The sequence below is a fragment of the Ekhidna sp. genome, assembly GCF_039960695.1.
Classification (GTDB): Bacteria; Bacteroidota; Bacteroidia; order Cytophagales; family Cyclobacteriaceae; genus Ekhidna.
In genome coordinates, this window is sequence record NZ_JBDVKP010000004.1 from 57,672 (window position 1) to 115,342 (window position 57,671).

Consider the following 57,671-nt stretch of genomic DNA (forward strand, 5'->3'; position numbering starts at 1 on the left):
TAATCTGACAGAGGAGGAGTATGAAACTCTTATTGTTACACTGGACAAAGTTTTCTCTAACTACAGTGAAAAGAGCGAATGATCTACTAATGGCTTTTCGCAAAAAAGGAACTCTCTCGAGTCCCTTTCCAGTGTAATTAGTAGTTGATAATTATAATGTACCTCTTAATTCTTGCTCCCTTTCCAAAGCTTCAAACAAAGCCTTAAAGTTACCTTTCCCGAAAGAGGTAGCCCCTTTACGCTGTATGATTTCGAAAAACATGGTCGGTCTGGCTTGAACTGTTTTGGTAAAAATTTGAAGGAGATAGCCTTCTTCATCTCTATCGACCAAAATCCCGAGTGGTCTCAATGAGTCAATATCTTCATCAATTTCTCCAACGCGTTCTGAAAGTACATCATAATACGTATCTGGTACTTGCAAGAATTCAACACCTCGATTTTTCAAGTCTGTTACTGTCTGTATTATGTTGTTAGTTGCCACAGCAATGTGTTGCACTCCAGCACCTTCGTAAAATTCCAGATACTCGTCAACCTGAGATTTTTTTAAACCTGGGGCGGGCTCATTGATTGGAAACTTGATACGTCCATTGCCATTGCTCATGACTTTACTCATGAGCGCAGTATACTCTGTAGATATATCCTTGTCATCAAATGACATGATTTGTGTAAAGCCCATCACTTCTTCGTAGAATTTTACCCATTGGTTCATTTGACCAAGCTCAACATTGCCTACCATATGATCTACATATTTAAGACCAACGGGTTCAGGGTTGTATTCAGTATCCCATTTCTTATATCCAGGCAAGAAAATTCCATTATAGTCATTGCGTTCAATGAAAATATGAACCACTTCGCCATATGTATGGATGCCTGATCTTACGACCTTCCCATTCTTATCTTCTAGAGTATTAGGTTCCATAAAGGATTTAGCGCCACGCGATATTGCCTCGTTGTACGCATTGGTGGCATCATCTACCCAAAGAGCGGTCACTTTCACTCCATCTCCATGCTTATCGATATGCTTACCGATTTCGGTACCGCTTCTTAGAGGTGAGGTTAGTACAAGTCTTATTTTATCTTGCACTACTACATATGATTCCCGGTCTTTGACGCCTGTTTCCAAACCAGCATAAGCCAACGCTTTAAAGCCAAACGCTGATTGGTAATAGTGTGCCGCTTGCTTGGCGTTGCTCACATACAATTCCAAATAGTCGGTGCCATTGATTGGCATGAAATCCTGGGCTTCTTTAACTTTCGGTGCTGTAGCAGTCGTTTCCATGGGTGCTTATTTAAAAATAGTTGTTTCAACAACAAAATTACTCTGTCTGCTTACCAATTCAAAAAAGAGAAGCAACAGAACAATTTAGTTCCGATTCATTTCTATATAAAGATCGCAATTATCCTCTTAAAATTCAATCAGAGTGGCCAATCAATCTAACCATGGAGGCACCTTTAAAACAGTTAGATCTATTCATTTCTCAATGATTTCACGGGGTTTACTTTAGCTGCGCGTCGTGCTTGATCCGAGACTATGACGATAGCAAAAAGGAGTACAATGCATCCGACTAAAGGAAAAATCCACCAAATTATATCTACTCTGATGGTGTAGCGTTCAAGGTATTTATCTAATAGGTACCACGCAAAAGGTGAGGCTATAAAAAATGAAATCAGCACCAGTTTAGTAAATTCTTTAGACATAAGCCTCATCAGGCTGGCTACTGTGGCACCCAGTACTTTTCGAATTCCAATTTCTTTGATGCGCTGCTCAGCCGTATAAGATGCTAAACCAAATAAGCCCAAACCAGTTATAATCATCGCAAGTGTAGCAAATAGGCTCGCTAGCTTTCGAGTAAGATTTATCGTTGTAAACTTTCTTTGAAACTCAACATCGGTAAAGTTGTATTCGAACGGATATGCTGGATTGTGCTTATTGAAAATTTGTTCGAGTCCTTGCAATGATGCCTGAAGGTCGTTGGTTTTTTTAAGGCGAATGGAAATATATCCACCCCAGTTTTGAATAATCATAAACATTGGTTTAACTGGCTCATAAGGAGATCCCATCAAAACATTGTCAACCACACCTATCAGCTTTCGCTTGTCACCCCATAATTCAAGATTTGTTCCTATTGGATCATCCAATCCCATGATATCAAGTGCCGCCTTGTTTATTACTATGGCGTTGGAGTCGCTGGCAAAATCTTTAGAAAAATCTCGTCCCATCAACACATCGATACCCATCGTTTTTGCATAATCATATGTAGTTGTGATAGTAGTGAATATGACCTTGCGATCAACAGGCTTGCCAGGCCATTCAAGGAAATTATTTGAATTAATTTGGGTTATTTGAGAATTGGACCTGGTCACCGATTCAACCATTCCTGATGCCATTAGTTCTTGTTTTATCACCTCATAGTTTTCTGAAAGATCATTGGTCTGCTCCACAGAAATCAAGTGATCTTGTTGATATCCCAAATCCCTGTTTTTGGCCAAGTTGATCTGCTGGAAAATGACAATCGTACTAATTATCAATACCATTGAAAATGAAAATTGTAGCACTACAAGAATTTTACGTGGTGTGGTGGCTCCTTTACCCGCTTTAACTGTTCCTTTCAGCGTTTGAACGGGTTGAAAAGAGGAGAGGTAGAAGGCAGGGTAGCTCCCGGCAATTATGCCAAGGACGATGATGATACCAATAGATGCAAGCCAAAAGATAGGATTAGCATAATTGATAGCGAGTTGTTTTTCAACCAAATTGTTGTAGGCGGGCAGAGCCAATTCAGTAAGAATAACTGCTATAAAAAAAGCAATAAAGGTGATAAAAATGGATTCGCTTATAAACTGATAGATCACGCGCGCTCTGCTGGACCCTAAACTTTTACGGATGCCTACTTCTTTGGCTCGTTTTTCAGACCTTGCTGTGGCAAGGTTCATGAAATTAATACATGCGATAATCAAAATGATAAAAGCGATGGCCGTGAATAATTGCACATAGTCACTACGACCACCTGCCTGCTCTCCTTTTTCATTCCAGTTGGAGTACAAGCGCCAGTCAGACATAGGGTGAAGAAAAAAGTACTTGTTCATGCCCTCTTCACCATCTTTTTCCTGGGCAAGATCATAGATGCTTAATTCTACATCCACTTCACGTACCGGATCATTCAACTCTACAAATACCTGAAAAGAGTAATTCCCCCAATTCGTTTTATTATCCTTTACCCACTCATTGACTGATTCACGATATTTCCAGGTAGCCAGATAGTCAAACTCAAAGGAAGAATTCTCAGGTAAATCTTTTACGATAGCGGTTACCTGTAGTGTACCTTCATCTGAAAGTCGTACTTGTTTGCCAATTGGATCCTCATCGCCAAAGAGAATTTTTGCGAGTGATTCAGATAATACAATGGACATTGGATCTTTTAATGCTTCACTGTGTGTGCCTGAAATCAGCGGAAATTCAAACATCTCTAAAAATTCTTCGCTTACATAGTATCCCCTTTTGATGATTCTAATATCGCCTGCTGTAAGTAATCGATCACTTCCCCATCCGGCAACAACTGAATTTTTGATATTGCTATCAATCACCTTCATCTCTTCATATGTTGGCAAGGGAACAGATCGCCAATTATTTACTCTATCATCAAATTCTGAACTGACATATAATTGATAAAGGCGATCGTATTTGGGAAGAAACTTATCATAGGATACTTCATCAGCTACCCAAAGTAGAATAAGCACACTACAAACAATACCTATTGAAAGACCTGAAATATTGATAATGGAGTACAGTCCATTCTTTTTCAGATTCCGGAATGAGATCAAGAAGAAATTTTTGAGCATGAGAATGAGGTTAGTATAGTTTAAGGACTGTATTATGTGCATTAAAGTTGCACGTCTAGTGAATTACTGTGTTGATTTGAGATAGTTACATGCCTTTGCTTTATTTTCAAGGCTCATAAAATTAGCAATCAAAATGGTTCTTACTTTTTCAGATTGGCTTGTAATAGCCATTTTTTTCACGATCGTTCTTGGCATTGGCTTGGCAGCTAGCAAAACAGCTGGAAAAAGTTCATTAGAGTACTTTCTTGCTGGAAAGTCTATGCCATGGTGGTTGCTGGGAGTTTCAATGGTGGCGACTACTTTCTCGGCAGATACGCCCAATTTAGTGACAGGCTTTGTGCGCGAGGGTGGTATTGCAAAAAATTGGTTGTGGTGGTCTTTTTTAATTACCGGAATGGTAACGGTTTTTATCTATGCAAGACTATGGAGAAGATCAGGTGTATTGACTGATCTTGAGTTTTATGAACTAAGGTATGGAGGTAAGGCGGCTTCATTTCTTAGAGGATTTAGGTCGCTATACCTGGGTGTATTTTTTAATTGCCTGATTATGGGATCTGTCACCTTAGCGGCAATTAAAATCTCGTCTATACTTTTTGGAATAGAACCTATATATACTGTGATAATTGCATCGGTAGTTGTTGCAGCATATTCTGCTCTTGGAGGAATAAAAGGAGTGATATGGACCGATTTTTTCCAATTTGGAATAGCACTTGTCGGAGCCATTTATGCTGCCTATATAGCCGTTTCACAACCAGAAGTAGGCGGATTATCAGGCTTAATTTCTAATGAATCACTTGAAGGAAAACTGGACATTCTCCCAGACTTTAATAACACCTCATTAATGGTCTCCATGTTTATTATTCCCTTGGCTGTACAGTGGTGGTCGGTTTGGTATCCGGGTGCTGAGCCTGGAGGTGGTGGATATATTGCCCAGCGTATGCTAGCTTCTAAGAATGAGAAACATGCAGTAGGAGCTACTCTCTTTTTCAATTTTGCACATTATGCATTAAGGCCGTGGCCCTGGATCCTTGTAGGATTAGCCTCACTCATCTTGTTTCCTGATTTGCAGTCAATAAAAGCTGCTTTTCCGGAAATAAATGATCAATATCTTGGTGACGATATTGCTTACCCTGTAATGCTGACATTGCTATCTCCAGGATGGCTCGGGCTAGTAGTAGCTTCGCTAATAGCTGCGTATATGTCTACAATAAGCACTCACCTTAATTGGGGCTCCTCATACGTAGTAAATGACTTTTACCAGCGATTCGTTAAACCTCAGGCTTCCGAAAAGGAACTTGTGAGGATGGGAAGAATATCCACTGTAGTACTAATGATCATAGCTGGAGTTCTGGCCCTTACTATTTTAGAGAATGCTTCACAGGCATTTAATATCCTCTTGCTTTCTGGTGCAGGAACTGGAGCAATATTCCTGTTCAGATGGTTTTGGTGGAGGATCAATGCAATTACTGAAATTGTGGGAATGATTGTAGCAACTATCAATGCATTCATTCTCGTGCTATGGGTTCCAAATGAAAAGCTTGCCACTGAATTGATGGATGGATTCACGGCTAAATTATTAATCGCGACAGGCATAACTACTATTGTTTGGATAGTGACAGCTTTGCTTACAAAGCCCGAGTCAGAGGAAAAATTGCAAGAGTTTGTAGACCAAATTAAACCAGGGATTGGTTGGAAGAGATTTAATTCAAGGGGTGAATCAGATCTACTAGCAAGCCTAATGAGTGTCTTTGTTGGAACTATAGGTACATACGCCGCTCTTTTTGGTATTGGAAGTTTGATCTACGGAAATTTATTCGTTGGCTTTGGACTGTTGTCAATCTGTACTCTTTCGGTTGTTGTGATCTTTAAGTTGTGGAAACATTAGGAAATTGTGAATAATGAAAAATACCCAAAAGTGGGTATTGTTTATCATTTGATAAGTTGAGTACTTTGTTCCCAGATACTCACCGCTCTATTCACTGCCAAATGTAGAGGCGCCATTCCGGGGCCTCTTTTTTTACGCTCTTTGGCTATATTGCCTTTTCAAAATTAATTTTATGAATCACACACAAGGCATGCTCAGTCCTGAGTCTCTAAAGGGCAAGACAATAATTGTAACAGGTGGCGGAACTGGACTAGGGAAATCAATGGGTGCGTATTTTTCCGAGCTTGGAGCCAACCTTGTGATAACCAGCCGGAAAATTGAAGTCTTAGAGGAAACGGCAAAAGAAATATCAGATAAGTCTGGATATCCTGTGCATTGTGTGGCTTGTGATGTTCGTGATTACGAGCAAGTGGAGCGAGTTATAAAGGAAGCAAAAGAGAAGTTTGGGAGTGTAGATGTATTGCTAAATAATGCGGCTGGTAACTTCATCAGTCCCACAGAAAGGCTTTCACATCGAGCATTCGATACTGTTGTGGATATTGTTTTGAAAGGTAGTTACAATTTCACCTTAGCCTTAGGCAAAGACTGGATTGAAAATAAGCAAAAAGGAAATGTACTTAGCATAGTAACTACCTATGCCTGGACGGGTTCAGGATACGTCGTTCCCTCTGCTTGTGCTAAAAGTGGAGTTCTGGCGATGACAAGGTCACTTGCAGTGGAGTGGGCCAAATATGGAATTAGAAGCAATGCAATTGCTCCGGGACCATTTCCAACAGAAGGAGCTTGGGATAGGTTGTTGCCTGGTGATTTAAAAAAGAAATATGATCCAGCTAAGAAAGTACCTCTTCAGCGGGTAGGGGATCATCAGGAACTTGCAAACCTTGCTGCATATCTCGTGTCAGACTATTCAGCTTATATAAACGGTGAGGTGATTACTATCGATGGAGGGGAGTGGTTGAAAGGGGCAGGGGAGTTTAATCAGCTCGAGGCAATTCCAGAAGAACTATGGGATGCAATGGAAATGGGCCGTAAGAAGGGCAGCTCTAAGCTCAAAATGATGTGGTTATACTTTAAGGGAATGCGAAAGCTCAAGCTTTAGCCTAAACTTATTGTTTGTTGAAGGTAATAACTGATTGACATCCACTAATATCGTCTTCAGCTTCAGTTACTATTAATACTGAGTTAGTAAGTGTGTAGGAGTCAGGATCTGTGCAGTTGGGTTCTGTAGATTCACAGAGAAGAATAGTGGTGGATGTTGCAGTTACTGTTCCTGTTTCTGATTGCTGACCACCAGCATCATCAACTTCTGTCAAAGAATAGGTGCCGTCACTGTTGATAGTGACGCTAATACAAAAAGGATCACAAGTAAGTATTCCATTTTCTTCAGAGTCCAAACAATCTGAAAATACGATTGATGTAGATATCCAGGTGCCTACCAGTGCCTCCAACGGACTCGAGGCGCCATCGTCACTACTGCAATTAATGAATGTTGTGAAAAGTAATAATATCGATAAGAATCCAATTGATTTCTTCATAAATGTAGCATTGGAACTACATATAAGTTAATCATTCTGATGATCAAGTCCAATTAAACGATTTAGTCATTTATGGTGTAAAGCAATTTCCGATTTGCAAAATCATAAAGTGTTAGTCTTCTTAAATCATAATATGCTATCCAGTAGCTTCGAAGCGCATTATTATAGCTTCTTTTTGCTGTATCCTTTTCAGTCAAAGCTATATTAAGGTTAGTGATATCGATTTTACCAATCAGATATCTGTTTTGAGCAACTTCATATCTTTTTTGAGCAACTTCATCCGATTTCTTCGAAATTTCGATTTGTTGGCGTAATACATCAAGCTGACGAACTTGGGTGATAATCTCTTGCTCGAAATTTAGTTCTTCCTGCGCGATTACATAATCAGTTAGCTGTTTGTTGGCCAACGCTGTTTTCATTCTAGCCTCATTGCGACCCCAATTTACGATAGGGATGTTGAGTGTAATATTTGCAAACTGCTGACTTTGTGCATTTTGATAGGATTCATCAAATGCTGTAGCTGCACTGTTAAGTCCAAAGGATGCATTAAGATTCATTTGAAAACGCTGACCTCTGGCCTCAGCTACCTCTGCATCTGCTTCAATTCTTCTTCGTTCAAATGCAATAAAATCTGAGCGATTATCTTTCGCGTACTGCAAAGCTACTTCTTCATCAACGGGAAAAATTGGAATATCTTCTGGCAATGAAAGATCAAAATTATCTCCCTCATTGAGTCCGATAAAGGTTCGAAGTGCCAAGCGTGAGGTTTGAAGATCTAATTGAGCCTGAGCTAAATCTTGTTGTGATCTCAGCAGCTGAAGTTCTACCTGTAGGAGCTTATCTTCAGAAGCAGTACCAATGTTATATCTACCTTTTTCAATGTTATAGATGGTGTCATTATTTGCTAGATTAAATTGTGCAATTTGATAATTTACTTGTGCATCCAAGTAGTCAAAAAATCGTTGAACTGCATTTCTTGATACAAACTCCATTTCTTCCACATAGCTTCTACGGGACTCTTCGTAGCGAATAGGCTCAGTCTTTTTATCCCATTTAAGCTCATTAAAAGCAAATATTGGCTGATTGATGGTTAAATCTACAATTGTGCTTCTGTAGCGTGTTTCATCGTTGACAATATCCTGAAATTGGCTTGCTCGTGTATTTACAGAAACACTACCTCCGGTAGGAGAGATAGGCTGAAACAAGCCCAGGTTTAAAGAAGAGTTTGTCTGCTCCACGGGCCTGAATTGAGTAGAGCCATCTTCTTGAGTAACGGGTATGAACTGATTGCTATAAGCAGGTAAATTGCCACTCAGTGCTAGTTGTGGATTGTAATTTGATTTAAACAATCTATACTGCCAGAATCGATTTTCTTTTCTAGTCTCCGCCTGTTTTGCTTGAGGAGACTGTCCTTGAGCCAATGCAATAATGTTATCTAATGAATAGACTTGCTGCGCGCTCGCTGTTAATGAAAGCCCGATCAGGCATATTCCGGCAAATAATTTATTCATATCTAAGAGAGGTAATTGGGTCTTGAGATGCTGCTTTTTTTGCTGGCGCGATACCAAAGATGAGGCCTATGGCTGTAGCTACACCAAATGAAATTAAAATGGATCCAAACGAAATAACCGTGGGAATCTCGGCAAACCTGCTTACAGCAAAAGCCATGATTACACCTAAAAGAATGCCTATAAATCCGCCACTGACGCTGATCATCATAGATTCAAACATGAATTGATTGATAATGTCAGTTTTTTTGGCTCCTATTGAAAGCCTGAGTCCAATCTCTTTGATCCGCTCAAGAACAGATGCTAACATGATATTCATGATTCCGATTCCACCAACGATCAATGAGATACCTGCTATGGCTCCGAGAACATAGCTGAAGATATCATTTGTTCGCTGCTGCTGCTTAAGTAGAAGTTCCGGGATTTCTATTTCATAGTCCACAACTTCATTGTGTTTTCTTTCCAGCATCCGTACTATGACATCTGCTGTAGGGTTAAGTTTTTCCGTTTCAGCTACCTGAACAACCAGCCTATCAAGTTGATGATAGTTTACGACTGGTTTTGTAGCGTTATCAGAGCTACTTCCCCCGCTGCCACCACCAATGATGATGAAGTTTCCAGCAGAACCCTTGTTGGCTCCTTGAATCATTTCTTGAGTGAGCATGGCTCTATTCTTATATCGTACCAATACTGTTTGTAAAGGTGTATATACATCCATGTTGTAGTCTCGTATGCCTAGCTTGCTTATGCTGCTTTCGCTGATGTATCTTTCATCAAGTACTCCTATTACTTTTAGCCAGTTGGGACCACATTTTATCATTTTACCAACAGGGTTTTCAGAGGGGAAAAATTTGGCTTTGATGGATTTTCCAATGATACAAACCGCTTCTCCTTTTTCAAGCTGGGTTGTATTAAACATTTTGCCTTCTGATAAAGTAAAATTGAAAATTTCAAAATAGGAGGGCTCTACACCAACAAGTTTTGCTGACCTCCGAATGCCATTTTTGATGATGTAGGTTTCTAATAAGATTTCTGGGCTTATTGTTTCTATTCCCGGGATTGTTTTCAGAATAGATTCCTTGTCTTCTAATGTTAGTCCAGAGGAGAATTTCTTTTTTTCTTTGGCCTCTGTGTCATCCTCTGCGAGGTTTTCTTCAGTCTGCTCAACGATAGGTTCGATGATGATGTTGTTGACTCCAACTAGTTTAATTTGCTCGAGTATTTCTTGCTGTGCTCCATTCCCAATTGCTAGCATAGCTATTACAGCAGCAACGCCAAAGATGATTCCTAGAGCTGTCAGAATTGATCGCATGCGATTGGCCAGGACTGCTTCTATAGCAATCCAGAGATTGGCTAAGACTCTTTCCTTATCCATTAATTTCTACGTCTTCGCCCTTGAGGCATTTGTGACTGATTAGGTTCAGGGTCTTCTACCACTTCTTCCTTCTTGTTACGTTTGCCATTCATTTCCAGCAATAAGTTCACCTCTTCATTATCCATTCCCAATACGGACGAAAGGTTTACTCGATCACCTATTTCCAGACCTGCGATAATATGGACATTTTCTGCGTTTGCATCACCAATAATCACCTCTTGCTTGATGGTAGAAGCGCCAGACTTCTTAAAGACATATGTAATGGAGTCGTATTGTGAATGTAAGCTTTCGAGTGGTACAAAAAGCGCATCTTCGACTGTTTTGGTAATGATTTTATTACTTGTGGTCATCCCTGGTTTAAGTAACGGATCCGTCCCGAAAACTTCAATTTCTACTTCAAAGACTTTAGCGTCTGAATTGGGACGTTGCTCCCCAACGTTGGCGACCTTTGTAACTCTTCCTCTTAATTCTTTATCTGGGAAAGCATCAAATCCAATTTCAACGCTTTGGCCAGCCTTTACTTTTCTAATGTCTACTTCGTTTACATACGTTTTAGACATCATTTTACTCAAATCGGGCAGCGTAGCTACTACAGGATCCCAAGCGCTTACCTGCGAACCGGCCTTAACTGATTTCCCATCCCAACTTCTTTCGTAAATAAGCATTCCACTTTGTGGTGCTAAGATTGTGAAGCTTTTTGATAGCTCCATTAGGCCTTCAAGTTCGTTTTTATCGCCTCGTAATTCTGCTGAGGCTTCCTGCATCTTCGCGACATTCTGTTGACGCTTTATTTCATAGTTTTCAGTGGCTTGCTTAAGCGACCTTTGCGCTTTTTCAAGCTCGATTTCGGCTTTTTGAATAGTTGCTGGTGGTTCGAATTGAGACTGATCTAAGGTTAGCTGTTTTTCTCGAACTGTATAACCTAGATTGATTAACTCATCACGTGCTTGACGCATCGTTAATGCAGTATCTAACCTTGTTTGTGTGAACTGTGATTGTGTCTCATCTACTTCTAGTTGAGCGTCTTTTATTTTTCCTGTGAGCTCAGAAGGATCCAATCTAGCAACATATTGCCCTTCTCTGACCTCTGTACCTTCATCAATTATGTGTTGGATAGTCACGTTCCAGATTCTATAATTTCTAAGGCCACTTGGACCCTTAATAGGTACTGAATTCTTGGCATCTAATGAACCAGAAGTCATAATGTCTACCACAAAGTCGCCTTGCTCAACTTCCACAACAACCTCGGCTGTTGAGTCTGATGAACTACCTGAAAAAACGAAGACTAATAAGGCGATTGCTGCAGCTCCGCCTATTAGCGCTATTTTATTATTCTTCTTCATTTGAGTTAGGTCTCTATATTTATACCTTTTTATTTCAAATTAGTTACTGGAACCCAGCCAAAAAGCCTTTACTTTTTGCTGTTCAGGGGATGGATTTTCCATCTCTTCCAAAAAATGCTTTTGAGATGATTTCACCTGTTTGGCTTTAGCTTTTAGCTTTACTTCTTTGATTTTTCCTTTAACTTCTCTCTTAACGATCACGGTTACTTTATCTCCAGCTTGTGCCTCATTGTAATAGGATTGAATAATATCAGAAAAAGTTTCAACTGATACTTCACTTCCATTCCATGAGAGTAATACATCGCCTACTTGAAGTCCCAGGTCTTTGCCGAAATCATTCATATTGTCTGTTGATGCCACAAATATTTCCTGATCTTCATTCAACGCAGGAGTGAATTTTCCGGCCGTGATAACCATTTCATCATTTTCCGGAGAGTATCTAAATCCTGCCCATCCAAGGATTTCAGTGTAAGGCAGTTTTTCACTTCCTCCAACATACTTTCTTAGGAATGCCCCCACCTCACTAGAGGTAATTTTTTCAATTTCATTAAACAACTCTTCATCTTTAAAAGCTTTAAGAGAACCGTATTGTTTAGAAAGTTCTCGTAGGACTGATTGTAGGTCTTTTTGTCCATTAGTTGATTTTATAATTGTTAGATCTAAACACCACGCAATCAATGCTCCGCCGGCGTATACATCACCATACCTTCTTTCATTGATAGGCTCAAGTATGTTCTTGCTAAATTCTGTGTACGGAATATCAACGTTATATTGATCTTGTTGATTCATCTTGTTCCTCATCTCATCTAGAAAATCTTCTAAATCATACAAACCATATTTTACCTGTACATGCTGAGAAGCATATTCGGTCACACCCTCATACAGCCAAAGGTGCTGACTCATTTTAGGTTCTATATAATTGAAATCATGAATTTCTTCAGAATGAATATTTAGCGGTGTAACGATGTGAAAAAACTCATGAGCGGCTATATCTTTTACAGTTTGGCTAATCCTGGTTGGATCCATCTCTGGTAACGTATAAAGAGAAGAGTAGGAGTGTTCTAAAGCACCAAATGACCCTGAGATAGTTTGGCTATCAAATAGATAGATTAGATATGCGTAGCGATCAACAGGAAGCTTTCCTCCAAGGTATTTTGCTTGGGCTTCCATTAATTCATCAATGGTATCCATCACGTCAGCAGCTGATAGTACCTTGTTAGGAGAATAGACGGATACAAGAATATTGGCGCCAGCTATTTCTTTTGTCGCAATATCAGGCTTGCTGTACATTATTGGTGCATCGGCTAGAAAGTTGTAATTCTCTGCCGTATATGTATCGGCGGTGCTTGTGGATGACTCCAATTTAAGAGAAGTAGCACCTTTGATTTCTTCGTCATGTACAATTGTGAGATTGAAGGGCTTGAATTTATAACCGTCCACATAGCCGACAAATCCGAATGTATTCATTACGAACACGCCTTTATCAGCTTCAATGCTCATACCTCCTGGCTCAAAAAGACGATTGCTTCCATATCCATTAAAATCATCAAAAGAATCTTCTACCCAGTAAGTAATTTTCTTAAGCTTAGTAGCATTTTTAATTGTCCATCTATTGGTTGAAATATTTTCTGTTTCTAATTGATTCCCTTCTTCATCTAATGCCTTGAAATCATCAACAAAACGCCCAAAATCGGATATACTATATGTTCCGGGGACCACTTTAGGCATGTGGTATTCAACAGTTTCTTCAGCGATAGCCGGCAATGTGATTTCTACTGGAAGTCTATCGTTTACGGCCTGGGTAAGATCAATATTGATTCTATAACTGTCTTGAGCCTGAACAATGGTTGCAAATGCAATAGAGAGGATTACTAATGTTTTTTTCATAATAATTGTTGTCACAAATACTGTGCAAGTTTAAGCGTAAAAAAACCCCTATTGTTTGTTAATAGGGGTTAATTTATATGAGTGGTTTGCCAGGGATTTGAATTGACAATTCCGCTACTTTTTCATCAATATCAAAATTAAGTCAGCTTCTAGGCATTAGCCATTCGCTTTCGTTGATTTTCATCCAAATAGATTTTTCGCATGCGTATTGACTTAGGTGTCACTTCCACGTATTCATCTTTTTGTATGTATTCTAAAGCTTCTTCGAGGCTAAACTTTTTAGCTGGAATGATCTTGGCATTGTTGTCAGTTCCTGAAGTACGCATGTTGGTAAGCTTCTTTCCTTTTTGAATGTTTACAACAAGGTCATTTCCTCTTGAGTGCTCACCAATTACTTGGCCTACATATAAATCCACACCAGGATCAACGAAGAAAGATCCTCTGTCTTGCAATTTGTCAATTGAATAAGCTGTTCCCGGGCCATTCTCGATAGAGATCAATGAACCATTTATTCTGCCTGTGATATCACCTTTGTACGGTTGATATTCTTTTAACCTGTGTGTCATTACCGCCTCCCCAGCAGTTGCGGTTAGCATATTGTTTCTAAGTCCAATCAACCCACGAGAAGGAATATCAAATTCGAGATGTTGGATGTTGCCTTTAGGCTCCATCACCTTCAATTCACCTTTTCGTTGGGTAACCAGCTCAATCGCCTTTCCTGAATATTCTTCTGGCACATCGATAACCATGTGTTCGATTGGTTCAAGCTTTTGACCATTTTCATCTTCTTTGAAAAGTACCTGAGGCTGGCCAACTTGTAGCTCATATCCTTCTCTTCTCATCGTTTCAATCAAAACAGATAGGTGAAGCACACCACGTCCAAAAACAAGGAACTTATCTTCTTTGTCGGTTTCCTGAACCTTTAAAGCCAGGTTTTTTTCCAATTCCTTCATCAAACGGTCACGCAGGTGACGTGATGTCACGAATTTGCCTTCTTTTCCAAAGAATGGAGAATCATTAATAGTGAAGAGCATGCTCATGGTAGGCTCATCAATTGCAATTCGAGCAAGAATTTCAGGATTTTCAAAATCAGTCAAAGTGTCGCCAATTTCAAACCCCTCAATGCCTGTAACTGCACAGATATCACCTGCCCTAACTTCAGAAACCTTCTTTTTACCTAGACCTTCGAATACATGTAACTCTTTGATTTTTACTCTTTTCATTGAGCCGTCCTTCTTGCTGATGCCAAGTGAAGCACCTTCTTTTAGGGTTCCTTGCCATACTCGACCGATCGCTATTCGTCCAGTAAAAGATGAGTAATCAAGGGATGTAATTCGCATTGCAGGTACTCCGTCTTTGAATTCAGGAGCTGGTATCACTTCGATAATCTTGTCTAATAAAGGAGTGATGCTATCAGTAGGCGCTTTCCAATCTTCACTCATCCACCCTTGCTTACTTGATCCATAAAGGGTATGAAAATCAAGTTGCTCTTCAGTAGCATCCAACGAAAACATCAAGTCAAACACTTGCTCATGTACTTCATCTGGACGACAATTTTCTTTATCTACTTTGTTTACTACAACTATGGGTTTGAGTCCCAGGCCCAAGGCTTTACCTAATACAAATCGAGTTTGTGGCATAGGACCTTCAAAAGCATCACACAAAAGGATTACTCCGTCAGCCATTTTTAGTACACGCTCAACTTCACCTCCAAAATCGGAGTGACCCGGTGTATCGATGATGTTTATTTTCACGCCTTTGTATTCTGCGGAAACGTTTTTGGAAAGAATGGTAATACCTCTTTCTCTTTCCAAATCATTGTTGTCAAGAATCAATTCGCCTTTCTCCTGATTCTCTCGAAATTCCTGAGTAGCGTAAATGATCTTGTCAACGAGTGTAGTTTTGCCATGGTCAACGTGTGCGATGATGGCAATATTTCTAATTTCTTGCATGCAATTCTGTATTCGGGCGCAAAATTAGATAGAATGATCGTGGAATGCACTATATCAGCTAAAGACAAAACCTATATTTGCGCTCTCTTATCGAATTTATGACAAAGCAATACAAAAGACATACTATAACCGCAGCTCTTCCTTATGCAAATGGTCCAGTTCATATTGGCCACCTGGCAGGTGTATACGTACCGGCAGATATTTATGCACGATATTTGAGAAGTAAAGGAGAAGACATAGCATTTGTTTGTGGCTCAGATGAGCATGGAGTTGCAATCGAGTTACGTGCTCGAAAAGAAGGTAAATCTCCACAAGAGGTGGTGGATTTCTACCATAATCAAATTAAAGACTCCTTTGAGAAATTTGGTATCAGCTTTGATATTTATCATCGCACCTCATCCAAACTTCACCATGAAACTGCATCTGAATTTTTCCAGCAAATGGAGGCTGATGGGAAGTTTACAGTGGAAATTTCTGAGCAATTTTATGATGAGAGCGAACAACAATTTTTAGCTGATAGATACATTAAAGGAACATGTCCTACATGTAGCTTCCCAGAAGCTTATGGTGATCAATGTGAAAATTGTGGGTCAACACTTAGTCCTATTGAACTGAAAGACCCTAAATCCATGCTGAGTGGAGAAGTCCCGGTGATGAAAGAAACAAAACATTGGTACTTGCCACTTGATCAGTATGAGCCATGGCTAAACGAATGGTTGCTGGAAGGACATAAAGAATGGAAACCCAATGTATACGGACAATGCAAGAGTTGGATAGATAATGGCTTGCGTCCCCGGCCGATGACTCGCGACTTAAAATGGGGAATACCTGTGCCTGTAGCAGGTGGAGAAGGAAAAGTGCTATACGTTTGGTTTGATGCTCCGATTGGATATATCTCAGCAACCAAACAATGGGCACAAGATACTGGCAAAAATTGGGAGGATTATTGGAAGTCTGAGGATACCCGATTATTGCACTTTATAGGTAAGGACAATATTGTATTTCACTGCATCATATTTCCAACACTTTTAAAGGCTGAAGGATCGTACGTTCTACCTGACAATGTCCCAGCAAATGAATTTTTAAACCTGGAAAGCAACAAAATTTCTACCTCCAGAAATTGGGCAGTTTGGTTGCATGAGTATCTGGAAGAGTTTCCAGATAAACAAGATGTGCTGAGATATACACTAACTGCAAATGCTCCTGAGACAAAGGACAATGACTTCACCTGGAAGGATTTTCAGACAAGAAATAACAGCGAACTGGTTGCCATCTTTGGAAACTTCGTGAATAGGGCAATTGTACTTACGCATAAATACTTTGACGGCAAAGTACCAGCGAAAAATGAATTACGTCCCATAGATGAGGAGGTGATTAAAGCAGTAAGCGAAGCTCCGGCTAAAATTGAAACATCTATTGATCGATTCAAATTTAGAGAAGCACTGGCTCAGATGATGGAATTGGCTCGTATTGGAAATAAGTATCTGGCAGAAACAGAACCATGGAAGCTAATCAAAGAGGATCAAAGTAGAGTTGAGACCATCTTAAATATTGCACTTCAGATAAGCGCTAACCTGGCGATAGTGTGTGAACCATTTCTTCCACATACTTCTAATAAGCTAATTAAGATACTAAACACACAGAAGAGACCATGGTCAGATGCGGGCGAAATGGATTACCTACCAGACAATCATCAACTTAACGAAGCATCATTGCTGTTTGAGAAAATAGAGGATAAAGAGATAGAATTCCAGGTCAATAAACTTTTGGAAACTAAGAAAATGAACGAACAAGAAAATAATGTAACGGATTTGCCAGCTTTGAAGGATGAAATAGTCTTTGATGATTTCATGAAGATGGACTTGCGTGTGGGTGAGATCAAGACTGCAGAGAAAGTAGAGAAATCAAATAAGCTTTTGAAGTTTACAGTTGATATGGGATTGGAGACACGTACCATTTTGAGCGGTGTAGCAAAGCACTTCAACCCCGAAGAGATGGTAGGAAAAAAAGTAACAGTAATGGCAAATCTTGCTCCGCGTAAGATTATGGGAGTAGAATCTCAGGGGATGCTCTTGTTTGCCGAGAATGCAGACGGGAAGCTAGTAGCAGTGAGTCCTGGAAAGGATGCGCAGAATGGGGCGAGTATAGCCTAATAACTATTAATTTGATTTTAAAAGGCTTCTTCACATGAGCAGCCTTTTTTCCGATATTGTCTACTTACTAAAGAAAGTCGGTGTATAAGAGAGTTGCAGATACGCAAAATGGGCTAGTTCACCCTCATCACCTCTTTGCTTAAGGATTCGCATACTTTCCGTAGCGAAGAAGTGAGTGTACCCAAGATTCAATGCCAGATTATTATAAGGATTATAATTGATGAAGGTGTCAATCTCGTAGCCTAAATGTTTATCATCTGTTATTGTACTGGTTTCTGTATCAAAGATGCTTTCACGCGTGGCAAACGAATGAATGTGTGCTGCGGTGCTCCATTTACTGGATACTTTGTAGTCAAATTTTAAATAATAGTCCGCAAGGCCACCTGGCACAACAAATCCAGCAGCATAAAACATATCCTGAACACCATAATACCTGTGTCTTCTTGCATAAAGAGGAATGAAGGTATTCGTTTCATTAAACGTAGGATTTTGAAGGTTTTCAGCGCTAGTACCAGACAAAATATCAAAACCACCGGTAATAGATAATTTCTGATTGACAGGTACTTCCAACTGTAAGGCCACTGTACTCGCAGCTATTTTTTGATTATTCTGATCGTCTCCACTTTGGAGGTAAAAACTACCTGTAAACTTCATGTCACCAAACTTTTGAATGCCAAATAACCCGATGGTTTTGAAGTGGTTAATAGATGTATCTGCTAGCTGCTGTCCCAGGTCCAGAAAGAGAAATGATAGTTCTGTAGAAGAGAATTTCTTATTTATCCAGACCATTCCCATGTTTTTGTAATAATTATTTACTGTATAAGCAGTCTGGAATAGTTCCTCTTGCTCTTGGTTTACACCTCCTGCCAGGTGAATTTGAAAGCTGGAATCCGCACTTTGCCACTGTAGCAGTGCAGCGTCATGTGAGCGAGCCTGCAATCGCCAGGTACTATTACTCAGAATCTTCAGATCATCATACTCAAACTCTTGCCTTCCAATCTTTAAACTCAGTCTGTCCATTAAATTGAACTTAAACCAAGCCTGATAAAGACTTACGGTTGATGCTGTTGTGTTAAGATCATATTGTCCCCACGTTCGAATGTCCTGAAAAGAAAGGAAAGATTCGATCTGATTTTTATCAGTATAAGAAGCATTAAGTCTGGTACGCTGAGTAATCAGAAAGACACCCTTTTCATTTGGTTCACTCAGTGTCTGATAGCCATCTCTAAATTCTGCTCTTGGTCTGAATTCTGCTCCAAGCTCGAATTGTCCGTGTCCTAAGTGTTGAATAAGTACCAGTAGGGCAATGGTTAGTAATGTCTTTTGAATCATAAATTGATTTTTCAATCCAGAATAGTATTTAGTAAAGCGACGCAGTGATATTAGGTTAAACCTAATGCCGCAAAAATAAGATGTTCTTTTAGTTCATTCGGAAATCTTTAAAGAAACTAGTCGGGTCTACAGTTTTAATTCATTGATCGACTTTTATGGTTCATATTGGCCCATTCAAGTATATTTAAATCCCTTTACTATCATCTACATCAAAACCTAACCTCTAAATGAACTTAAGGCTTAAGATCGCAATATTCATTGGTGGATTGTTACTGATCACAGTAACAATCATTAGCACTGTCACCGTACTCAGCATTCAGGCAAAAAGTGAAGAAGATATAGCAGCATTTCGAAAAGATGAGTTTCGAAAAGCAAGACTTAGACTGGAAAATGTCGTTGATATGGCATATGGAATAGTAACAGACGCTTACAATACCAGTGATGATCGTGATCAATCATTACAAGAAGCACTAAGAGTACTTTCTCAAATTCGTTTTGATGGAACTGAAGGATATTTCTGGATCACAGATATCGGACTGCCATATCCCACAATGGTGATGCATGCCGCAAAGCCTCAAAATCAAGGGAAAGTAATGAGTGATAAGAAATATAACGTAGTGCAAGGCAAGCCGGGAAAAAACCTTTATCAGGAAAGGGTAGAGCAATCTCTGGCACATGATACTGCTTTTGTGGATTATTATATGGTCAAGCCGGATGAGGATAAAGAGTATTCTAAGCTTTCCTATTCTAAACTCTTTAAGGAATTAGGTTGGGTTATTTCCTCGGGCATTTATACAGATTCTATAGATGAGGCGGTTCAATCAAAGAAAGATGAACTCTCTGATCAGCTAGCTGGCATAGTTTATAAAGTGATTGGAATATCCTTAATTCTATTGTTGCTAGGCTTATGGATAGGTTTCTATTTCAGCAACCAGTTAGTGGATGCCATTGTTGGTGTAAGAGATCGACTTATTTTGATGTCTAAAGGAAGAAAAGTCGAAAAAATTGACAGAGTCAGAAAAGATGAAATAGGGGACATGACTACTTCACTTAATCAACTAGTAGATAGCTCCATTACCTACACCAAATTCGCAATCGAAATTAGTAGAGGTAATCTTGAAGGAGATTTCGGCCTGTTTGATGAAGAAAACGTATTGGGTAGCCAGCTTGAAAGAATGAGACAAAATCTTAGACAAGTAGTTTCTGAAACTAACGAGGCATTACATCAAGCGAACGAACAGGGAAATTTAAACGCTCAGATATCAACAGACGAAAAAAGAGGAGTATGGAAAGAAATGGCAGAGTCTGTCAATAACCTTTTGCAATCCGTGGCACAACCAATTTTCTCTGTCAATAAGATAGTAAACGCTATGGCAGAAGGCGACCTTTCTCAAAGGTTGGAGAATAATAACAAAGGTGATATTCAATTGCTTACAGACAATCTGAATAAGGCACAGAGTCAGTTGAATGCACTACTTTCAGAAAGTGTATCCATTACAGCGAATGTAGAAGGGTCTGCATCTGAGATGCTTGTGACTGGTGAAGAGATGTCTAGAAGTACGGATGAGATCGCTTCAGCTACAAGCCAGATGAGCAGCGGAGCTCAGTCGCAGGTGCAAAAAGTTGATGAAGTCTCTCAGCTAATTGAAGGAGTTTTAAGCACGTCCAGCGGTATGCAGCAAAAGGCACGCGCCATCAACTCAGCAGCTAAGCAAGGCTCGGATAAAAGTCAAAAAGGTGGTGAAATGTTAAACGAACTGAAAGTCAATATTTCGGACATTCTTGAATACACGACTAAAAGTAGTGCGTCAATTGAAGTACTTAAGGGGAGATCAAATGAAATCAATCAGGTCCTTTCAGTCATTACAGAAATTGCTTCTCAAACTAATTTGCTGGCATTAAATGCTGCCATCGAGGCTGCACAAGCAGGTGATGCTGGACGAGGCTTTGCAGTGGTCGCGGAAGAAATAAGGAAGTTGGCGGAGGATTCAAGAAAGTCTGCTACCAGAATTGAGCAATTGATACTCGACGTTCAAAAAGATACGCAAGAAACTTCTAAGGCAATGAGTGAAATGAGTCAGCGTGTACAATCAGGCACTGCTGTTTCAAGCGCTGCATTAGAAATCTTTAATGAGATTACAGCGTCATCAAACCACACTTTGGTATTGTCTGAAGAGATAGTTTCTGCGACAGAAAATCAGCTGACCAAAATTCAAGATGTTGTTGTGATAATTGAAGGCGTAGTTGTAATTGCTGAGCAAACAGCAGCTGGAACAGAGGAGGTTGCGAGCTCAGCAGTGGAGCTGGCTTCAGGAATGGAAAACTATAAAACCAAGTCCACTAATCTATCGGAGATTGCGTCAGGCCTGAAAAACGAACTTTCAAAGTTCATTCTTAAAACATGATCATCATTTAAAAAGTCAACTTCAAAAAGAAATTTGCCGCCGGGATGGATTTATCAAACGCTCGTCCATATCCAGGGATGGCGTAAACATCTACCGGTGACTGTTCATCATAATTTGCCAATACCCTGAGGCGAATATTAAGCCCTATGGTGAAAAGATCAGATAGTTTTTGATCTGAATAAACCACGACTTCATACCAAGTAGCTTTCAGGTCTTCTCTCACTAGGTTTTGTACAAAGTTGCCTTGTGTGCCGCTAGGACTTTCAATGAAAATACGACCGTCTTCGGAAAAAGTAGATGAAGCATATCTTAAGGTTAATCCAATCTTACTTTTTGCTAGAAACTGGCTGTAATAACCCGCACCGATCCTGTAGTAAAACCCCCTGCTTTCATAGGTTCCATTTGAGTAGGCACCCTCCGGTGATAGCGTTGCTTGTCCCACTTCCACAATTAGTGGGAATTTTTCTAAAAATAAAAGTTCTATGCCTCCTTCATACTTTGTCTCAAAGTTGGAAGGAATGGTTACCAATTTTCCATAGTCAAGATAAAGTGAAGGGGAGATCGTTCGCTTAAACACTACAGAATCTGCTTCAGTTTGAGCAAAGCAGCTAGCTGAAAGAATCAGGCTAAAAATAAAAAGTAAATGTTGCTTCGCCATCTATGCAGTTTTCTTCGCAGTTTATTAAGGAATCGTAGGGTTCGTTCACGACCCTGATGTTTTCAGCACGAATTAACACGTTTCGTTGCTCACCCACTTCTTGAAAATTATCATAAGCCAACTCAATTATTTCAGCTTCGCCAGCAATTGTGACTTCATATTGTGTGAAGGCGCCTTCATAAGAAAGTGGGATGCTCCAGATAATGGCACTGTCTTGGTAAGTCAATGTGCTACTGGCTCCTAATATTTCTATTTGATCAACAAGTAATAATCCTGAGTTGATTATGGTTTTTGTTGCATTGAATATGCCACTAATTGAATCAGCATCTTTGTTAATTGTAGCGAAAAGAGCTGAATCGGTTTGACGTTCATTGATCCACTGTTCGAGGTTCATTTGCTCGCTGTTTAAATCACCCCCATTTGCAATGGAGTCATTTACAGATTGTAGACTATCTCTCAATATATCAAGAGAGTCTACATTAGCTGAAAACGAAGAATCATTAAATGCAAAAACAGAAAGACTATCATCTATGGAGTTTATGCTATCCTGATTGATGAATATAAACGACACTGTCGGCTCAAAAGCCACCGAATCACAGTCATCACATGGATCGCATGCGACAATTAATAGAAAGAAAGTAAGGATGCCTAGAATGTTTTTCACTCGGTTTTCGCTGCTATATTGGATCTACGTCAAATACCACGCCAACACTTTTGAATGCAGGCATTTGCTTCATCATTTGCTCAACAGATCTCAGATATTCTTTTATAGCCGGCAAGTTAATGCCTTGCTTTTCAATTTTCAATGTGATTTCGTGCAAGTACATGTTTCTGATTTTACCAATCAGTGGCTCAACAGGACCAATCATGCGTTGATTGCCAAGGTTTTTACGAATATCAGCAGCGAAAAAATTAGCAGCCTGGAAAGAAACTGTTTTCTCGCGATGCTTGAAAGTGATATTAATAAGCCGTACAAATGGGGGATAATGAAAGCGCTCCCGCTCCAAAATTTCCCATTGAAAGAATGCTTGGTAATTATCATTTCTAGCTCGTTGCAATAGCTCCTGATCTGGATCATTGGTTTGTACGACCACTTTGCCATTTTTTGACTTTCTACCTGCTCGTCCGCTTACTTGTGTGATGAGGTGATAGGCTCTTTCATGGGATCTAAAATCTGGGAAATGGATCATTCGGTCAGTATCAAAAATGCCTACCAGGTTTACTCGATCAAAATCTAGTCCTTTGCTTACCATCTGTGTTCCTACCAGGATGTCAATTTCTCCATCTTCAAATGATTCGATTATTCTTTGATACCCATATTTACTTCGGGTCGTATCAAGATCCATACGCTGAATGAGCGCCTGCGGGAAGAGCAGCTTCAATTCTTCTTCGAGTTCTTCTGTTCCAAATCCTACATTGCGGAGTTCATTGCTGCCGCAATGAAGGCAATCACTATACATGCTTTGGTTGTAGCCGCAATAGTGGCAAACGAGCTTATGGTTATACTGATGATAGGTAAGGCTAACTGCACAGTTGGGGCACTTCGGAATAGTGCTGCAGTTATCACATGTGATGTAAGAAGCATATCCTCTTCTGTTCTGAAACAGAATAACTTGTTCTTTCTTATCGAGTGATTCCTGGATGGCTCCCACTAAAACTGAGGTAAAATTTCCCTTGAGCTTTCGCTGTTTACGCTCACGGCTTACATTCGCAAACTCCATGGTAGGATTGTAAGCCGAGCCATACCTGGAGGTTAGCTCAACCAAACCATATTTCTCATCCAGTGCATTTTGATAAGTCTCTAGAGAGGGCGTGGCTGTTCCTAACAAAACATTGGCTTGGTGAATGGTAGAAAGGTAGATCGCTGAGTCTCTTGCGTGGTAGCGGGGAGCAGGCTCAAATTGTTTGTAGGACGGTTCATGTTCCTCATCAACGATTATTAATCCCAGATCAGAAAAAGGAAGAAATACCGCACTTCGAACTCCCACAACAAATAGGTATTCCTTGGTTAGTACTTTTTGCCAAACCTCCACGCGCTCGTTATCTGAATATCTGGAGTGGTAGACTCCGAATGAATTATCAAATATTCGATGCAAGCGCGCAATGATCTGTGTAGTCAGTGCTATTTCAGGTAAGAGGTATAAGACCTGTTTGCCTTGACCTACTTGCTCTTTTATCAACTCAATGAAAACCTCAGTTTTCCCGCTTCCAGTAACTCCGTGAAGTAATACTGTATTCTGATTTCGAAACGTATCTTTAATAAGTCTTCTACAATGCTCTTGTTCCTGGCTGAGTTTTATTTCACCATAAATGTCTGATATGCTTGCGGGAAGTCTTGAAACTACTTCCTCCCATTCGGTCAGAATCTCATTTTTAATCAGGGTTTTAAGTGAAGAAGGACTTAGTTCTTCCGTGAGCAACTGTGATTTTAAAATTCCATTGGCATTGGTTTCCGGAGTGTCCAAGACGGGAACATTTCGCAGGTAAGCAAGTAGTATATCTTGCTGCTTACTTTTTGATTCTAATTCATTGATCAACCCCTCAAGCATACCTTCTTTTAAAAAAGCGTCAGCTATCCGAACTCGTCTGACTTTTTTAGGTTGATACTTGTCTTTTACCTTTTCGAACAGATCAATCAAGCCTCTTTCAGATAGTTTTTTTAAAACACGTTGAGGTTGCTTTAATCCAAGAACCTCACTAACATCTTTCATGGTAAGGTCGTTACTTTTCAAGCTACGGAGTAGCTCCCATTCACGATCATCTACATCTGCAGCATCAGGGTCTATTTCTGGGTTGATACCAACAAATGATTCACTGGATAACTTAAGAGCTGCTGGCAAAGCAGCGTTTATTACCTCGCCAAGCGAGCATATATAGTAGCGTGCCATCCACTGAAAGAACTGCAATTGTCTTTCAGTGACAATAGGTTGTTCATCCAGCACATCCAGCAAGTCTTTAGGCTGGTATCCTGTAGGAGATTGATTATGAGTTTTTAATACAACTCCTGTGTAAATCTTCTTTTTTCCAAAGGACACAACTACTCGAGAACCTTGATATAGATTACTGTACTCTGACGGAATAGCGTAAGTGAATGTCCCTGGTAGTGGGAGAGGGAGGATAATTTCGCAATATTGGTTTCGATCATTCAATATGATTCGAAGCTACCATTTTCTATAAAAAACTTAATCTATTATCCATTTTTTGACCAAAATCGCATGAATAGTTGTTACGGGTAAGCGATTACTCATCTTTCAAAATGTCATTAATTGAGTAAATGACTTTATCTAATTCTTCGGTTGATTTCTTAAGAATCTTGATGATATTTTTATCTAAAATTTCGTCATTATTAATTTCAGCTATTTGAACGGCACTCATTATTTTGGTAAGAGGTCCTCTCAGGTGGTGAGCATTCATGTAAGCAGACTCTTCCAATTTTAGATTTTTGTCATTGAGTTGCTTAGTGCGCTCTTTCACCTTCTCTTCAAGTAGCTGATTCAATTCAGTAATTTCCTGTGTTCGTTCAGCTACTATTTTCTTTAATTTCCTTTGTATTCTGATAAGGTATAAATACCTAAAGAAGAAAATAATTCGAGCTAACACAGCAAGTAAGAAAATTGAAAGTACATAAAACCACCACCTCATATAAACCGGCTTTTTAATGCTAAAATTAAAACCTGAAATGGGTCCCCACTCATTTAAACTGAAGCGTGCCTGAATCTCGAATTGGTAATCTCCTGCCTTGAGGTTACTAAATGTTATTTTATTCGTTGCATCTGATTTTTCTATCCAGTTTCCTGAAATAGTATCGATTCTATACCGATAGTTTATCTTGTCTTCATCAATAAAGGAAAGGCAATTGAATGAAATTTGAAGATTGTTATTGTCGTATGTCAATGAATTATTTGTTAGTGAGCTTTCTGTGACTCCATTGCTTGTTTTTACTTCGGTTATATTGACTTTGAGATTGATGTTTTTTTCTAAATTATTGTCTGGGTTGTAAATCGAAACTCCTTTTTCGGTCCCTATCCACACCTGTCCATTCGAATCTTCAAAAAGCGCATTCCGATTTATTTCGTTTCCCGAGAGCCCTTGATTCATATCGAACAATTGAAGGGTGTTTCCATTGTATAGATACACGCCATGGTCACCACCAATCCATAGCTGATTATTCTTATCAACGAGCAAGCCATAGGCTGGGGAATTAATGGCAACCTCTTTCCAATTTTTAATTTCCCCATCTTGAATAATGCCCAAACCGTCCCTGGTTGCGAGAATAGTATCTTCATTATAAAGGACACCTTGATACACGCTACTTAGATCATAATTAGTTGAATTATAGTGGGTAAACGAACTTCCGTCATAAAGATATATGCCGTTTGAATTGGACAAAAATGCCAGACGATCTCCTACGCGGCTGATGTTTCGAATACCTCTGTGATTATTAATTTTATTGAGATTGTTATTTTCCAGTTTATAAATCCCATGATCACCAGCGGCATAAATGGTCTTGTTGTATGATTTAACTGCAGTAATTCTTAGTTTTTCTCCAGAGTAAACTTGGGAAGGTTCTTCATATTTACCTCTGTCATAGACGAGCAAACCGGCATCATTAGTAGCCATATAAAGGCGGTTATTTACCTCATCCTCTTCAATGGATAAAATCCTATAGGTAAGTTTTTTGTCAATGTTATAGCTGTATTGATCTATGCCATTATTTTTCAGAATGTTAAAATGATATGGATTAGAAAGTACAATAGTTCCATCTGAAAGTTGATCTACAGCGGTTACTTCATCACTGGCCAGACCGGAGGATTTGTTATAGCTGAGGAATTGAAGAACGTTGAATTTAAAAAGACCTCTTGAATCGCTAACCCAAATATTATTTTCAGCATCACAATAAATACTGGTGCTTCCAATATTCACGTTTTCGCCGTTTATCAGAAGATTTTGCCATGATTTATTTTCACGATTAATCATTCGTGCTGGCGTGCTCGACCCAAAAAATACATTTCCATTTTGATCGACAACAAGACTGCTTTGGTTTGTCAAAGATGAACTTAGCAGACCAATATCATTCAATAAAAAGGTGACTTTGTTATTTGTGATCTCTCCATACCAGTTGTATCCAAGGAGATGTAGAATGCCATTTTTGTAATGGTAGGTAAGAATTGTTTTTGTTGGTAACTCTGAGTAGGGAAGGTTGAAGAGTTTCAGTGTTTTGTCTTTCAATTCCCACAAACCAGATGAAGTGCTGATGACGCGTTTTTCACCAATTAGATGAATACTATTAATGGAAAAATTGCTGGTTTCTATTTTAGTCCATTTATTTCGTAGAAGATCGTAGACATGCAATTCATTTTGTCCGCCTATGATTACCTGGTAAGTAGTTCCCGTTTTAAATACATTAAATGCAATGTGATCTTCAAAATTATTGGGCTTAAATGGTACATCTATCTTGACCCATTTGTTGGTGTAATATTGAATGGTAAAGTTGGTCTTATTTAATCCAGCCACCCAAATAGTACTATCCGCGATCACAATTTTGGAGTTATAGGACGTAGGAAGTCCGAGAGAATCTGGGAATGAATACCAGCTATTTGCGTCGTAGTAGGCTGGGCCCAGTTTAGTTACAAACCACATCATTCCAGACGAATGTTGTGCAATATCGAATACACTATTGCTTGGCATACCATCAACTGTCATGTATTGTCTGGAAGGAAAATGTTGTGAAGCAATTGGAATGACTATTGCCACAATTAAGAATGTAGTCAGATGGAATTTGAGTTTTTTCAACTATATAAATATATACCGAATGGGAGTTTTATTAGGCGGAAAAGGTTTCTACTGTATAATTAGTTGACAAACCGGTCCTTTATTTCTTTAATCATTTCTAGTGATAGCGGTTTACTATAGAAATCTGAAATTGTAGATAAACTTGATGCTTTTTCTTTGTCCGAAGGATTAATTGAAGATGAGAGTATAATGATCTTTGCCCCAAGCGATCTATTGGACAATTTCTCAAATTGCTCTACAAATTCCCAGCCATCCATGACGGGCATATTTAGGTCTAAAAGAATAAGCGATGGATTAAGGTTCCCTACAGATATTTCTTTTAAGGCATGCTCTGCTTGTGTTATTTCAGATATTTTAGCTCCTATGTTAGATTTTTCTATGATGATTTTATTTAAAAAATTTATCATCGGATCATCATCTATCAATAGAATATGCAACTCATCCTCCACAGCTCGATTGTTTATCAAAGCATTAAAATTTATCTCTACTCTAAATATACCTTCGCTGAATTTGAGCGAAGCATAAAATCGATGAGTGGGAAAAAAAGCTAGCTCAATGAAACTATTTGCCAGTTTTCTTAATTTGAGACAATGCTTCCGTTACTTCTGTTACTGGTTGCTTGCAAGATTTATTGTAACAGATATAAATCGTTGTCTCCCCATTTATAGCAGTTTTCATTTCAAATGGAGGCATCTCTGTTTCATTGAGAATGCCTGATATAATCTTATTGGGGATATATTTTTTGTTTATTTCATTGGCAAATTCTTTTGCTTTAGGCCCCACAATTATCACTTCAGCAAAGGTGTCTGACAGCTCCATAGCCAGCATTCCCCAATTGCTCATATATTCAGGTTCTTGAATGATAAGTTCTCTTGTCTGGGCTAGAATAGATTGACCTTTCTTGATTACTTCATCATCATATAAATGAGTTCCAAGATGCACCAGGTTCCAGGCCATGAGTGAGTTTGATGAAGGAATCACATTGTCGAAAAGCTCTTTCTTCCTCGCGATTAGATTAGAGCTTTCTGTGCTACTGAAGTAGTAAAGATTTTCACTTTCATCATAAAAGGCTTCTTCAGCTCGAGCCGTTAAAGTCTTAGCCATTTCCAAATAAGATCGATCCAATGTGGTCTCATAGTATTTAATGAAACCCTGTATAACGGCGGCATAATCTTCCATAAAGCCTTCCAATTCTTTATCTGGGAACCGATACAGCTTTCCATCTTTTATTAGACTTTTAAGGAACGTTGCGTTCGTATTTGCTAATTCTAAAATGGCGGAATCCTGGAGTGCTTGAAATGATTCCGTAAGGCCAGATAGAGCTAAACCATTCCATCCTGCTATGATTTTGTTATCCAAGCCGGGACGTATTCTGATTTCCCTCTGGGATAAAGCTGCTTTTTTGAAATCATTGATCTTGGAGTGGAATTCCTCGTGAGTAAGATTATACTTCAGCATCAAATCTTCTTCAGTTGTGACGACTCTTAACGCATTGGTTCCTTCCCAGTTTCCATCTGGTTTTACATCATAATATTCAGCGACTGGATTGACGTTACCACTAGTTAATTGAACTATTTCATCATAGGACCAAACATAAAATTTGCCTTCTACACCTTCGCTATCAGCATCCAGTGCGGAGTAGAATCCACCTGTCTTGTCAAGCATTTCCCGTTTCAACCATTCTATAGTTTCAAGAATGGTAACTTCAAATTTCGGATTTCCAGTAAGCTTGTATCCATTGGCATATAAGCTTAAAAGTTGACCATTGTCATAGAGCATTTTTTCAAAATGCGGCACATGCCACTCTTCATCAGTACTATAGCGGGCAAATCCTCCACCTACGTGATCATAGATTCCACCATTCGCTATCTTTTCTAAAGTAAATTCCAAATGATCCAGTGCCTCTTTATTCCCTGTTTGTTGTGCATATACTGCAAGATATTGCCACACTGAGGGCATTGGAAATTTGGGAGACTTTTTAATACCCCCGTCTATAGGATCAAATTTTCTTGCAAGATTTTCATAAGTAGTTTGAATTTCTTCTGCAGATAGCCTGAAAGCGGTTCCTTCAAGTTTGTATTTTTCTGATTCTTTTGCCTGAAGGTTTTTGGTGAATGCTTCAGCTGACTCATCAATTTTATCTCTATTCTTTTCAAACGCTTCTGCGACACTTGTTAATAGATTCACCCAACCTTCTTTTGGAAAATAGGTTCCTCCATAAAAGGGTTTTTGATCTGGAGTAAGGAATACGTTTAACGGCCAGCCACCTTGAAGGCCCATGGCTTGCACAGCGTCCATATACACTTGATCTACATCGGGACGTTCTTCTCTATCAACTTTAATGTTGATGAAGTTTTCGTTCATGATTTTGGCGACAGCAGTATCTTCAAATGATTCTTTCTCCATGACGTGGCACCAATGACAACTAGAGTAGCCAATGCTCACTAAAATTGGTTTATCTTCTTTTTTTGCCTGATCCAATGCTTTTTGCCCCCATTCTTGCCAGTTTACAGGGTTATGAGCGTGCTGCTGAAGATACGGGCTTGTTGAGCGGATAAGGTCATTCGTGTGTTCAAACATCTCATTTTGGCTTTTAGATTGACAGGCTAGCACAATAAAGGCAAGACATAAAATTCTCATTTGATCTGATTTTTCAATTGTTCCAATTCAACAGTGACATCCATTTTTCCATTCATACTTAATAGCTTTTTAAGTGTGCTTTTTAAAAACTTTTGATGAGGTTCAGATTTTGGCTGGAATGGCTTATGATTTAGCGCAGTTCTAATTTTTCCCCATTCGGAAAGAATCTTCTTTGTCTCTTGATCGAAATAACTATCACTAAACATATTCCAAATGTACTCGCTTGCTTCCTCCGAAGGATGGATCATATCAGATTGATAAAAACGATAATCTCTTAGTTCGTCAATGAGTATTTCATAGGAAGGAAAATAGCCTACATTATCATATAACTCCGTTAAAGTATGAACAGCATCCAATAAGATCGCCTTGCTTCTATTGTTTTCTATGAGCCCATCTCTTATGTGACGCACTGGACTAATCGTGAAAAGGATGTTTAGCTTCTGATTGATACCGGAAAGATGGGAGTGGAGTTCACTGAATTGGTCAATGATTTCTTTTTGATTTAGCAGTCTTTTTTTAAAACTGGTTGCTGGTACTTTATGGCAATTGGCCACTACTCCTGCATCAGAATGTACATAAACAAAGGATGTGCCCAAGGTGATAATCAACCATTTTGCGGATGAGAGGAAATTTTGCAATTCGATCTGCTTGTGCTCGAACGACTTTTCAACTTCTTTTTTGGAAAGTCCTGAAATGACTCCATGCGCATCCCAATGATAGCTCACACCCTGGCTTTCTGTGATTCGATTTGATGATACTTGACCACTAAGAAGTTTAACTATTGAATGTGGGTTATAAATAGTACCAAAAGGATTAGATAAGTGATTAAATTTATTCCTGCTCAAATGCTTACTCATTTCATCGGAGAAGCATGATCCAATTAGACAAATCGGGTCAGATAAGTCTATCTTTTTGAGAGATCGAGGGATATTAAATGGCAGCTTAAACAAAGTGAAACTCTTTTTCTGCTAAGTTAGATCAATTAGTCATCAGCTTTCAAACTCACCATTACTGGTCTGTGATCTGAGACCTCAGACAAGTAATCTGTCACACAATCATCCAACTTTACAGTGTAGGTACCAGTGAGATTATCGCAAAGTTCATTAGTGATAAGTATATGGTCAATGTGACTTGGGCAATAAGAGGCGCCTGTACATGGATAGCTGTAGTTATCTCCAGATCCATTGTAAATAGGAAGATCTACGAAGGCATAGTTTTGCGAGTCTAAAATAAAATTGGTAAAAGAAGAGCCCGTGTCAAAATCTTCATTCCAGTCACCCAATACAATTACCTTATCGGTTGAATAATTATCATCGATATAGGATCTAAGCTTGTTGCTTGCTGCAGTGCGTCTACTTTCAGATCCATCACAGCACTTTAAATGGATGTTTATAACTTTTACAGTTAATCCATTAATATGGGTGATGTCGATTTCTACCGGCTCACGGGGAAAGGGACTTGTTTCTCCTGAAAATAACTCGATTGGAGTGCTAACCTGATTTACCTCAGATGTTTTGTAAATGAAAGCCATTTCAATGCTACCTCGAACGTCAACAACTACCCCGTCATATCCATCAATGCTACTAACAAGTATGTTGAATGCATCTACATCGCTAATTTCTTGTAAGGCATACAAGTCGGCATTTAAATCAATAATGATACTTGCAACTTTTGAAGTGGATTCTTCATGCATGGGAAATCGCTCAATGTTCCAGGTCACCACTTCAAGTTCTTCTGTGGAAAAAGTAGGTGTGCACTGAAGTGTGCCTACATCATATTCTTTATCGCCACAAGGTCCAATAGTGATGGGTTCATCAACATCTTCTATTTCCTTTTGGACAGGGTCAGATGCATCACTTCCACATGCGATCATAAGAAGGCTTGTGCAAAGCATTAAAATTGAAATGGTGGATTTCATTTTATAAAGTTCACAAAAAAACCCTGAACCTTTCGGTGCAGGGCTTTATATATCTAAGAATTATAAATGCTTATTCAGCTACCACCTTCACTTGGATTGGGTGGTGCACTTCTTTGTGTAGGTCAAGTAGTGCAGTGTACTCACCCACTTCTTTGATTTTCTGCTCAAAAGAAATTCGTTTTCTATCAACTTCATGACCCTGTGCTGTTAATGCTTCGGCAACTTGAATTGGAGTGATAGCTCCAAAGATTTTACCACTCTCACCAGCTTTAGTTTTGATCTCCAAAGTCAATTCTCCAATTTTCTTAGCAATTCCTTCAGCATCTTTCTTCGCTTTTTCTGCTTTGTGAGCAGCCTGACGAATATTTTCGCTGATCATCTTTTTATTAGAATCACTAGCGATAATAGCCATACCTCTCGGAATTAGAAAGTTTCTGCCATATCCTGGCTTCACGACAACTGTATCGTTTTTGTAGCCAAGACCTTGTATATCTTCTCTTAGTATTACTTCCATGTCAGTACTTATTTAAGGGAATCTCCAACATATGGCATTAGCGCCAGGTGTCTCGATCTTTTGATCGCCTGAGACACTTTTCTCTGGTACTTTAAGCTTGTACCTGTAAGTCTTCGAGGAAGGATCTTACCTTGCTCGTTTACAAACTTGAGCAAGAAATCAGGATCTTTATAGTCGATGTACTTAATACCGTTCTTTTTGAATCGGCAGTACTTGTCCTTCTTCTGCTCTCTGTTTATTGGTTCGTTTTGTAATGTCATTTGGCTGCCTCCTTCTTAGTTTCTTTCTTCTTGTTGAATTCGCCTTTCTTTCTACGCTCGTTGTATACAACTGCGTGTTTGTCTAGTGAAGTAGTGAGAAATCTCATCACTGCTTCGTCTCTCCTGTATTCTGTCTCTAGTTTAGCTACTAGTTCAGGCTCTGATCGGAATTCAAACAGCTGATAAAACCCAGTGGTTTTGTGCTGAATAGGGTAGGCAAGTTTGCGTAATCCCCAGTTCTCTTCGTTAACGAGCTCTGCGCCGTTATCAGTTAGAACTTTCTTGAATTTTCCGACAGTATCCTTCATCTGAGCTTCAGACAAAACGGGAGTCAAAATGAATACCGTCTCGTAATTCTTCATAATTGTAAATAAATTAAGAACTAATGTTTAAAAATGAGGTGCAAAAGTAAGTAATAATCAAGAATAGACAATGGATAGCTAAAACTTATCTTTGTGTCGTGGGTATCTCGCTTGATCATCCCCGCTCATCCACTGAGCAATACACTTTATCACGTGCTTTGCTCCTTGAAGCTTACAACTTATTATTATAGGACTTATTTCACCATGAACGAACCCTTACCCATTAGGTAGTCATCTGTATAAACTTCCACTTTGTGTTGACCCACAGCATAGTCACTTCCTTTACTGTAAAGGAATGTCACTAGCTGGTTATTGCGATCATAAAGAATTTCTTGCTTAGCTGTAAAAAACAATTCACGATTCTCGAAGGTGAACGATCCTGACCCACGAGTCACGTCAAAAAGCACATTTCCATCTGGCGCAATTACTCGAAGCAACAGTTCTTTCCCTTCAATAGGAGCAATCTCGTTTTCAACTACGGTGAACTGAATTTTTAATTGATCAATGTGCCTGTTACGGTATTCTCCACCTTCTCTTTCCTTACCATTGTCATTAATCGCATTGATCTGAATGCCAGTTATTTGGAGTCTGGATGCATAAGCAACCTTGCTTGCTAGTTCTTTTTTGTTTTCCTCTAGTTCCTGGACAGTCTGATTCAATTGATCCTTTTCCACTTTTAGAGTTGTGTTTTCTTCAGAAAGTTGTTCATTCAAAATTTGTAATTGCTTGATCTCCTCATCTTTCAAAACAAGCAATTCTTTGTATCCATCGACACGATTATTGAGTTTGGTAATCCGTCCTCTTTGATACGTAGCATCCACTAATAGTTGTTTTTTATCGGCTTCTAGTTGTGCCTTGATAAATTCAAGAGTATCCACTTCTCCACCAAGTTCTTTGATTGTTTGAATACGGATGTCCAATTCATCGCCTATTGAATCTAGTTTGGCTTGTGTGACTAATATTTCCTGGAACTGCCTTTCTTTCTCATCCTCAAGCTGCTGATTTTGATAGTAAAAAAAGATAACTGCAGCTAGCAGCAGGAATGTAACCACAATGAAAATAGGAGTTCTGTTTTTCTTAGACTCCATATAGGATGGTTGATCTTCTGATGTGTTAGTCTCGTCCATGTGTTTGAATTATGCTCGCAAAAGTAGAAAAATGGTGAATCATTAAAAACGCAACGTAAAATGTTGTTTTGGCATATCCATATTTGGAAAAATAAGTCCAGCCTGAAATAGATCAATGGTTAAGGTAAAGGCATTCTTCTTAACCAAGTCATTCCAACCTTGAAACATATCATCCGACCAATAAATATCATGAACAATAATACATTTAATATGTGGACAATGGTTTATTAGATGATCTACACAAAGCTTAACAGCCTCAGCACGATGGTCTGCATCTATAAAGCAGATTTCAGGTTGTTCCTTTACGATTAGTGCTTCAAATTCTTCCTGAACTGTGCCGACTTTAATTTCTATTTTATGCTGTAGTAGTTTGGAGAATTGCTTTTTAGCAATTGATGCAATAATAGGAGAAGCCTCAATGGTGCTAACTTTTTTTACTCGTTCTGGGCCAGCCATATATAGACTGTTGATTCCCAATGAAGTCCCGGTTTCCATCACTCTGGTAACTTTTAGGTGATTGATAAGTAGGTATAGAAAAGCTGAAAACTTGGGCTTGCTTAAAGAAGTCTGGGCAATGGAGCGAATAGTTTTCCTGTAATTTTTTTTCTCTTTTAAGTCATATAGATCGATGATCTGATGATCTGCCTTAAGTTCTTTTCTGAGCTTCTCAACATTTTCTAACCTAAAGTCCAAAGACGTTTTGATAACCAGATTGTATAACTCAAATAAAAATGGAGAATGCAATGAGTGTAAGCCAACAGCCCTGAATCGATACTTCAGATAATGGCGCAACCTGAACAGGAAAAGCCTAATCAAGTGATTAATTTAGTTTGAATGGTACAACCATTAAAAACTCGGGAATCTCAACATTGAATAGACGCCCATCTAGTATTCGCTCCATGATGTAGTAACCGCCCATTTTGCCAATGCCAGATTTTAAATTGCAACCGGATACATACTGATGAATCTCTCCCGGTTCGAGTACAGGCTGTTTCCCAACCACACCATCACCATCTACTTCATGCTTGGGGTGCGCGGCATCAATTATGTCCCAATGTCGTGCCTTAAGTTGAACTGTATTGCTGGAATTGTTTTCAATAGTGATTCTGTATGTAAACACAAAGTGCTCATGTGCCGGTTGCGAATGCTCCGGTTGGTAGTTGGTTTCTACAGAAACCTTTATGCCTTTGGTTACTCCAGTAATCATATTCTAGACGGACAATTTAATAGAATTTCAATTTAATTTACCAACATCAGGATTAAGTAATTAAATATGGCCGTGAAAATCGAAGATAGCTGGAAGAAACAACTAGAAGCTGAATTTGAAAAGGACTATTTCAGGGAGCTTACTGCGTTTGTGAAAAGAGCGTATGAACAAAAGCGAATCTATCCACCTGGGTCATTGATTTTCAGTGCGTTTGATCATTGCCCGTTTGACGATTTGAAAGTAGTAATTGTAGGACAGGATCCATATCATGGTCCAGGGCAGGCCAATGGCTTGTGCTTCTCTGTTTCGGATGGTGTTCGTCATCCTCCATCGCTTCAGAATATTTTTAAGGAAATCCAAAGCGACATAGAAAAACCAATTCCACAATCGGGTAATCTGGAAAGATGGGCTGATCAAGGTGTTTTGCTTCTCAATGCGACACTAACCGTAGAAGCCTCTAAGGCCGGTTCGCATCAAAACAAAGGATGGGAAGCGTTTACTGATGCCGTACTTGAAGTCGTATCTAGAGAAAAAGAGAACGTTGTATTTGTTTTATGGGGGGCATATGCTCAAAAAAAGGGAGCCTTTATTGACGACAGTAAACACTTAATTTTAAAGTCACCACATCCTTCACCATTTTCTGCACATTCTGGTTTTTTCGGATCTAAACCATTTTCTAAAACCAACCAATACCTTACATCCAAGGGTCTTACATCTATAAATTGGTAATTTTACGTTAATAAGTGAACAATAGGATCTAGTTGTTCTAATTGAGTGAGAAATATGAAGTTGATTAAAAAGAGACTGATATGGTTAATGCTTGTAATAGGCATAACTTTTGGATGCAAGAAAGATGATGGGATATCAGTTGCACTTCAAAATGAAGTCAACGAGTTTGTGTGGTTTGCGATGAACGGCTACTACTATTGGCAGGCAGATGTTGAAGATTTAACCATTGAGAAGTACCCAACTTACAATGATTTGTATACTTTTTTGAATAGGTATAATCAACCTGAAACACTATTTGATGATCTTCTACATCCAGATGATCGTTTCTCTTGGATAGTAGATGATTATGAAGAACTTGAACAGTCTTTTCAAGGTGTAACTAAATCTTTTGGTTATAATCTTGGTCTGATACGAATAGCAAGCGGGAGCGATGATTTATTAGCCTATGTTAAATACGTGACCGCTGGCGGACCCGCTGAAAATGCTGGATTGTCTAGAGGCGATGTTTTCACAGAAGTGAATGGTCAGAAGCTGACAATAGATAATTATATACCGCTAGTTTTTGAAAGTGAAAATCTTATAATCACCTTATCAGAAATTCAGGACAATACAATTTCATCTACTGGACAAGAAGTTTCTTTGAGTGCGATTCAGATTGCGGAGAATCCTATTCTTATGTCTGAAACCTTTGAAATTGATGGATTGAAAGTTGGATACTTGGTTTACAATCAGTTTGTAAATAATGAAGGATACCATGAAGAATTGAATAATCTTTTTGGAACCTTTAAAACACAAGGTATAAATGACTTAATTCTCGATTTGAGATATAATCCTGGAGGATCAGTAGATACATCCGTCATTCTTGCATCTCTTATATATGGGAACGGCAGTTCCAATACAGTTTTTACTACATCTAGATATAATGAAGAATTAGAAGAAGCCTTGGCAAGAATAGGAGCAGATCTTAATGAGTATTTTACTGACGTTATTCCAGATGCAACAACCCCACTTAATAGATTGAATTTAAGTAGAGTCTTTATTTTAACTTCCAGCAGCACCGCTTCAGCTTCAGAATTAATAATATCTGGACTTGATCCTTATTTAGATGTAACTCTTATAGGTACTACTACAGTGGGAAAAAATTTAGGTTCAACTACCTTATATGATTCTCCAAATTACCGTAAAACACCAGACAATAGTAATGTCAATCATACTGATTCAAAATATGCTATTCAACCTATTATCAGCAGATTCACCAACGTAAATAATATAGATTATGGAGATGGATTCGTGCCCGATATTGTAGTAGATGAGGTGGACTACCTTGAAAGCTTACCACCTTTGGGAGATTTGAATGAGCCACTTTTAGCTGAAGCACTTGCTGTCATTACAGGAGTTGCACGAATAGAGAGACGATCCAATAGTGGAATGGAATCTATTCAAGATATTCGTCTCAGAAAATCCATTAGTACAATTCTTATCGACAATAAAGAAACTTTAGATTTAATCAGGAGTCAAATTTTCTCAGGCACTCAATGAGCCACCATTTAGAACATTTTTATCGAGCAGATGGAGAAAAAAAGGCACTCCTCCCGGGGTGCCTTGCTTTATTCTTCTTTCTAATCGTAGGAACAGGCTTTTTTATTGGCCTGTTTTTTCTTGTGCGCTGGCTATCCTAACTATTCAATACCATCAAACAATCTGCTCCACCTGATCTTATTGATAAAGCTTGCATTGGTATCATATGACATCCAGATGAAAGAGGCTTCACCCACAATATTGTCTTCAGGAACAAAACCCCAATAACGTGAGTCATCTGAAGCGTGGCGATTGTCGCCCATCATGAAATAATAGTCTTTCAGGAAAGTGTATTCGGACAGCTCCTCACCATTTACAGTGAGCTTGTCTATGTCAATCTCTACTGATTCATGGCCTTCATAGTTGGTAATCGTGGATCCGTACATGGCAAGGTTTTCTTCGTTCACTTCTATGGTCATACCTCTTGCCGGTACAGTAAGTGGTCCAAAAAAGTCACGATTCCATCGGAAATAAGTAGCATTGGGGAAAATATTTCTTTCCGCCTCGCCCGCTGGTATTAATTGCAATGTCACGCTTTCAACAAATGAAAGTTTTTCAAATTCGTTCGCCACTTTCGATGGCATTTGAACGAAATATCCATTCGGATGTCTGGATACGCTGTTGTATGGGTTCACATTAAGATTTTCAAATACTCGCTCTCGGATGGACTCATTGCTTCTTACAAAGTATTGATGTTGCATCAATGGAGGATTTTCCTGCTGCTCGCCATTTACAAATACCTGTGTATCTCTTACTTCAATGGTTTCTCCAGCAATTGCCACACATCTTTTGATGTAGTGTGTTTTCAAATCCATCGGATGATATCCACCATCCTTACGCTGATTGTAGTTATCGTTTACAGGATAGTTAAAAACAACTACATCGTTCCTCTCAACTTTCCCAAGTGACGGTAGTCTTAAGCTTGGAAGCGAAACTCCTGGAATGTATGATGGAATTTCCGTTCCCCAAATAGTTTGATGAGTGAGAGGAACTTGCAAGGGAGTTTGAGGAGTACGTGGGCCATACTCAGCTTTGCTTACAAACAAAAAGTCGCCAACCAATAAGGATCGCTCCATGGATCCTGTTGGTATCACATATGCTTCCATGAATATCCAACGCACAAATGTGGCACAGAATACCGCGAATACAACCGCCTCAAACCACTCTTTTCCGAATGATTTTTTTGGTTTGGGAATTTCTGTCGCCTTGTCTATATACTTGGTGTCTGACCATGCGATGTAGTTCATGTAAATGGGAGCAAGGACTACACCAAGAACCTGATCAAGGTAGGTGTACTTTCCGAATGACTTCATTAAGTCCAGGTGCATGGTAAGGCCAACGAAGAAATTGATTACCGGTACAAAAAGCAGCAATACCCACCATTTCGGTCGGCCTACAATTTCAAGATGTACATAGTAGTTCAGAATTGGGACAAAGCCTTTCCAGCCTTCTTTACCTGCTTTTTCAAAGAATTTGTAATAGGCAGTACCTTGAAGAACGTACCAGAGGATAAGGAACGTGATTACAAATACCGGATTAAAATCGTGAAAGTACATATGGTTAGTTATCGTTAATAAAATCTGACATTGTGAATACTCCTTTCTTTTTATGAATCCATTCTCCTACTTTCACTACGCCTTCAGCAAATATGCTTCTGTCATGTGCAGTGTGGGTGATTTCTATAGATTCTAAAGGAGTCGAATAGCTTACGGTGTGCGTGCCCGGGACGTTGGGTGTTCGCTCAGAAACTATTCCTAATTTTTTATGATCGGTAGATTCATCATTTATCCATTCGATAATGGATGGGTGTGAGGCGATTATGCCCTCAGCTAAAGTGATGGCAGTTCCGCTGGGACTGTCTTTTTTCTCCGTGTGATGAATTTCTTTCAGAGTAGGTTTAAAATCTAGTTGCGCCATTTTTTTTGCAAGCCATTTATTAAGCTCGAAGAATAGATTAACACCTATACTAAAGTTTGATGCGCATAGAAAGGTGCCGTTTTTTTCTTCACATAAATCTTCAACCAAGCCTAAATCATGCTGCCATCCGGTTGTACCTGAGATTACAGGAATTCCTTCAACTAGACAATGACAAACATTATTAAAAGCTGATTCGGGTTGTGTGAATTCTATTGCTAGGTCGATGGCTGAATTATTCAATTTGTTGAGATCAGAATTGTCGGCTACAATCAATGAAATCTCATGCCCGTATTCCAATGCAATTTTTTCAATGGCCTTACCCATTTTTCCATATCCTATCAAAGCAATTTTCATGGACTAAAATTTCAGTACAAATGAAACTCCTACAGCTTGCGAAAATAATGGAGTTGACTGAATAGATGGCTCGATACCGAAAGCAAGTTTGTCATTGATTTTAAACTCATCCAGATGTGCAGATACGTGAGCATCTACAATTTGAAGTATATAGAAGGCGGAACCAAGTATGATTAAGAAATCTCTATTCCTTCGAAAAACTTCTCTGCCTCTCACTAATGATGCTTCAGTAGATATGATGGATTGGTAGGGATTTGGTTGTCCTTTTGCGGTGAGTAGAGCCGCATTTCTCAATCCGTGATATACTTTATTGTTATAGTTGATGAAATGGCCAAAAGTCAAAACACCTGTTAAAACTATCGGAACCTTCCAATATTGCTTATTGTAAGCTTGACCCATTCCAGGTAAAATAGCAGATAGGAGAGCCGCACGCTGCGGGTTTAGCTCAGAAACTTCTTCGAATAGTTCGGCATCTTCTTCCGCTTTTAAAAAGGTAGAATCATCAATCAAGACTGGTTTGTCTTGAGACATGCCGATAAAGCTGTAGCTGAATATAAAAACAAATAATAGTTTTTTCATCATTCGGGGCAATTGCTCTGCAAAGTTCGCGCCTAAACCTGAATAATTGAGTAATTCCGGGTAAAATTAAGTTGCTAAATGTAGTCTTTCAGAATTGACCTAAAGATCTAAAATTTCAAGAATCCTATTCAAATCCTCCGTGGACGAAAAAGGAATTTTGATTTCTCCTTTGTTTTGATCGTTAGACTTAACAGCAATCTTAGAACCGAAGTGAGAGGAAAGCTTGCTCTGCAGCTTTTTGATCTCAGGATCAACGGCTGCAGGTTTTGATTCCTTTTCTTCCTTACTTCCTTTCGATCGCACCAGCTCCTCTACCTTTCTTACCGATAGATCTTGCTTGATGATTTGATTGAAGATATCAAGCTGAAGCGACACATCATCTACGGAAATTAGAGCTCTTGCATGACCCATGCTTAGCTTACCGTCACGCAAAGCCACCTGAATATCTGGTGGAAGCTTTAGCAAACGTAGGTAGTTGGTGATCGTACTGCGATTTTTGCCCACACGATCACCAAGCTGCTCTTGCTTTAAGTCACACTCTGCCAAGAGTCGTTGATAACTCAATGCAATTTCTATTGCGTTTAAGTTTTCACGTTGAATATTTTCAATAAGAGCCATTTCCAGCATTTGCTGGTCATTCGCTATACGGATATAGGCTGGAATGGATGTTAGGCCTGCTTTCTTGCTTGCTTGAAGCCTACGCTCACCAGAGATTAGCTGAAATTCTTTATCGCTTAGCGCACGTACGGTTATGGGCTGAATAATGCCTTGTACCTTGATTGATTCCGCAAGATCATTGAGTGCATCTTCGTCAAAGTCAGATCTTGGTTGCCATGGATTGGTTTCAATTTTAGAGATATCAATCTCACTTATCGCTCCTCTGGGAGTAGCGCCAGAGCCACTAATTTTTCCTTTCTCTCCAGAGTCTTCCAGAAGAGCCCCCAAACCTCTTCCTAAGCCTGATCTTTTCTTGAATTTACTCTCTGCCATGTTCTCTTCAGGCTGCTTTTACTTCGTTTCTAACTAAAATTTCTTTGGCTAAATTAAGATAGCTAATCGACCCTTTGCTGTCTGCATCATGGGTGATGGCCGGCATTCCGAATCCTGGAGATTCACTTAGCTTGATATTCCTTGGTATCATAGTGCTGAAAACCATCGACTCAAAATGCATTTTCACTTCTTCTACGACCTGATTGGCTAGATTAAGTCTCACATCATACATGGTGAGTAGTATTCCTTCTATTTCCAAATCTGGATTCAATCTAGTTTGTATAATCTTAATCGTATTAAGGAGTTTACCTAAACCTTCAAGAGCAAAGTATTCACATTGAACAGGCACAACAACTGAGTCTGAAGCAGTAAGTGCATTAATTGTAATCAAACCAAGCGAAGGTGAGCAATCGATAATGATGAAGTCATAATCGTCTCTGATCTCAGCAAGTGCTTGCTTCATTTTTTCCTCACGCTCTTCAATATTTACCATCTCTACTTCAGCACCTACCAAGTCTATGTGAGAAGGAAGGAGATCAAGGAATTTTATTTGGGTCTTTACGATACTTTCTTTTGCGCTTGCTCCGTCTACCATGCACTCGTAAATGCTCACTTCTACCTCTTTGGGATCAACGCCCACGCCAGATGTTGCATTGGCTTGCGGATCTGCATCCACGATTAGCGTTTTAAACTCAAGGGCGGCTAGACTTGCAGCCAGATTGATTGCTGATGTTGTCTTGCCAACTCCGCCTTTTTGATTTGCGATAGAAATGATTTTACCCATAGTTTCGTTTTTCAGATGTGATTTTAGGTAGTGTAAAGGACACAAATATATCCAACCTGATCTCAAGATAGTCATGTTGTGAATAACTTGTGTAAAAAAGAAAAACCTTGATTCAGTGAATTTGAATCAAGGTTTTTAGTGTAGATATCAACAATCTATTTTTTCTTTTTGCTCTTTTTCTGCGCTTCCTGATTTGCCTTCATTGCTTCTTCGAGTCTTGTCTGGAATTTAGACTTCTTCTTGTTAGCATTCTTCTTCTTATTGCTCTGAAGAAGTTTATGGATTTTATCCTCATCGATGATTTTTCTAAACAGGACGGTCTGACCAAAAGTCGTCATGTTGGAGACGAAATAGTAGAATGTAAGTCCTGATGCGTAGCTATTCAATACGAACAAGAACATAATTGGCATCATGTACTGAAGCGTTTTCATCGGTCCCTGAACTGTAGTGATTTGACTATTACTCCATGTGTATAGAATCGTAGACAATGTCATCAGCAGTGTAAACAAACTAACATGGTCTCCATAAAACGGAATCGTAAATGGTAGTGTCAACACACTGTCATAAGTTGATAAATCATGCGCCCACAAGAAGGCTTGTTGTCTCAATTCTACGGCATTCGGAAAGAAGAAAAACAAGGAGAATAAGATAGGCATCTGGAGTAGCATGGGGATACATCCACTTACAGGATTAATTCCAACTTGCTGATACAATTTCATCTGCTCTTGCTGAGCTTTCTGTGAATCTCCTTCATGCTTGGCTTTGATTTCATCCAACTCTGGCTTCATGGCTCTCATCTTTGCCATCGACATGTGGGATTTCCAGGTTAATGGTGAAAGAATCAATCTAATCACGATTACGACGATCAATATGATAATACCGTAATTGGTAAAAAATCGCTCTAAAAAGTGGAAAATAGGGATAATAAGGTATTTGTTCACTAATGGAAGTGGTCCCCATCCCATGTCCAGATTTTCTTCGAATTCAGGAGTTACTTTCTTTAGGATATCATATTTATTAGATCCAAAGTAATACCTCGCACTAAAGCCATTGGAAAAATCAGAATATGGTATCAACATTTGCATTGACAGATTTTTGACAGACGTAGTGTCTGCATAATCAACCGTTTGACTGATGTATCCTGACTTAAATGAAGTCTTTGCAATAATTGCCGCAGTAAAAAATTTCTGTTTGAACGAAACCCATTTTACTTGTGCGCCTAAGGTCTCATCTTCAAATTCTGTTGAGCGTTCTGACAGTTCATCATATTCACCATCAGTTCTATAATATCTCACATTACTATTTAAGCGACCATCTTCAAGATTTTGCTCAGCTCTATTGATTGCATGGACCCAATTGAAGTTAACATCTGTTGGATTTAAAATGCTATTCAAGCCCTTGGCTTCAATGCTGTAAGCAACTTCAAATCCAGTAGGGGGAATAAGGTATTTTTGGATGATGGAGAAAGTTCCATCTGAAAGCAGGTATGTGATTTGTGTGGTATCACCGAAGTTTTTTACGCTTGGAACGTAGGTTAACTCTGAAAGATTAATCTTTCTGCCATTGTGATCCACAATCAAATCAGTCTTGGACTTAGATCCATCAACAAGCACCAAAGGGTTACCCAAGTAATCCTTATGGTTATTCAAAACCACATCTTTTATACGACCACCTTTATTTGAAAATGAGATGGATAACTCCTTATTCTCAATTGTCTTTAGCTTTTCCTCACCTTCAGATGCAAATGCAAATGCACCATACTTCTGAGTGTTTAGTGAAGCTTGCACCGAGTCAGGAATTGCAGGAGCGATTGACGGAATATCTTGAGTTGTAGATTCTTCAACTACTTCAGCGATTGGTTCTTCTTGGGTTGAGAGTTCTTCTGGAACTGGAGGCTCAGGAGCAAACCAGGTAAAGTAGACGGCCAATAAGGCAAACATTAGGATTAGTCCTATAAATTGATTTCGATCCATTTATTATGAATTATGCCTCTTGACTTTTCTTTAGATCAAGAGACGCTTTGACAAATTTTACAAATAGTGGATGTGGATCCATTACGGTTGACTTCAGTTCTGGGTGGTACTGAGTTCCAACAAACCATGGATGATCTTTTATTTCCATTATTTCCACAAGATTAGTGTCTGGATTTATTCCTGTTGCAGTCATTCCAGCATTTTCATATTCTTCCAGATACTTATTATTGAACTCATATCTATGACGATGACGTTCCATAATCTTTTTAGATCCATACGCAGCATATGCTCTGCTTCCTTTTTTGAGTTCGCAAACATAAGCTCCAAGTCTCATCGTTCCGCCCATATCTTTGATGTTTTTCTGACTTTCCATCAAGTCGATAACCGGGTAGGAGGTCTTTGACATTTCTTTGCTATTGGCCTTTTTCTTCCCGAGAACGTTTCTAGCAAACTCAATAACTGCACATTGCATCCCTAAACAGATGCCAAAGAAAGGAATCTTATTTTCTCGAGCATATTGAACAGCGGATATTTTCCCTTCAATTCCTCGCTCACCAAAACCCGGAGCTACCAATATACCGTCTAGTCCACTCAGGGCCTTATGCACATTATCTCCATCCAGTTCTTCTGCATGTATCCAATTCACATTTACTTTGCATTCGTTCGCTGCTCCTGCATGGATGAAAGATTCAGCAATTGATTTATAGGCATCTTGCAACTCCACATATTTACCAATCAGTCCAATGTTTACAGAAGCTGTTGGATTCTTTAATCTGCCTAGAAATTCCTTCCACTTATCAATCTTTGGCTCTTTTTTGTACGGCATCTTAAACTTAGTGAGCACTCGCTCATCTAGTTTTTCTTTTCGCATCAGTATTGGAACATCGTAGATCGTTGGTGCATCCAATGCTTCGATGACCGAATTAATTGGAACGTTACAGAATAGCGCTAATTTCTTTCTTATCTCTTGAGTAATGGGGTATTCCGAGCGACATACGAGAATATCTGGTTGAATACCAGCCTCTAATAATTCCTTAACTGAATGTTGAGTTGGTTTTGTCTTCAGTTCGCCAGACGCCTTTAAGTATGGTATTAAGGTTAGGTGAATGGAAATACTGTTTGTTGGACCAAGCTCAAATTTGGCTTGCCTTACAGCTTCTACAAATGGCAAAGACTCAATATCACCGACACATCCGCCAATCTCTGTGATTACAACATCATATTTTCCGGTTTCTCCTAGCTTGTAGATGTTGTTTTTAATTTCGTCTGTAATATGTGGAATTACCTGAACGGTTTTTCCAAGAAATTCGCCCTGGCGCTCTTTTTGGATTACGTTATAATAGATTCTGCCAGTAGTGACATTATTGGATTGAGATGTCTCAATGCTCAGGAAACGTTCATAATGACCAAGGTCAAGATCAGTTTCAGCTCCATCATTGGTTACATAGCATTCGCCATGTTCGTATGGATTGAGAGTACCCGGATCAATGTTGATGTAAGGGTCAAATTTCTGAATGGTTACGGATAAGCCTCTGGCCTGTAGTAGTTTACCGAGAGAAGCTGCGATGATTCCCTTTCCTAGGGAAGATGTTACACCGCCCGTAACAAAAATGTATTTCGTTTTAGACATGAAGAGCGTTTTCCTTTTCCTTGTTACGGGACGCAAAGGTAGGCTTTTATTCCATTTCGCAGGTGTTTATTTAAAAGGTATTCTATAAGAAATCGAAGCGCCGAAATATCCGATCGGTTCAACCTCAATAAACTCGCCTGGTAACTGTACTGGAAAGCTGTAGGTAAAGTTTAAAAGAAAATAGAATCGATCAGTTGAAAGAGAGAGCGGAAGGGTAAATGCATAATTAAGAATCCCGAATGCATTGCTGTCAACATACTCTGTTACTTCATAGCCTTCATTGGCTATGGTTTGTAATGTAGCCTGATCTTGAGCAGAAAGATCGGCAGAATTTCGTAAATCGATTAGAAGTTCATTGCGAGTTTGCTCATTTATTACATCTTGATTGTATGCACGTAAGATGAGAAATGCTATGAATTTTCTTTGCTCATTCGTTAGGGTGGCAAACGAAGTTATACGTTTAATTCTGTCGGCGGTTTGGACGCTTACCTCACGATTGGTAATTCGCAATTGCGTAATGTCACTATTCCCAGCCATCATACTGGCAGATGGGTAGAGGTTTATACTTTTAAATATCCACCACCTACCAAGATCGATAGTCCCAGTGAAGTTGGTGATGATTCGATTAGCTGTTTCATCTCCAAATAAAAATGAGTAATCAACCGATGTAAAGCCCCATTTGAAGTCGTAACTCAAAGAGCCACCTAAAGAATAAGTAAGTGGATTATTTGAAGAATCTTTAGGGTTGTAAAACCATTTTTCAGCATCTATGGAATAACTCCATTTTGGATTTTCAAAATTACCCAGATAGCCCATAGATAAAACAGTAGGGTTATAGTTGGGGTCAACTCCACTATTCCAATACCCGGCGAGATCACCATAGAATCCGGAATTATGATAAAATGAAATTCCAGGAGATATTCCACTTTGACTAATATTATAGTCGCGGCCTGCGCTGGTTACGTTAGTAGTGAACCCTAAGCGAACATTAAGCTCATTTGATTGAATAACATCTGCTGAAAACAGACTATCAATAAGGTTAAATATGGACATTGAATCCATTTCTTCCTCAATTGCCTTTAATTGCTCTGCATAGCTCAATTCTTCTTGTGAGTATAAAGGAAAAGCTATGATCAGCAACACCAATATGGTGAATGATCGATGCATCAGGTAGGTAGGTGGTTTAGTTGCGTCGATCGTTCAACCGATCGTTATTTCTTTTTTGCTTCTGACGCTTCATCTGTTCAGCACGGATTCTTCTCAGCAACATTTCTTTGAAATCGTTTTCAGCCTTTCTCAGATTGTTCAATTGACGCGTGGTAATTACCTTCAATATTCGATCTGAATACGCTCGTTCAAGTTTCAACTGACGTTCCTTAACCTGATTAGCCATTTCCAGCATCTTCTTGTTCTCTTCTTCAGATGCTCTATTAGGATCAAATGTTCTCCTGGCGTGATCAAAATCTTTTCTGATTTCCAGCCTTTGTTTCCCAAACTCTCGATAAATCGGCCAAAACTTTTCTGCTTGTTGAGGACTGAGTTCCAGACGCTCCGTGATGAGAGCAATTTTAGCAGCTTCTATCTTCTTCATCGCCTCTGGACTTTGACCCAAAGCACTCAAAGAGACACATACTGCAATTACTAATATTACCTTTTTCATTTTTATAAATATTCGTCTTCTAAATCATATTCTAATAGTACATCATCGATAGCTTGATCACCGAGATCAATGCCATCTAAAACGTTCGTATCTTCAAAATTCAATTCATCAGCATCATCACCGAAGGCGGTAGCAATGTCATACTCATCTAGTTCTACTTGATCTAGATAAGCTACTATTTCATCTTGTGATACTTCGGCGAGAAGCTGTTCAGGTGAAGGAGCATTATCAGGAAGTATAAACACAAAAGTTATCAGTAGTAAAAAAGATGCTGCGAGGGCCAAAGACCAGGATGGGATTCCATTTCTCTCCGGCTTTGACGATGAAGAAATTCGCTGTTGAATTTTCAGTGGCAAACTTTCAAAGTAGCCATCTGGCACTTTAAATATTTCTTTTTTGTCAATATTGTTTAGCTTGTATTTCATCGCGTGTTCATTAGATCATTCAAAAACTGAAAGGTTTAATCAGGGTTAATAAAATCTTCAATTTTTTTCACTGCATGATGGTAACTGGCCTTAAGAGCTCCAACACTGGTACCTGTTATTTCTGCAATTTCCTTAAACTTCATATCCTCATAGTATTTCATGTTAAACACAATTCGCTGCTTATCTGGCAGCTTAAGTAAAGCTTTCTGTAACTTCATTTGTACCTCATCACCTGTGGGCTCAACGGAACTGATAAGTTTTTCTGTGAGCTCTCCTTCCAAATCGTGTATTGGAAGAAAAAAGCGTCTTTTTTTCTTCTTTAAAAAATTAAGACATTCATTGGTTGCAATTCTATAAATCCAGGTGTAGAGCTTGGCATCTTCACGGAATTTGCTGAGGTTGTGCCATACTTTGACGAAAATCTCTTGCACAAGATCATTTGAATCGTCATGATCAATTACCATTTTCCTGACATGCCAATAAATACGTTCCTGATACTCTCGCACCAATAAATTGAACCCGTAATTACGAGTCTCTTCTTCACGAATCTTTTCTATGATCAGATCTTCCAATTTTTTTCAGGTGGGTATGAGACTTAGATGCTAAAGATAATCGATGGTTTAATCACTCATTAAAATATTTGTTGAAGCAACCTTTTTTAAGAAATGTTGTTACATTTAATGTAATTGTATTCAATGTGAACCCATGGGCATATCAGAAGAAATAAAACAGGAGAAGTTTAAAAGTGAGTTTTCTAAAGCTGTAGTCAATATTTTATATACTAATTCATGGATCAATCAGCAAAATCTGCAGTTGTTTAAATCCTATGGTCTAACTACACCTCAGTTCAATATTTTGAGAATTCTCAGGGGACAGCATCCCAATCCCGCAACAGTTAATTTGCTAATTGATCGGATGCTAGATAAAAGTTCTAACGCATCTAGAATTATTGATAAATTGGAACAGAAAGGACTGGTTGTAAGAAGTCAATGCTCAAAGGATCGGAGAGCAGTGGATGTTTTGATTTCAGCTAGAGGACTTGATTTATTAGCTAAAATGGACGATGAGATGCATGCTTGGGAACGGTCCTCAAATAATCTTACGGAGAAAGAAGCTGAAATGCTCAACTTCTTACTCGATAAAGTTAGAAGTTAGCTTAGATCCTTAAGCGTTTCAAGAATTCCTGCAACTGCACCTTTCTTTCTAATGATCAGTAGTGGGATATCCTCGTTGATTCGTATCATTCGTTCAGATTTGCTCCCGATGAAGAGGGCGGAAGTAGTTGTTCTTCCTTTGGCACCCATGATCACTAGATCAACTTTCTTCTTAGCTGCTTCTTGCAATACTAAATCAATGATTTTACCATCTTTATCTAGTGAGCATACCGGAATCAATTCTTGTGATTTTATATCAGCTTTTTTGATTAATATTTCCAGGTCTCTAGTGGCATGGCCCTTCATGATCTTGGCAAATTGGTCATAAGTTTTGCCAGAGTATCTATAACTGGATGGTACCTGATATACATTTTGAAGGTAAATCTTTGATTTAAGATCTTTGGTAAGGAGTAATGTTCTTTTCAATGAAAGCGCGGAGTAATCTGAAAAATCAACAGGTATGAAGATTTTATCCAACTTCAATTTTACCCCTTCTGGAATCAGCAGAAGGTTGCATGGAGATCGTCTTGCAACTCTTGTGCTAAGTACTGAATCACTTACTTTTTTCCTGCCCAAAATAAGTAGATCAGATTTTTGATCGTTAGCTACCTTTAAAATTTCTTTAGTTTCTCCACCTTGTCTGACCAGTATTTTAGTAGGCACATCACATTTAAAATGCTTCTTGATAAGTTTTTTAATTTCATCTTTTCTTTCTTCCAAAGCTTTATCTAAAAGGTCGGGGAATTCCTTTAAGACTGAATCTGGCAGATTAAAATCTTTAATCACATTCAGAAATGTGATGTGTGTTGCTCCGGCTGCTTCGCTCAGTGCACATGCGTTTTCAATAAGCCCTTTGTCCATATCTGAATGGTCAAGGCAAACAACAATTTTTTTAAGCGGTGAAATCAATTTTATACGGCGTTTATTTAGTGCAAAGGTATTATTGATATTTGATCAATCAATAATGAAATTCTCTTTTTCAAAATATTTTTTCTTAAAATATTCATGTCGAGAAAATAATACTCTGAATAAATGAAAATGTTTCGCTTTAACAGAATATTATTTTATTTTCTCCATCATATCAGATAGCATTTCTATAGACTCTTTAGAGTGTGTAGGGAAGTTAGCTATTCTGATATGATTTTCCTTGTGGACACCGTAACCACTTCCTAATATCAATCCTTTCTTTTGGAAGAAATTAAGAATCTCCCTCGACATGGATGATTTAGCTACTATTGTTGTTTTTGAACGATGTTCTTTCGATTCCACAAAGTGATCAAGATAGGGATGAGTTTCTATCATTTGGTTAAGAATAGCTGCTTTATAGGTGGTGTCGTTCCTCATTCGCTGCACTCCGGCTTGCAAAATATCTTTTACTACTCTACCAAGAATATAGATATATAACATGTTTGGTGTTTCTGGCGTTTGATATTTATCACCAAATTTCTTCAAATTTGGCAGTGCTCGGTAGGAGCCCAATGAAACGAGCTTAGCTCGTTCAAGTGCAACTTCATGACATCTCTCATTGACTATCCAAACGCCGAGACCGCTCGGCATTCCAAATGCCTTTTGGGTAGAAAAGTATGCGGTGTCAACATTTTTAAAATTTATTGGAAGGGAAGGGGTTGCACTGACAACATCTAGTGCAATTAATTTTTTGGGATATCTATTTCTAAGATTCTCTAGTTCCTCTTCCAAAAAGCTATAACCAACACTTGTCTCGTTTTTAGTGACTCCTATCAACTCTGCTCCGTCTGGAACATTCCATTCAGTAAACTTCGCTCCATCGTTTACGCGTGTTAGCGTACTCGACTTTCGGTGCTCGCGCGCGAAATCATAAAATTTTTGACTAAATGCTCCATTTGCAAAGTGATGCGAGCTATTATCTACTAAGTTTTGGACAATGCGGTCCCACGCTTCATTTGCAGAATTGAGAAAGTAGATATTGTATCCATCCGGAAGTTCTAGCAATTCTCTAAGTGATTCAGTAGTTTCTTGAACCACTTTTATGAAATCCGCACTTCTGTGAGATATAGAAGGGATATCATGAAACAATGCTTTTTTTAAGTGCTCTTCAAAAGTGTAGAAAAGCTGTGCAGGACCAGGAGTAAAATAGATTTTGTTGGACATAAAAAAAGCTCTTAAAGTAAGAGCATTATAATCTTAAAAAGATGGTTAAGGTTCCTTTCAGACCCTTGTTTCCATCCATTTGAACGTTCTATTTATGATTTTTAGCGCCAGTTTTATTTTCTTTACGCTAATCATTTCCCTAGACTCATCATACATAGTAACTCCATCAGCAAAAAGTAGAACCTGAGGATACTCATTCATTACACCAGCCATGTCAGTAACTGCCTCTGCCACTTCTTTGTCTTTCATTACATCAATTAGGTATAAATCAAGGTTTTCAGGTGAAATAGACCAGTCTCTTACAAGAGTTTCCATTGCTTGAGTACTTTCCGGAGAAGATGGTCGGTGTTTAAAAACGAGCGCAGGCTTCTCTTTGGAGCGTTCTACAAGTCTGTTGAACTCCTCGATTGTACCAAGCGATTTCCAATTAAGCGGATAACTCATTATTTACAATTTAGCTTAATAAACGTTTTAATAAGCTCTCTAGGTTGGGTGGTATTACTAAAATTTGCTTTAAACTTAATATAAAACTCGGAATCTAAGGGTACCTCGTACCCTTTTTAAGTCTTTTATTGCCTCCTCTTTATAGTTCTTATCTATATCCGTAATAACATAGCCAATTATATCATTAGTTTTCAAATATTGTCCTCCAATATTAATGTTATGCTTAGCTAGCACATTGTTGATTTCTGCAAGCACTCCTGGTTCATTTTTATGAATGTGGATGAAGCGATGGGCACGACTTAAACCTGGCAATGTGATATTTGGAAAGTTAACGCTGTTAGTTGTGGATCCGGTATTTATATACTCAATTATTTTGGACGGCACAAAATCAGCTATATTCTCCTGAGCTTCCCGTGTACTTCCTCCTACATGAGGAGTTAAAATTGTGTTTTTTAAGCCCATTAAGGGCGATTTGAATGGGTGATCATTACTCAATGGCTCTTCAGGAAATACATCAATACTAGTTCCATGAATTTTCCCATTTTGAATATTTGCAACCAAAGCATCAATATCTACAATGTGTCCACGGCTTAGATTGATGAAAACCACACCATCTTTCATTATTTCGAATTCCTTAGATTTAATCATGTGTTCGTTATCCTCACGTCCATCTACATGAATACTAATGATGTCTGAAGTCTTTAATAATTGATCTAAGTTTTGGCATGGAGTGGCATTACCTAGAGCCAATTTCTCTTCTAAATCATAATATTGGACATTCAGACCTACAGACTCTGCGAGAACGGATAATTGCGATCCAATTTTACCATATCCAATAATTCCCAATGTTTTCCCACGAATTTCAAAGCTGCCAACAGCTGACTTGTTCCATTTACCTTGATGCATTTGATACATCTTATCAGGCAGATTTCTCATTAGGATGATGATTTCAGCCAGAGCTAACTCAACTACAGATCGAGTATTGGAAAATGGTGCATTAAATACTGCAACTCCTTTTTTTAGTGCCGAGGAGAGATCGATTTGATTCGTTCCTATGCAAAAAGCACCGATAGCCAACAATCGTTTGGCATTTGCGATAACTTTATCGGTGACAATGGTCTTTGATCGAATGCATAATACACTCACATCCTTGACAGCCTCAGCAAGTTCATCTTCTGTCATTCCACCTGAATAAACCTCTACCTGATAACCTTCATCTTTTAATCGTTTGACCGCACCTTCATGAATATTTTCGAGTACTAGAGCTTTGATTCTGTTTTTAGGATAAGAATGGGCCCTTTCTAGTTTCTGAGTAAACAGAAACTCATCAAGTGAAGGTGCCTCATGATCCGCCTCATTTAAAATCTTCTCCCTACGTACATTCTCGGTAAATGCATAAAACTTATGAGCCAAACCAGCTTTTTTGATTTCAAAATCTGTGAATCCATCACCAAGTACAAACACCTCTCCATCTAACTTGAGACTTTTAATGAGGTTGGGTTTACCATTGTTTTCAGAGAGGAGATTATTTTCATCAAAACCGATAATAACTCCATCCGCATCATAACTAAATTCATTTGCGAATACATTCTCTTCTAGGATTCCGAATTTCATGACAATTGGAACGATGAAATCCTTAAACCCATTTGAGACAATAAAAATCTGATCTGTATACTTATTAATAAACTCTGTATTTCTTTTAAATGAGGGGGAAACAAGAGAGCCCAACCTATCGACAAGTTCTGGTAAGTGATTTTTGTTGGCCTGTAAAATATCGATACGTCTTTTCAAAGATTCCCGGAAAGACATTCCTCCTTCCATACCTTGATCGGTGATCGACTTTATTTCATCAATGGCTTTCGCTTGATTTTTGTTATCCTTGAGAGAGATTTCCGCAAGTACATCCAAGGCTTCCACTTGGGTGAAAGTGCTGTCGAAATCAATAATGAAATATTTGGTTTGCTCCATCGATAATCAGGTAAGGGTCAAAAATAGAACATGCTAAAACTCCGACATACGTTATTTTCAGTTTTCTTTTTTGCAATCGTTTTCGGCAACGCCCAAGCATTCGAAACAATGAGCAACAATATTGATAGCGTAGTATATGATGCTATTAAAGATCAAGCGTTTCCTGGGTGCGTGGTTTATATCAGCAAAGATGACAGCATATTATTCATGCGATCATATGGGCATCACACATATGATTCCTTGAGAAGAGTGGCCGTTAATGATATATATGATTTAGCATCTATTACCAAGGTAGTAGGTGGTACGCTTGCCATGATGAAATTGTATGATGATGGAAAGTACAATCTGGACGACCGCATCGGTGACTACATAGATAAAATCGGCAAAGTTGGCAAAGTCACCTTCAGAGAAGTTCTTACACATCAAGCAGGTCTTTACCCTTGGATACCTTACTATGAGGAAGTAAAAAGAAAAAACGGCAAGTTTAAGAGTAAGACGATATCATCCAATTTGGATGATGATTATTCATATCAGCTGAGTGATAGTTTGTATTTGCATTCCGGTTTTTACGAAAAAATAAAAAAAATGATCAGGAAAAGTGATGTTGCTCGCGAAAAGAAATACCGCTATTCCGGATTGTTTTTTTATCTGATTCCCGAGCTAGTTGAGAGTCTAACTGATACTTTGTATCAGGAATATCTAGAAACAAATTTTTATCATCAGGTAGGAGCAAAGACTCTGATGTTCAATCCATTAGACAAATTTTCCCTTCATCAAATCGCACCGACAGAAATAGATACATTTTTCCGAATGGAACCGATACATGGAAAGGTACATGATGAAGGTGCAATTATGATGAAGGGCGTATCAGGCAATGCTGGATTATTTAGCAATGCAGAGGATTTAGCTTCAATATTTCAAATGCTTTTGGACGAGGGTAAGATTGATAGTTTACAATTGCTATCACCTCAAACAATTCAACTTTTCACAACCACTCAGTATCCGAATAATGATAACAGGAGAGGCTTGGGTTTTGATAAGCCCTTACTACAATACGATTCAATTGCAAGTAGTGTGGCTCAAAGCGCAAGTTTCAAGAGTTATGGCCACTCGGGATACACTGGCACTTTAGCATGGGCTGATCCTGAGTCTGACCTGATATTTATTTTTCTTACAAATCGTGTGTATCCCTCGAGAACTTTTAGAGCATTGTACCAACGCAATGTCAGACCTACAATTCATCAGTTCATTTATGACTATTTAAAGGATATTGAAACCCAAGAAAACGACCCTGTCGAAAACACCAAATAAACAAAGCGATTTGCTTATTTAAAATTATTCTAAATAAGGTGTTTAATTGGAATTTAAATATTCTTAATCAGTTGATGATCAGTAGTTTGTGAAACAAAATGATGTAATGATAATTGGGGATTATTACCCACCTTTGAAAAACAACACCCCAATGTTACTTTTGTACGCGTTTGATCTCAAGCCCATCGGAATACATGTTTAAAACAACACCGAATCTAACCAAAATCTTCCTAGGCCTGGCCCTTGGACTATTTGCATCTACGAGCTTAATTGCTCAGGAAATCCCAACTGACGAAAGCGTTATTGCTGCCGGCGAATCTACTTTCAAGACGAACTGTACCACGTGTCACAGAATCTGGGAAGTCCGCATCGGTCCAGCTCTTAGTGGCGTTACAGAAAAAAGATCCGTTGAGTGGTTGAATTCCTGGATTAAAAATTCTCAAGCAATGATTGCTTCGGGAGATGAAGATGCAATAGCTATCTACGAAGAGTACAATAAGACTTTGATGCAAGCCTTCCCTTTCAATGACGATCAGGTCATGGAAATTCTTGCTTACATCAATGCTGAGACTGCTAAAGGACCACCAGTTGAGGAGATTACTGTTGCAACGGCTGGGGATGGAGGAGGAGACTCCATTTCTTCCTCTTATCTGATGGCGGTGATTATCATCCTGGTAGTAGTTCTTGCACTTGCTGTTATCGCTTTGATTATTGCGGCAAGAACTTTAGTTAAACACCTGAAGGATGTTAAAGGGCTGGATGAAGCTGAGCAGGAAATTGTATCTCAGGAATTTAATGTAGCCGCTTTCTTAAAGAGCAACAATTTTGTCGGCTTGGTGATCTTCGTTTTCACAATCATTGTATTAAAAACCCTAATTGATGGGGCATTTACCATCGGTGTACAACAAGGATATCAGCCCACTCAACCGATTGCATTCTCACACGAAATTCATGCGGGACAATATGAGATCGATTGTCAGTATTGCCACACGGGTGTGAATAAGTCTAAATCGGCAAACATTCCTTCACCAAACATTTGTATGAATTGCCATACACAAGTAAAGACAGAATCAGAAGAAATTCAAAAAATCTACGCGGCGATCGATTACGATCCTGAAACCCAAACATATGGTACGGACACTCAGCCTATCGAGTGGGTAAGAATTCATAACCTTCCTGATTTGGCGTACTTCAATCACTCACAGCATGTGAAAGTGGCTGGTTTGGAGTGTGAGACGTGTCACGGACCTGTGAAAGAGATGGAAGTGGTATATCAGTATTCTACCTTAACAATGGGATGGTGTATCAATTGTCATAGAGAAACTGATGTAAATACGAAAGGAAACGAATATTATGACAAACTTGTGAAGCTCCACTCAGAGCAGAGCAAGGAGCCAATGAAGGTTGAAGATATCGGTGGGTTGGAATGTGCTAAATGTCACTACTAATATTCGAAAACAGCTTGATCTAAATGAAAGAAACTAAGAAATACTGGAAAGGGATAGAGCAACTGGAAAACACTTCAGATTTTCAGGCTAGAGCTTCAAAAGAATTCCCGGAATATTTACCAATCAACAGTGGTGATAATGGTGAGCCGTCAAGAAGAGATTTTCTTAAATTGATGGGATTTGGAGTTGCAGCTGTTTCATTAGCAGCTTGTGAAGCTCCTGTTCGTAAGGCAATACCTTATGTAAATAAGCCCGTAGATGTTGATCCTGGAGTTGCTAACTACTATGCTTCTACCTATGCAATGGGCAATGATGTAGCATCAGTTGTAGTTAAGACCCGGGAAGGACGACCGATTAAAATAGAAGGTAACAATCTTTCTATGATTAGTCAGGGAGGAACAACCACTCAGGTTGAGTCTTCTGTACTTTCATTATACGATGGAGAAAGACTTCAGAATCCAAAGATTAGTGGAGAAGATACAGATTGGGAAACCATCGATAGCAGAATAAAAACTGAGCTTGCTGCAAATGGAGGAAAGATTACCATTCTTTCTTACTCTAATTGCAGCCCAAGTACAACCCGTGCCATTCAAGCACTAAGAGATAAATATGGTGAAGTAGAACATGTGCAATACGATCCAATGTCAATGAGCGGATTGTTAGATGCATATGGTGAAGCTACAGGAGTAAGAAGCTTACCGATGCATGACTTCTCAAAAGCAAGCACCATTGTTTCAATCACTGCTGATTTTCTAGGCAGCTGGCCAAACCAGGCACTGAACAATAAACAGTTTGCTTCAACAAGAAAACTTGGTCCGGACAAAAAAGAAATGTCCAGACTTTATTCATTTGAATCAAACCTTTCATTAACAGGATCCAACGCAGATTATCGCCAGCCAATCAAAC

49 protein-coding genes (2 of these 49 cut by a window edge) are annotated in these 57,671 nt (G+C 38.8%); 11 read left to right on the forward strand and 38 right to left on the reverse strand.

The window, feature by feature from the left end:
* Positions 1-82, forward strand: partial view of a MarR family transcriptional regulator gene (locus tag ABJG98_RS01065; protein ID WP_348277599.1) — the 3' portion only. The gene continues 353 nt to the left of window position 1, outside the view; only the last 82 of its 435 coding nucleotides appear in the window; its start codon lies beyond the left edge, outside the window; its stop codon occupies positions 80-82.
* A gap of 69 nt (positions 83-151) precedes the next feature.
* Here the strand turns inward: ABJG98_RS01065 and hppD are convergent, their stop codons facing one another.
* A complete protein-coding gene (gene hppD / locus ABJG98_RS01070; protein ID WP_348277600.1) occupies positions 152-1,279 on the reverse strand; it encodes a 4-hydroxyphenylpyruvate dioxygenase in 1,128 nt (375 codons plus the stop codon).
* Positions 1,280-1,467: 188 nt separating this feature from the next.
* Complete coding sequence (locus tag ABJG98_RS01075) at positions 1,468-3,879, reverse strand: ABC transporter permease (RefSeq protein ID WP_348277601.1); 2,412 nt, start codon at positions 3,877-3,879, stop codon at positions 1,468-1,470.
* A gap of 91 nt (positions 3,880-3,970) precedes the next feature.
* Between ABJG98_RS01075 and ABJG98_RS01080 the strand changes: the two genes are divergently transcribed.
* Together ABJG98_RS01080 and ABJG98_RS01085 are read left to right on the forward strand one after the other, a co-directional pair.
* A complete protein-coding gene (locus tag ABJG98_RS01080) occupies positions 3,971-5,722 on the forward strand; it encodes a sodium:solute symporter family protein (protein WP_348277602.1) in 1,752 nt (583 codons plus the stop codon).
* 172 nt (positions 5,723-5,894) lie between these two features.
* Complete coding sequence (locus ABJG98_RS01085) at positions 5,895-6,821, forward strand: SDR family oxidoreductase (RefSeq protein WP_348277603.1); 927 nt, start codon at positions 5,895-5,897, stop codon at positions 6,819-6,821.
* A 7-nt stretch (positions 6,822-6,828) separates the two neighbouring features.
* On the opposite strand, the gene ABJG98_RS01090 is transcribed toward ABJG98_RS01085, so the two are convergent.
* The 6 genes from ABJG98_RS01090 to typA form a co-directional block, all read right to left on the reverse strand.
* The gene (locus tag ABJG98_RS01090) at positions 6,829-7,257 is read right to left on the reverse strand and encodes a hypothetical protein (RefSeq protein WP_348277604.1); all 429 of its coding nucleotides are present in this window, start codon (positions 7,255-7,257) and stop codon (positions 6,829-6,831) included.
* A 62-nt stretch (positions 7,258-7,319) separates the two neighbouring features.
* On the reverse strand, positions 7,320-8,768 hold the full coding sequence (locus ABJG98_RS01095) for a TolC family protein (protein WP_348277605.1): 1,449 nt from the start codon (positions 8,766-8,768) through the stop codon (positions 7,320-7,322).
* Positions 8,761-10,140, reverse strand: coding sequence for an ABC transporter permease (locus ABJG98_RS01100; protein WP_348277606.1), 1,380 nt, complete (start codon positions 10,138-10,140; stop codon positions 8,761-8,763). The genes ABJG98_RS01095 and ABJG98_RS01100 overlap by 8 nt, the downstream gene beginning before the upstream one ends.
* On the reverse strand, positions 10,140-11,483 hold the full coding sequence (locus tag ABJG98_RS01105; RefSeq protein WP_348277607.1) for an efflux RND transporter periplasmic adaptor subunit: 1,344 nt from the start codon (positions 11,481-11,483) through the stop codon (positions 10,140-10,142). The genes ABJG98_RS01100 and ABJG98_RS01105 overlap by 1 nt, the downstream gene beginning before the upstream one ends.
* Positions 11,484-11,522: 39 nt before the next feature.
* A complete protein-coding gene (locus ABJG98_RS01110) occupies positions 11,523-13,370 on the reverse strand; it encodes a peptidase M61 (protein WP_348277608.1) in 1,848 nt (615 codons plus the stop codon).
* 149 nt (positions 13,371-13,519) lie between these two features.
* Positions 13,520-15,322: a translational GTPase TypA gene (gene typA, locus ABJG98_RS01115; RefSeq protein WP_348277609.1), complete on the reverse strand. Its 1,803-nt coding sequence runs from the start codon at positions 15,320-15,322 to the stop codon at positions 13,520-13,522.
* Positions 15,323-15,420: 98 nt separating this feature from the next.
* Between typA and metG the strand changes: the two genes are divergently transcribed.
* The gene (metG, locus tag ABJG98_RS01120) at positions 15,421-17,475 is read left to right on the forward strand and encodes a methionine--tRNA ligase (RefSeq protein ID WP_348277610.1); all 2,055 of its coding nucleotides are present in this window, start codon (positions 15,421-15,423) and stop codon (positions 17,473-17,475) included.
* A 60-nt stretch (positions 17,476-17,535) separates the two neighbouring features.
* On the opposite strand, the gene ABJG98_RS01125 is transcribed toward metG, so the two are convergent.
* Positions 17,536-18,807 carry an alginate export family protein gene (locus ABJG98_RS01125; protein WP_348277611.1) on the reverse strand — a complete coding sequence of 424 codons (1,272 nt, stop codon included), beginning with the start codon at positions 18,805-18,807 and terminating at the stop codon, positions 17,536-17,538.
* A gap of 227 nt (positions 18,808-19,034) precedes the next feature.
* Between ABJG98_RS01125 and ABJG98_RS01130 the strand changes: the two genes are divergently transcribed.
* Positions 19,035-21,212: a methyl-accepting chemotaxis protein gene (locus ABJG98_RS01130; RefSeq protein ID WP_348277612.1), complete on the forward strand. Its 2,178-nt coding sequence runs from the start codon at positions 19,035-19,037 to the stop codon at positions 21,210-21,212.
* 7 nt (positions 21,213-21,219) lie between these two features.
* On the opposite strand, the gene ABJG98_RS01135 is transcribed toward ABJG98_RS01130, so the two are convergent.
* From ABJG98_RS01135 to apaG, 14 genes are all read right to left on the reverse strand, one after another.
* Complete coding sequence (locus ABJG98_RS01135) at positions 21,220-21,870, reverse strand: DUF6048 family protein (protein ID WP_348277613.1); 651 nt, start codon at positions 21,868-21,870, stop codon at positions 21,220-21,222.
* Complete coding sequence (locus ABJG98_RS01140) at positions 21,839-22,534, reverse strand: hypothetical protein (RefSeq protein ID WP_348277614.1); 696 nt, start codon at positions 22,532-22,534, stop codon at positions 21,839-21,841. Before ABJG98_RS01140 ends, ABJG98_RS01135 begins: the two co-directional genes overlap by 32 nt.
* A 13-nt stretch (positions 22,535-22,547) precedes the next feature.
* Positions 22,548-25,019: a primosomal protein N' gene (priA, locus tag ABJG98_RS01145; protein WP_348277615.1), complete on the reverse strand. Its 2,472-nt coding sequence runs from the start codon at positions 25,017-25,019 to the stop codon at positions 22,548-22,550.
* A gap of 91 nt (positions 25,020-25,110) precedes the next feature.
* The gene (locus ABJG98_RS01150; protein ID WP_348277616.1) at positions 25,111-27,663 is read right to left on the reverse strand and encodes a two-component regulator propeller domain-containing protein; all 2,553 of its coding nucleotides are present in this window, start codon (positions 27,661-27,663) and stop codon (positions 25,111-25,113) included.
* Between the two features lie 59 nt (positions 27,664-27,722).
* On the reverse strand, positions 27,723-28,130 hold the full coding sequence (locus tag ABJG98_RS01155) for a response regulator (RefSeq protein WP_348277617.1): 408 nt from the start codon (positions 28,128-28,130) through the stop codon (positions 27,723-27,725).
* Positions 28,131-28,224: 94 nt separating this feature from the next.
* Entirely contained in the window at positions 28,225-30,243 is a 2,019-nt protein-coding gene (locus ABJG98_RS01160) for a thioredoxin domain-containing protein (protein WP_348277618.1), read from the reverse strand.
* Positions 30,244-30,299: 56 nt separating this feature from the next.
* Positions 30,300-31,253 carry a GSCFA domain-containing protein gene (locus tag ABJG98_RS01165; protein WP_348277619.1) on the reverse strand — a complete coding sequence of 318 codons (954 nt, stop codon included), beginning with the start codon at positions 31,251-31,253 and terminating at the stop codon, positions 30,300-30,302.
* A 32-nt stretch (positions 31,254-31,285) separates the two neighbouring features.
* Positions 31,286-32,221 carry an endonuclease/exonuclease/phosphatase family protein gene (locus ABJG98_RS01170; protein ID WP_348277620.1) on the reverse strand — a complete coding sequence of 312 codons (936 nt, stop codon included), beginning with the start codon at positions 32,219-32,221 and terminating at the stop codon, positions 31,286-31,288.
* Between the two features lie 70 nt (positions 32,222-32,291).
* A complete protein-coding gene (gene rplI, locus ABJG98_RS01175; RefSeq protein WP_348277621.1) occupies positions 32,292-32,735 on the reverse strand; it encodes a 50S ribosomal protein L9 in 444 nt (147 codons plus the stop codon).
* A gap of 8 nt (positions 32,736-32,743) precedes the next feature.
* Positions 32,744-32,995, reverse strand: a complete 252-nt coding sequence (gene rpsR, locus ABJG98_RS01180) for a 30S ribosomal protein S18 (protein WP_348277622.1) — start codon at positions 32,993-32,995, stop codon at positions 32,744-32,746.
* Positions 32,992-33,357, reverse strand: a complete 366-nt coding sequence (rpsF, locus tag ABJG98_RS01185) for a 30S ribosomal protein S6 (RefSeq protein WP_348277623.1) — start codon at positions 33,355-33,357, stop codon at positions 32,992-32,994. Before rpsF ends, rpsR begins: the two co-directional genes overlap by 4 nt.
* Before the next feature lie 194 nt (positions 33,358-33,551).
* The gene (locus ABJG98_RS01190; protein WP_348277624.1) at positions 33,552-34,484 is read right to left on the reverse strand and encodes a chromosome segregation protein SMC; all 933 of its coding nucleotides are present in this window, start codon (positions 34,482-34,484) and stop codon (positions 33,552-33,554) included.
* Positions 34,485-34,526: 42 nt separating this feature from the next.
* Positions 34,527-35,300: a class I SAM-dependent methyltransferase gene (locus ABJG98_RS01195; RefSeq protein WP_348277625.1), complete on the reverse strand. Its 774-nt coding sequence runs from the start codon at positions 35,298-35,300 to the stop codon at positions 34,527-34,529.
* 4 nt (positions 35,301-35,304) lie between these two features.
* Positions 35,305-35,691: a Co2+/Mg2+ efflux protein ApaG gene (gene apaG / locus ABJG98_RS01200; RefSeq protein WP_348277626.1), complete on the reverse strand. Its 387-nt coding sequence runs from the start codon at positions 35,689-35,691 to the stop codon at positions 35,305-35,307.
* A 66-nt stretch (positions 35,692-35,757) separates the two neighbouring features.
* Between apaG and ABJG98_RS01205 the strand changes: the two genes are divergently transcribed.
* Positions 35,758-36,420, forward strand: a complete 663-nt coding sequence (locus ABJG98_RS01205; protein ID WP_348277627.1) for a uracil-DNA glycosylase — start codon at positions 35,758-35,760, stop codon at positions 36,418-36,420.
* A 54-nt stretch (positions 36,421-36,474) separates the two neighbouring features.
* A complete protein-coding gene (locus ABJG98_RS01210; RefSeq protein ID WP_348277628.1) occupies positions 36,475-37,959 on the forward strand; it encodes a S41 family peptidase in 1,485 nt (494 codons plus the stop codon).
* Positions 37,960-38,099: 140 nt separating this feature from the next.
* Here ABJG98_RS01210 and lepB read toward each other — a convergent pair whose 3' ends face one another.
* The 11 genes from lepB to ABJG98_RS01265 form a co-directional block, all read right to left on the reverse strand.
* Positions 38,100-39,554: a signal peptidase I gene (lepB, locus tag ABJG98_RS01215; protein WP_348277629.1), complete on the reverse strand. Its 1,455-nt coding sequence runs from the start codon at positions 39,552-39,554 to the stop codon at positions 38,100-38,102.
* Positions 39,555-39,558: 4 nt separating this feature from the next.
* Positions 39,559-40,269, reverse strand: coding sequence for a 4-hydroxy-tetrahydrodipicolinate reductase (gene dapB / locus ABJG98_RS01220; protein WP_348277630.1), 711 nt, complete (start codon positions 40,267-40,269; stop codon positions 39,559-39,561).
* A 3-nt stretch (positions 40,270-40,272) separates the two neighbouring features.
* A complete protein-coding gene (locus ABJG98_RS01225; RefSeq protein ID WP_348277631.1) occupies positions 40,273-40,848 on the reverse strand; it encodes a DUF5683 domain-containing protein in 576 nt (191 codons plus the stop codon).
* Between the two features lie 99 nt (positions 40,849-40,947).
* Positions 40,948-41,838 (reverse strand): ParB/RepB/Spo0J family partition protein, encoded by an 891-nt coding sequence (locus tag ABJG98_RS01230; RefSeq protein WP_348277632.1) that lies wholly within the window; start codon positions 41,836-41,838, stop codon positions 40,948-40,950.
* A 7-nt stretch (positions 41,839-41,845) separates the two neighbouring features.
* The gene (locus tag ABJG98_RS01235) at positions 41,846-42,622 is read right to left on the reverse strand and encodes an AAA family ATPase (RefSeq protein WP_348277633.1); all 777 of its coding nucleotides are present in this window, start codon (positions 42,620-42,622) and stop codon (positions 41,846-41,848) included.
* Positions 42,623-42,777: 155 nt separating this feature from the next.
* Positions 42,778-44,595 (reverse strand): membrane protein insertase YidC, encoded by a 1,818-nt coding sequence (gene yidC / locus ABJG98_RS01240; RefSeq protein WP_348277634.1) that lies wholly within the window; start codon positions 44,593-44,595, stop codon positions 42,778-42,780.
* A gap of 10 nt (positions 44,596-44,605) precedes the next feature.
* The gene (locus tag ABJG98_RS01245; protein ID WP_348277635.1) at positions 44,606-46,225 is read right to left on the reverse strand and encodes a CTP synthase; all 1,620 of its coding nucleotides are present in this window, start codon (positions 46,223-46,225) and stop codon (positions 44,606-44,608) included.
* A 66-nt stretch (positions 46,226-46,291) separates the two neighbouring features.
* Positions 46,292-47,392 carry a hypothetical protein gene (locus tag ABJG98_RS01250; RefSeq protein ID WP_348277636.1) on the reverse strand — a complete coding sequence of 367 codons (1,101 nt, stop codon included), beginning with the start codon at positions 47,390-47,392 and terminating at the stop codon, positions 46,292-46,294.
* 16 nt (positions 47,393-47,408) lie between these two features.
* Positions 47,409-47,885, reverse strand: coding sequence for a hypothetical protein (locus tag ABJG98_RS01255; protein WP_348277637.1), 477 nt, complete (start codon positions 47,883-47,885; stop codon positions 47,409-47,411).
* 2 nt (positions 47,886-47,887) lie between these two features.
* Positions 47,888-48,310 (reverse strand): hypothetical protein, encoded by a 423-nt coding sequence (locus ABJG98_RS01260; protein ID WP_348277638.1) that lies wholly within the window; start codon positions 48,308-48,310, stop codon positions 47,888-47,890.
* A 35-nt stretch (positions 48,311-48,345) separates the two neighbouring features.
* Positions 48,346-48,882, reverse strand: a complete 537-nt coding sequence (locus tag ABJG98_RS01265) for an RNA polymerase sigma factor (RefSeq protein ID WP_348277639.1) — start codon at positions 48,880-48,882, stop codon at positions 48,346-48,348.
* Between the two features lie 133 nt (positions 48,883-49,015).
* Between ABJG98_RS01265 and ABJG98_RS01270 the strand changes: the two genes are divergently transcribed.
* Positions 49,016-49,465 (forward strand): MarR family transcriptional regulator, encoded by a 450-nt coding sequence (locus ABJG98_RS01270; RefSeq protein ID WP_348277640.1) that lies wholly within the window; start codon positions 49,016-49,018, stop codon positions 49,463-49,465.
* Here ABJG98_RS01270 and ABJG98_RS01275 read toward each other — a convergent pair.
* From ABJG98_RS01275 to serA, 4 genes are all read right to left on the reverse strand, one after another.
* Positions 49,462-50,373 carry a universal stress protein gene (locus ABJG98_RS01275; protein WP_348277641.1) on the reverse strand — a complete coding sequence of 304 codons (912 nt, stop codon included), beginning with the start codon at positions 50,371-50,373 and terminating at the stop codon, positions 49,462-49,464. The genes ABJG98_RS01270 and ABJG98_RS01275 overlap by 4 nt on opposite strands.
* A gap of 150 nt (positions 50,374-50,523) precedes the next feature.
* Positions 50,524-51,594 carry an aminotransferase class V-fold PLP-dependent enzyme gene (locus tag ABJG98_RS01280; protein ID WP_348277642.1) on the reverse strand — a complete coding sequence of 357 codons (1,071 nt, stop codon included), beginning with the start codon at positions 51,592-51,594 and terminating at the stop codon, positions 50,524-50,526.
* Positions 51,595-51,651: 57 nt separating this feature from the next.
* The gene (locus ABJG98_RS01285) at positions 51,652-52,038 is read right to left on the reverse strand and encodes a monothiol bacilliredoxin BrxC family protein (RefSeq protein WP_348277643.1); all 387 of its coding nucleotides are present in this window, start codon (positions 52,036-52,038) and stop codon (positions 51,652-51,654) included.
* A 75-nt stretch (positions 52,039-52,113) separates the two neighbouring features.
* On the reverse strand, positions 52,114-54,006 hold the full coding sequence (serA, locus tag ABJG98_RS01290) for a phosphoglycerate dehydrogenase (RefSeq protein WP_348277644.1): 1,893 nt from the start codon (positions 54,004-54,006) through the stop codon (positions 52,114-52,116).
* A 30-nt stretch (positions 54,007-54,036) separates the two neighbouring features.
* Between serA and ABJG98_RS01295 the strand changes: the two genes are divergently transcribed.
* The 3 genes from ABJG98_RS01295 to ABJG98_RS01305 all read left to right on the forward strand — a co-directional run.
* Entirely contained in the window at positions 54,037-55,317 is a 1,281-nt protein-coding gene (locus tag ABJG98_RS01295; protein ID WP_348277645.1) for a serine hydrolase, read from the forward strand.
* 194 nt (positions 55,318-55,511) lie between these two features.
* Positions 55,512-56,765 (forward strand): cytochrome c3 family protein, encoded by a 1,254-nt coding sequence (locus ABJG98_RS01300; protein WP_348277646.1) that lies wholly within the window; start codon positions 55,512-55,514, stop codon positions 56,763-56,765.
* A gap of 23 nt (positions 56,766-56,788) precedes the next feature.
* Positions 56,789-57,671, forward strand: partial view of a TAT-variant-translocated molybdopterin oxidoreductase gene (locus ABJG98_RS01305; protein WP_348277647.1) — the beginning only. Its footprint extends 2,219 nt past the window's final position; 883 of the gene's 3,102 nt are visible here — the first part of the coding sequence; the start codon lies at positions 56,789-56,791; the stop codon falls past the right edge of the window.

What these genes read in the sequence shown, in the direction of transcription:
- hppD (WP_348277600.1), bottom strand. Translation starts at nt 1,279, where the DNA reads ATGGAAACGACTGCTACAGCACCGAAAGTTAAAGAAGCCCAGGATTTC.
- ABJG98_RS01075 (WP_348277601.1), bottom strand. Translation starts at nt 3,879, where the DNA reads ATGCACATAATACAGTCCTTAAACTATACTAACCTCATTCTCATGCTC.
- ABJG98_RS01080 (WP_348277602.1), top strand. Translation starts at nt 3,971, where the DNA reads ATGGTTCTTACTTTTTCAGATTGGCTTGTAATAGCCATTTTTTTCACG.
- ABJG98_RS01085 (WP_348277603.1), top strand. Translation starts at nt 5,895, where the DNA reads ATGAATCACACACAAGGCATGCTCAGTCCTGAGTCTCTAAAGGGCAAG.
- ABJG98_RS01090 (WP_348277604.1), bottom strand. Translation starts at nt 7,257, where the DNA reads ATGAAGAAATCAATTGGATTCTTATCGATATTATTACTTTTCACAACA.
- ABJG98_RS01095 (WP_348277605.1), bottom strand. Translation starts at nt 8,768, where the DNA reads ATGAATAAATTATTTGCCGGAATATGCCTGATCGGGCTTTCATTAACA.
- ABJG98_RS01100 (WP_348277606.1), bottom strand. Translation starts at nt 10,140, where the DNA reads ATGGATAAGGAAAGAGTCTTAGCCAATCTCTGGATTGCTATAGAAGCA.
- ABJG98_RS01105 (WP_348277607.1), bottom strand. Translation starts at nt 11,483, where the DNA reads ATGAAGAAGAATAATAAAATAGCGCTAATAGGCGGAGCTGCAGCAATC.
- ABJG98_RS01110 (WP_348277608.1), bottom strand. Translation starts at nt 13,370, where the DNA reads ATGAAAAAAACATTAGTAATCCTCTCTATTGCATTTGCAACCATTGTT.
- typA (WP_348277609.1), bottom strand. Translation starts at nt 15,322, where the DNA reads ATGCAAGAAATTAGAAATATTGCCATCATCGCACACGTTGACCATGGC.
- metG (WP_348277610.1), top strand. Translation starts at nt 15,421, where the DNA reads ATGACAAAGCAATACAAAAGACATACTATAACCGCAGCTCTTCCTTAT.
- ABJG98_RS01125 (WP_348277611.1), bottom strand. Translation starts at nt 18,807, where the DNA reads ATGATTCAAAAGACATTACTAACCATTGCCCTACTGGTACTTATTCAA.
- ABJG98_RS01130 (WP_348277612.1), top strand. Translation starts at nt 19,035, where the DNA reads ATGAACTTAAGGCTTAAGATCGCAATATTCATTGGTGGATTGTTACTG.
- ABJG98_RS01135 (WP_348277613.1), bottom strand. Translation starts at nt 21,870, where the DNA reads ATGGCGAAGCAACATTTACTTTTTATTTTTAGCCTGATTCTTTCAGCT.
- ABJG98_RS01160 (WP_348277618.1), bottom strand. Translation starts at nt 30,243, where the DNA reads ATGTTTGAACACACGAATGACCTTATCCGCTCAACAAGCCCGTATCTT.
- ABJG98_RS01170 (WP_348277620.1), bottom strand. Translation starts at nt 32,221, where the DNA reads ATGAAATCCACCATTTCAATTTTAATGCTTTGCACAAGCCTTCTTATG.
- rplI (WP_348277621.1), bottom strand. Translation starts at nt 32,735, where the DNA reads ATGGAAGTAATACTAAGAGAAGATATACAAGGTCTTGGCTACAAAAAC.
- rpsR (WP_348277622.1), bottom strand. Translation starts at nt 32,995, where the DNA reads ATGACATTACAAAACGAACCAATAAACAGAGAGCAGAAGAAGGACAAG.
- rpsF (WP_348277623.1), bottom strand. Translation starts at nt 33,357, where the DNA reads ATGAAGAATTACGAGACGGTATTCATTTTGACTCCCGTTTTGTCTGAA.
- ABJG98_RS01190 (WP_348277624.1), bottom strand. Translation starts at nt 34,484, where the DNA reads ATGGACGAGACTAACACATCAGAAGATCAACCATCCTATATGGAGTCT.
- apaG (WP_348277626.1), bottom strand. Translation starts at nt 35,691, where the DNA reads ATGATTACTGGAGTAACCAAAGGCATAAAGGTTTCTGTAGAAACCAAC.
- ABJG98_RS01205 (WP_348277627.1), top strand. Translation starts at nt 35,758, where the DNA reads ATGGCCGTGAAAATCGAAGATAGCTGGAAGAAACAACTAGAAGCTGAA.
- ABJG98_RS01210 (WP_348277628.1), top strand. Translation starts at nt 36,475, where the DNA reads ATGAAGTTGATTAAAAAGAGACTGATATGGTTAATGCTTGTAATAGGC.
- lepB (WP_348277629.1), bottom strand. Translation starts at nt 39,554, where the DNA reads ATGTACTTTCACGATTTTAATCCGGTATTTGTAATCACGTTCCTTATC.
- dapB (WP_348277630.1), bottom strand. Translation starts at nt 40,269, where the DNA reads ATGAAAATTGCTTTGATAGGATATGGAAAAATGGGTAAGGCCATTGAA.
- ABJG98_RS01225 (WP_348277631.1), bottom strand. Translation starts at nt 40,848, where the DNA reads ATGAAAAAACTATTATTTGTTTTTATATTCAGCTACAGCTTTATCGGC.
- ABJG98_RS01230 (WP_348277632.1), bottom strand. Translation starts at nt 41,838, where the DNA reads ATGGCAGAGAGTAAATTCAAGAAAAGATCAGGCTTAGGAAGAGGTTTG.
- ABJG98_RS01235 (WP_348277633.1), bottom strand. Translation starts at nt 42,622, where the DNA reads ATGGGTAAAATCATTTCTATCGCAAATCAAAAAGGCGGAGTTGGCAAG.
- yidC (WP_348277634.1), bottom strand. Translation starts at nt 44,595, where the DNA reads ATGGATCGAAATCAATTTATAGGACTAATCCTAATGTTTGCCTTATTG.
- ABJG98_RS01245 (WP_348277635.1), bottom strand. Translation starts at nt 46,225, where the DNA reads ATGTCTAAAACGAAATACATTTTTGTTACGGGCGGTGTAACATCTTCC.
- ABJG98_RS01250 (WP_348277636.1), bottom strand. Translation starts at nt 47,392, where the DNA reads ATGCATCGATCATTCACCATATTGGTGTTGCTGATCATAGCTTTTCCT.
- ABJG98_RS01255 (WP_348277637.1), bottom strand. Translation starts at nt 47,885, where the DNA reads ATGAAAAAGGTAATATTAGTAATTGCAGTATGTGTCTCTTTGAGTGCT.
- ABJG98_RS01260 (WP_348277638.1), bottom strand. Translation starts at nt 48,310, where the DNA reads ATGAAATACAAGCTAAACAATATTGACAAAAAAGAAATATTTAAAGTG.
- ABJG98_RS01270 (WP_348277640.1), top strand. Translation starts at nt 49,016, where the DNA reads ATGGGCATATCAGAAGAAATAAAACAGGAGAAGTTTAAAAGTGAGTTT.
- ABJG98_RS01280 (WP_348277642.1), bottom strand. Translation starts at nt 51,594, where the DNA reads ATGTCCAACAAAATCTATTTTACTCCTGGTCCTGCACAGCTTTTCTAC.
- ABJG98_RS01285 (WP_348277643.1), bottom strand. Translation starts at nt 52,038, where the DNA reads ATGAGTTATCCGCTTAATTGGAAATCGCTTGGTACAATCGAGGAGTTC.
- serA (WP_348277644.1), bottom strand. Translation starts at nt 54,006, where the DNA reads ATGGAGCAAACCAAATATTTCATTATTGATTTCGACAGCACTTTCACC.
- ABJG98_RS01295 (WP_348277645.1), top strand. Translation starts at nt 54,037, where the DNA reads ATGCTAAAACTCCGACATACGTTATTTTCAGTTTTCTTTTTTGCAATC.
- ABJG98_RS01300 (WP_348277646.1), top strand. Translation starts at nt 55,512, where the DNA reads ATGTTTAAAACAACACCGAATCTAACCAAAATCTTCCTAGGCCTGGCC.